Source organism: Bacillus sp. 7884-1 (assembly GCF_002272245.1).
GTDB lineage: Bacteria > Bacillota > Bacilli > Bacillales > Cytobacillaceae > Neobacillus.
The window spans coordinates 1-57,671 of sequence record NZ_NPDD01000016.1; the positions used below are offsets into that span (position 1 = coordinate 1).

Consider the following 57,671-nt stretch of genomic DNA (forward strand, 5'->3'; position numbering starts at 1 on the left):
AAATCATGGGAATAAAATTCACACAAAATCTAGGACTTGACTGGAATTTTTAATGGCAAAACATGAAGATGTAATAAATGGCGTTATTTTCCCAGTAGGAGAGAAAAATGAAGCATATGCACAATTTTTTGTGGGACAAAGTTATCTTAAATCATTAGTGTCTGATCCTAAAGTGAGTGTTGGTGTTGGGAATGTAACCTTTGAGCCAGGATGCAGGAATAACTGGCATATCCATCGTGATGGATTTCAAATATTATTAGTAACTGGTGGCGAAGGTTTGTACCAAGAAGAAGGAAAACCGGCTCAATTTTTAAAAACAGGTGATGTTATTGTCACCCATGATGGTGTAAAACACTGGCATGGCGATACGAAAGACAGCTGGTTTGAACATATCGCAATCACTGCAGGTAAGCCGGAATGGTTGGAACCTGTGGCAGATGAAGTATATGAAAATGCAACTAAATAAATTGTAGAATATGAGGCAAAGAAATAGATTAGTTGATACACTTAATAATTAATAATAATTAATAATAATTAAAACAAAGTCTCTGGCTACCAAGTCAGAGACTTTGTTTTTAAAACCTGATTTATCAAGTAACCTGTAAAATCAACTAATTAGGGCACTACTACTCTTTGGCCCGGACGCTTTGGCTGAACTCGCTTGGAGTCAGCCCAATATATTTGCGAAACTGCCGGGTAAAGTGGTTGTAATTTTGAAAGCCTACGTCATGTGCCGCTTCCGTTGCATTTCGATTCGTATGTGCAAGAAGCAATGCAGCCTGCTTAATTCTCATGCGGTTAAGTGCCTCCACAATCGATTCACCGGTGTTTTCTTTAAATAGGTGAGATAGTCGTGAAGCGGAGAGCCCAACACTACGGGCCAACTCCTCGACTCGAACACTCTCCTGCATCCGTTGGGCGAGCAAATACAGCGTTTCTTCAATCCGCGGGTCAAACCCGCTTGTATGCTGCTTTGCGAGCAGCATCAGGACCTCCCGCAGCGCGCCCAAGCACAGCTCGTGCCAATAAGCACCTTGTTCCCGGGAGTCAGACAGAATTCGGAGAAAAGCGTTGTAGATGCGATCCCTCACCGCTTGCTGCTCAATCTGACGGATGGTCAGCGCATCGAGTGGAAGTAGACTCGTGTCCATGAATCCGCCAGTAAAATGCGCCCAAACAAAATTCCAGTTTTTTCCTTTAGGTGTGCTGTAACGATGGGGTGTTCCCGGCTTCAACAGTGTTACGTCACCGGCCATTACGCGTTGCTCACAGCCATCTGCCTCGAAATAACCTTCACCGCCTAGCGTGTAAGTGATAAGCCAGTCACTCATTCCGTCCGGACGTACAATAGAATAGGTGTCGCTTTCATGGTAATGTCCTGCGATCACCATGCGGTAGGCAAATCCGCTATAGTTGGAGGGGCTGTCCAGCTCCATGGTGCTCATCCTTTTCTAAATGGTATTTTATTAAGGATAGTTTAGCTTAACTGACGGCAGCATACAAGTGTACTTGTGAAGAAATAGCAGAATCGTATGTGTTTTTAGCAAGATTCATCCTTCTTCTAACCTTTATTCCATCCGTATAATAAAGGTGTGATAAAAATCACTTACAGTAGAATTAGGGGAGGGTAAAGACATGGTGTATAACCATCGAATATTAACGCATGAACAAAAGCGACAGTTTGAAACGGAAGGTTATTTAGTAGTCAAAGGATTGTTTACGGAGGAGCAACTGTCGGAGATTGACAAAACCTTTGAGGACATCAGCAATCAGGTGATTCCGGGATATTTTGAACCCGATTTGCAAAAGGAAACAACCGACCCGCTAAAGCGCTATCCAAGAGTTATGCATCCACACCGTTTTAATGAAAAAGCTAAACGGTATATGCTCCATCAACCGGTAATGGATGTGCTTGCTGATTTATATGAGGAAGAACCGTTGGCAGCCCAAAGCATGTTCTATTACAAGCCACCGGGCGCACGGGGACAGGCGCTTCATCAGGATAACTTTTACTTAAAGGTCGAGCCGGGCAACTGCATCGCTGCCTGGACGGCCATCGATCCGGCAGATGAGGAAAACGGCGGGTTGTTAGTTGTGCCAAAGACGAGTGCGTATGATATCGTATGTCCTGAATTATCCGATTCCAAGGAATCTTTCACAACACATTATGTGAAGCCTCCGAAGGATCAAAAGGCCATTCCCGCTGTTATGGAGAGGGGCGATGTGCTCTTTTTCAATGGGAATCTAATTCACGGCTCCTACCGCAATAAAACGAAAGATCGATTCCGCCGCTCGTTCATATGCCACTACGCTAACAGCTCGGCCACGCACATTGCCACACATTATCGCCCTCTGTTCCGTGTTGACGGTACAACGGTGGAACTAGAGAGCAATCCGGATGGAGGTCCGTGCGGAGTTGAGTATGATTCACCGTATATCCACTAAGCGTGAGCCACGGCTCGAAGTGCTAATGTCTTGGTGGGGGATGAGCGGACTGGGAGTTCAAAACGGCACTCGAAACGAATGGAGCATGGAGGAGAAGTTCCGGTCCATCGCCGAGGCGGGCTACGACGGCATTAACGGGATGCTGCCGGAGGGCAAGGAGGCTGAACAATGGCACCGGTTACTGGATCAATACAACCTTTCATACAGCGTAAACGCATATCCGAAAACGGTGGAGGAGCTGGATGATTTTCTTTGCAAGGCAAAATCGTTCGGAAGGGTCGATTTCGTCAACGTCCAGGTGATGAGACCGTTTCTGGTCGGAGATCAAGCGGTGAAACTGCTTGCGGACATGGCAGAGCTCTCGAGGTCAGCAGGCATCCCGGCGTTTATCGAAACGCACCGGGGCACGATCACGCAGGATCTGCTGCGCACGGTTGAGTATGCTCAACTCTTACCTAGGATTGAATTGACGATCGACTTCTCACATTATGTGGTTGCTGGGGAAATGCATACGGTCTCGGACGAGGCAGAAGAGTTGCTCAAGACGCTACTCTCTCGGACGAAGAGCATACACGCTCGCGTATCGAACGGGGAGCAGGTACAGATCGATATACCCATGTTAGCTAGCTTGGATGGGAAGGGTGCAACTGAAATCGAGCACGAACACCCGATGTTGAAGCACTTTCAACGATGGTGGCTTGGAGGTATGCGCAGCTGGCGTCAAGGTGCAAAGAAAGACGAGGTGCTGCCGTTTATCTGCGAGCTGGGCCCGCCACCTTATGCGATCACAGTGCGCGGCATGGACGGTGTGGAGTGCGAGGTAAGCGATCGCTGGACGCAAGCACTGCTGTTTGCAAGGATTGCCCGGTCCTTATGGGAACAGGTTTAATTTAAGAGCAGGTTTATGTTTCGGTTTTAATATCTGTTCGCCAATTGGAAGGAGAAAATCGTTTTTCATGAGAGCATATAGTATTGACGTCAAAAATACACCAAAAAGAGATATACCCACTTGAAACAAAGCTAGGTGGAACAAATATTGACAGGGAAAGATATAGCTTTACAAACTATTATATAGAAAGAATATAAAGAAAACCTATATTCTATTCGATTACAATAAAAATCAGTTGCTTCATTAACCAAAGAGCGCTTTTTTTCTCACCCAAGCCGAGCCGGAATTTTGCATATGTACAAACTTCAAAACCTGTTGTGCATAAGTTATTAAGGACTTATTTAAAAGGCAGGTGAATTTTATGCATTTTGGTCAATCCTGGCCGCAATGGCACCAGCAGCATCCTCACGGTACATGGCAACAGTGGCAGCAGCAACAACAGCATCATCAGCAACAGTTTCCGCACGGCTCTTGGCAGCAGTGGCACCAGCAACATCCTCATGGTACATGGCAACAGTGGCAGCAACAGCATCATCCACATCTGCCATTCGTCCCTTGGCATCAATGGCATCAGCAGCATCCTCACGGTACCTGGCAGCAGTGGCATCACATGTATCAAAGGAAATAATGAAATTATTGTATCACGGGTGAAAAATCGCCACCTAAATATTTGAAGATTATCATCATACAATTTCAGGGGCGATGCTTCAATAACGAAGGATCGCTTTTTTTTTATTAAAGTAAGCTGCCTCTTTATTTTAATTGTTGGGATTAGTCATTTTTCATTGCCACAGATTTTTATTCTGTGGCGTTTTTTTTATGGGTATCCAATGATTTGAAGTAAATCGATACTTGAAAAATACGGTTGCCTAATATGAGAGCTAGGTATTCCTATTTTTTTTGTCGTATTTAACAGAAATTTATTTTTAAAATCTGAATTAGAAGAGTTAGACGATACGTTCATTCATTGTTATACGATACGTAGGCAAAAAGAAAAAAGAATAAAAAAAAGAAAAAGAAAAACAAAAACAAGAAGTTCTCTACCGATTGCATAGAGAAAATATCCTAATCAGTAGAAGTAATTGTTGTATCTTTTTACACAATGTATCCAGAGCTTAAAAGAGGAGTCATAAGGAACCTTGGTTTTGTTTTGTCACAAACTATTCAAATCTATTTGAAAATCAACCTGTCCTTTTTCTTCTATTTTCCATATATAAACTATGAAAGATTTTAATAGAAGAAGGGTTAGTGATGGAAGATGGCAAAGTTTAGAATGATACATATTGATTTTTGGAAGAACCCGATTGTGTTGGAAGAAATGAGCCCAGAGGACAAGTTATTTTACCTTTACCTTCTTACGAATGCAAATACAACTCAAATTGGAATCTATAAGATTACCAAAAAACAAATGTCGTTTGATTTGGGATTCTCCATGGAGAGTGTTCAAATAGTGATGGATCGATTCATTCACCATCACAAGGTGATTCGTTACAATCCTGAGACGAGAGAACTCGCGATTAGAAACTGGGGGAAAGACAACCTGTATAAAGCAGGAAAACCAGTCATGGATTGTATCACTAGCGAATTAAAGGAAGTCGAGGATACCTCACTGATTCAATATGTGTTAGAGCCCATTCAGAAACAGGAAATTCGTAGTTTGTATTTATCTTTTTGTAAGCAAGTAAGAATGGTTAACATCAAGGAGGATATCAATCAAGATGAAGACGATACATATTTAGATTCTAACCTTGAAGAGGTTGACGATGTGAATTCTACTAGGCAAATAGAAAACCAACAACAAAAAGCTCTTGATCAAGATATAAAGAATAATTCTGATATGGGGAATCCCTTACAGCAGAATCAAAACGATGTGAAAGAAATTATCGAGTTTTGGGATAGTAATGGATTTGGTTTTACCAACGTGAGTGCGAAACAGCAGCTGTTAGTTTGGTTAGATGATTCTAGTTTTTTACAGCCGAAAGAAATGATTTTAAAAGCCATGAATATTGCCTGTGCCAATAACAAGCGAAGGCTGAGCTATGTGGTTGGCATTCTGAAAAACTGGGAAAATGAATCGTTACTAACGATTGAAGAAATTGATTCCTACCATGAGAACCAAAAGCCCGTTCTAAAGCAGGGGAAATCAACCCAATCATTTCCTGCAGGTAGAGCGATTCCAGATGGATTTGAACTCGACCTTACGGCAGGTGAAGAGTGATGAGTATAGCAGAAAAAGCATTTTTAGGAAGCTTGATAAAAGCGGAATATTTACTCAAGGATACCGTGATCCAGCCTGAACAGCTGGAAAGTACACGGCATAAGGAAATCATGCGAAGGATGCTGGATTTAACACAGGCGGGTAAAAATATAGATTTAATCTCATTCACAACCCTACCAGACCTCGAATCCTTAGGCGGAATGTCATACCTTTCTGAGCTGTTATCGTATGCAGATCTGGAGAGATTTGACGGGATAGAGAAGCTCATTCTTGATCTGTGGAAGGAACGGGAAAAGAGAAATATCTTAAATGTGGCAGCCATAAATGATTGGGAGATTGCTAAGGTCATTGGTGAATTGGATAAAATTAACCAAGCAAAGATGGATGATCACACGTCCTTACATCAGGCATTATCAGATATCTATGAGGCACCATGGGAGGATCAACTAACGCTGAGAAGTGCAACTACGGGTATAAAAAAACTCGACGAAGTGACGGGAGGCTTTCAGGAGGGAGAAGTGACGATCTTAGCAGCAAGACCATCGATGGGAAAAACCGACGTCATGCTTCATTTTGCAAAAATGTCGGGCTGGGCGGGTTATTTGCCGCTACTATTCTCCCTAGAAATGCCTGAAAAGCTGATAACTTCCCGTTTAATTGCTTCGACAGGGGGATTTAACCGTGGGAAAATGAGGGATCCAAAAAGAATGTTGAATGAAAATCAAAAGAATAAATGGTCGGATGTGATTGGAGATCTCAGTGATACGCATATACAAATTTTTGATGGGTCTGGACAAAGTATAGCCGAAATGAGAGCGAAAACGAGAAAAATGATGAATCAGTTTCCACACAAGAAACCAATCCTTTTAATCGATTACTTAACACTGATTCATTCTGGTCAATTTTACGGAGGGAACGCCCATTTACAAGTAACGGAAATATCCAAATCTCTTAAAGCGCTGGCGAAGGATTTTAACTGCCCCGTTATTTGTTTGGCGCAGCTTAATCGGTCGGTAGAATCAAGAGTGGATAAAAGGCCGATGATGTCTGATATCCGGGAATCGGGCAGTGTGGAACAGGATGCTGATGTCATATTGTTCTTGTATCGTGAGTCGTATTATGAAAAGGAAACTCAGAATCATGCACTTGAAATCATTGTTTCAAAAAACCGAAATGGTCCGGTAGCTACCATCCGAGTGAATTACAACGAGCATACAGGAAGAATTGAGGACCACAGGGAATAATGTCATCTCCTTGTAAACATTCATTAACCATTTATGAATAATAAAAATCTATTACTGAGGTGTAGCCGCATGCTTGTAAAAGATGCTTATTTTGATAGTTTACGTTTTCAAGAATCTGCGTTGGCCCATTACATCCATCATTTACTTGGAGAGATGAAAATTTCATTGGATGACGATATGTCCAAGCTAGACTTTCAACAGGCAGATCATCAGAAAGTAAGGGAAATGATACAAAACAATGTATTAGGTATACATAAAATTCGCATCTACTCACTGAAGATGAACCAGAAGGATTTTGTTTTTATCTATGCAGCCAGCGAGCAAGAGGCCATCCAGTTCTATACTAAATCATTTCATCAAACCCCATTGAACTGTCACGAATATTCACTAGATTTTCAGCTTGCTAGAGGGAATGATGTGATTTCGTTTCGTGACATTAGAAAGGAATACGAGGATCTACCTGCCATAGCGGGGTATTTTAACAAGACATATAGCTAGGTAGTAACTTGAAAGGGGGAATATTCATGAGTAAACGAACGGGAACTATCGCCATGATCACAGCAGTTACCAGTATCGCATTCTATTCATTGACATCACAGAAAGAAGAAACGGCACATGAGATCAGTCTTCAGGTTACTGTAAATCAAGTGAGTGATGTACCTATTACGTTTGTCGATATCATTGATGGCGATACCATTATAGTGAATGTTTAAGAAAGTCCATGTCACCTCTCTACTAGTAAAACCAGCAGAATAAACTAACTTTACAAAAGATTTTTCCTACCCATTTCATTCTAAAAACCATAAAAAGCCACACAGTTATATAAAAGCTGTGTGGTGAAATGAGAGGTATCTCTAGAAAAGTCCACAAATAAATATTTTTTGATTCAATTTTATCTTGTTTATTCCAAAACGATTCAAAATGAATGGAAACAAACCACTTTTTATGGCAGTATTTCTTCAGTGAAATAATCCAGTACCATACATCCAGCTCCCTGGGCTACGATGTTGTAGGCTGCGGTTGATTTTATAATCTGAACATGACTTTTAGGATAGTGCATGAGTCGATTCTTTGCTGTTTCAGAGACCACTTCGTAAAAAAGAGGTTTCGGGACCAAGGTTCCTCCGCAGACAACGATATCCGGTCGCAAAAGGAAAATTAGATTACTAAGGCCGATGCCAAAATAATAAGCTGCATCCTTCACTACCTCAAGGCAAAGAGGGTCTTCTTGCTCAAGAGCATTTAAAATATGATGAAAATCGATTTCATCTACATCATTAATCCTATCTTGAAGGAAAGAAACACGATCACGCTTCATCCGACGGACCACTTCGTTACGGATGGCTGGCAAGCTGCTATATGCTTGTAGACAACCATACGAGCCGCATGAGCAACGCCGTCCGTGTATATCAACTACTATATGTCCCATGGCATCATCCATCTCCATTTTATTACGAACCAATCTACCTTGTAAGATGGTACCGCAACGAATTCCCATATCACTTGAGACAAAAACTAAATTATCTGTTTCTTTCCAATAGTTTTTACGGTATTCAGCTAATGCTGCTAGATTTGTTCCGTTATCTATGAATACATTAGTATGACTATATTGTTGTAAATAGTCGACGATGTTAAGGTTGTCCCAGCCCGCTGCAGGAAACAGCCGTGGGTTTATGATAACCCCAGTTTCTTTGTCAATTGGATCAAGAACGCCAATTCCCATTCCCAGCAATTTCTCTCTTTGAATATTGTGTTTGGACAGTAGATCATCGACACATCGGGAGACAAAATTTAATGTGTACTCTCCCGTGCATTGTGAATCCATCCTTAATTTTTCACTGTCTACGATATCTAATTTTAAATCAAGGAGCAGCACTGTGGTGTATAGGTTGGTGATTTCAACACCAATTAGATAATAAGCGCTAGGCTTGATGACATACATCAAAGGTTTACGTCCTCCACTTGACTCCCCAATTCCACTATCGTAGATAAGTCCTTCCTGAACAAGCTCGTCCAGTAAACGTGTACATGTCACATGTTTGTATCCAGTAATTTCAGTAAGTGTATTAATCCTGACCGGTCCTAACTTACGAACTAGGCTATATAAAAGTTTTAGACTCTTTGTTTTAGGTGATGTTAAGCCTGCAAATTGCTTGAACATATACTTCCTCCAAATCAATAAGGGTATTTTATATTTTAGCTGATTAATTCATATAGGAGAAGATAATACGAAGAACTTTCTTCAATTTTGAAAAAAAGAAACCTGATAGATAGTGATTAACAGTATATTTGAAGATTTTTTATATAAACTTTTTTTCAAATCGGTATTTAGTTATTTACAAAGTCAGCAAAATCTATTACACTTTTTTTATAAATTGGTATGAAAAAAGGAGATATTTTTAATGCATAAACTGCAAGATATTTTAGAAGCTAGAGATTTCATCATAAGTAAGACTGGCAATCGTCCAACGATTGGTATGATTTTAGGATCAGGATTAGGAACTCTTGCAGATGAAATCGCGAACCCTGTCACAATTCCTTATTCCGAGATTCCTCACTTCGCAAAATCTGAAGCAATTGGCCATGCAAACGAATTAGTAATCGGGGAACTAATGGGAAAGACCGTAGTGGCGATGAAGGGACGTTTTCATTATTATGAAGGCTTTACGTTAGATGAAGTCACTTTTCCAGTTCGTGTAATGAAGGCGTTGGGTGTAGAGAATCTACTCATTACGAATGCATGTGGTGCTATTAATACAAGCTTCAACCCAGGAGATTTAATGTTAATTACGGATCATATCAATTTAGTCGGTACAAATCCATTGATTGGGCCAAATAATAATGAATTAGGAACCCGTTTCCCTGATGTTTCTCAAGTATATAATCGTGAATTACGAAATATTGCTGCTAATGTAGCAAAAGAACAAAATATCACCTTACAACAGGGCGTTTATGCTTGGTGGAGTGGACCAGCGTACGAAACTCCAGCTGAGATTCGTATGATTCGAGCATTAGGAGCGGATGCTGTTGGTATGTCAACTGTCCCAGAGGCGATTGTAGCGATTCACGGAGGGTTGAAAGTACTTGGTATTTCCTGTTTAACCAATATGGCATGCGGGATTCTAGATCAACCATTAAGCCATGATGAAGTCATTGAAGTGGCTGCTATGGTAAGAGAGAAATTTATCAACCTAGTTAAGGAAACCATTAATAGAATGTAATCGTTATATTTTCATGCTGACTTTTTATCATCATGATAAAAAGTCAGCTAAAGATGAATGATCTTTTCTACTTTTAGGAAACGAGTTTTAGTCCTATGGTTGCACCTAAAATCAATGCAATACAAGCAATTCTTCTCCAATCTTTTGATTCGCCGTAAATCATAATGCCTAACAGTGCACCACCAGCTGAGCCAATTCCTGTCCATATTGCATATGCGGTCCCCATAGGTAGAGTTTTCATGGCGTAGGCAAGAAAAAGAAAACTAGATCCAAATCCGAGAATTAATAGTAATAAGGATTGCCAATTACGACTGGTATTCAATTTATTTATGGTAACCACACCAAATGCTTCACATAATCCTGCGAAAATTAATGATATCCACGCCATTAGGACTCAGCCCCTTCTTGAGTATCGTCTTTTGTTAATAATTTCAATCCAAGAACACCAGCTAGTAAAAGTAAAATCAACATCATTTTTTCCACCTTGATGGGTTCTCCAAAGAATATGATTTCAGATATCACCGTTCCTGCTGTCCCCAATCCTACAAAAACGGCATATACCGTACCGACAGGAAGTTTCCGTCCAGCCATTATGATTAAATAGAAACTCACAATAATCGAGATCACTGTTCCAGTCCAAGTCCAAAAACCATTTGCATGTTTTAGACCTATCACCCAAAACACTTCAAAAAATGCCCCAATAAACACTTTCATCCAATTCGCATTCATTACCTATTACCTCCAATAATAATTTTTTTAAAACAAAAAAAGCCTGAGAGATCACTGTTAAACAGTATCTCCCAGGCTTTTATCCTTCCGTGACACAGCATGGCTGTGAGTTTTCTCTCGGACCAGACCAACACAGTGGTTGCGGAACCCTAGAAAACATTTACGTATACAATTACAATCGATTATATAGATATTTAATATTTATTCAATAGTAAAATATGTAAAAATGAGACTATAGGCAATAGAAGGAGGTATTTCTGGTGACAATGATTTTCATGTTTCAAAAAAATATGATTATTGAATTGCTAACGTTCTAAATTTAATATAAATTACAGATATCGAAACGTTTTTGTGGAGGTTTTAAAATGGCTACAATGAAAGATATATCAAAAAAAGCTAATGTTGCACTTTCTACCGTTTCAGCTGTCATTAATCAATCAGCATATGTCAGTCCGGAACTTACGAAAAGAGTGATGCAAGCTATCGAGGAACTAAATTACAGACCAAATGCAGTAGCACGAAGTTTGAAAAAGAAGAGCACCGACACCATTGGTTTCATCGTGACAGATATATTAAACCCATTTTATCCGCCAATGATCAAAGGGATTGAGGATGTAGCGTTTAATCATAATTTCAATGTTATCCTTTGTAATACATCAAATGAACATTCTAAAATTTTGACCTATTTAGAACTAATGCTAGAAAAACAGGTTGATGGTCTCCTTTTAGCGAATATTGCTTTATCGGAGGATTTAATCGAAATTGAAAAATCAGGATTACCATATGTTCTCATTAATAGAAAACCCCCATTCTATGATAAGAATTTTGTTGGAGTGAATAATCCACTCAGTTCTGAAATAGCAGTTAATCAATTAGTTTCCCAGGGTTACAAAAGAATTGCTTATTTTGGAGGAGATTTGAAAATAAACACTGCAAGAGAAAGAAAAGCTGGATTTATTAGCTGCATGACTCATCATGGTTTAGACCTGGATCCGATGCTTGTCTTTGATGGGGAATACACGTTGGAATCGGGATATTCCAATGTAAAACAGATGCTCGAACAAGTGGAAACGTTACCTGATGCAATTTGTACGGTAAGCGACATAGTGGCTTTCGGAGTTATTAAAGGACTTAGAGATTCTGGGATTCGTGTTCCAGAGGATATTGCTGTCATCGGAAATGATAATAGCTCTTTTTCCGAAAACTTTCTTGTTCCGCTATCTAGTGTCGATCACTCTACATATGAAATGGGTAAATTATCGATGGAGTTGCTTTTACAGCTGATCAAGGATAAGAATGAAAAGGTGCCTAGACAAATAACACTTACTCCTTCTTTAGTTATTCGTGAAAGTTGCGGGTATACGAAAAATAGTGTCAATTATTGAACTTCTGCAGGTAAAAAAGTGAGACAGGAACAGAGAGAGGATACTTGTATGGTACATCTAAAAGCAAAGTATTTTACCTATTTACTCAATGTTTCGGTCTCATATAAAACATAGGTTTTACAATATTCAGAAAAAACTATTGATTTTAAAATCAATTCTATTTATACTAAATTCATGAAACGAAACGTTTCGGTGAAAAAGAAACAAATAAACGGTTTCATCACTTTGGTTTTCTGTTTTCACAAGTTAGAAGTCTATTTTACTTTTTCCATATAGTTAATAGATCTATTGGACAGTAGGAAACCAGGTGTTTTGGACCAATAGAAGTAGTAGATATTTATCTTTGTTGAAATCTATTATTTTTTATTATTGAACGAAACGTTTCGCTGAGTCTTAATGATGATACTAAATGGAGGGATTATTTTGGAAAAATTAATTATTACAGTTGCTCCAACTGGAGCTCAGACAACACGCGAACATACCCCTTATGTGCCACTTTCACCAAAGGAAATCGCAGATTCCGTTTATGAAGCTTATCAAGCGGGAGCGTCCATCGCACATATTCACGTCAGAGATGAAAGCGGTAACAATACCCTTGACTTAGATACGTATATTGAGACAGTGAATCGTATACAGGACAAATGTGACATTATTATTAACTTAACGACGGCTGGTGGAGTGGCGATGGACGATGAAGATCGGCTGCGTGTATGTGAATTAGGCTCTGAGATGGCAACGTTTGATGCTGGTACTATGAATTTCGGAACTGATGTCTTTTACAATACACCAACTTTTTTAGAGCGTTTGGCCATAAAAATGAAAGAATATCAGATAAAACCTGAAATTGAAATATTCGATGTTGGAATGATTGAAAATACAATGCGAATTGTTAAAAAGGGCCTGATGGAACCTCCATTTCATTTCCAATTTGTATTAGGTATTCATGGCGGCATGCCGGCTACACCAAAAAATTTAATGTATTTAACGGAATCTATTCCACCTGGTTCAACCTGGTCAGCTATTGGAGCGAGTAAGGACCAACTAGCTATCAATACCATGAGTATTCTATTGGGAGGACATGTCCGAGTAGGAATGGAAGACAGTGTTTATTATCGTCGGGGTGAATTAGCTAAAACAAATGCTCAATTTGTTGAAAGAATTGTAGATTTGTCTAGAACGTTAGGAAGAGAAATTGCTACACCAAACGAGGCAAGAGAAATTTTAGGACTGGATCCTACAAGAAATAGAAAACTGAAAAATGTGAGTAGTGTCCTTAAGTAATACAGTAAGTGTTGTGGATTTATTAACTTGTCTAACACATTTCAAGGAGGAATACATATGAGAATTGCCATAATGGGTTCGGGTTCCTTAGGTACTATAATTGGGGCCTTGATTACTGCAGGAGGACAAGAAGTAGATTTAATTGATATTAATAAGGAACATGTAGCAGCACTAAATCATTATGGTGCGAAAATTACTGGTTTTATGGATCTTACTGTACCCGTTAGAGCATTGTTGCCTAATGAAATGACTGGTAAGTACGATTTAGTATTTTTACTGACCAAACAAGTATATAACCAAACTTCTTTAGAACAATTACTTCCACACCTCAATCCCGATAGTACCGTTTGTACGCTACAAAATGGTATACCTGAGGATTTTGTTTCTTCTTATATAGGGCGCGAAAGAACCATTGGGGGAGTAGTAGGATTTGGGGCAACATGGTTAGGACCTGGTGTTTCTGAACTCGCAACAGAAGTACATACGTTAGAAAATTATGCCTTTGACATTGGAGAACTAGATGGGAGGTTGACTTCACGTCTCGAGAAAGTAAAAAAGGTTTTGGATTTAGTAGGTCATTGTCATATCTCAGATAATATCATGGGAATCAAATGGTCAAAACTTTTAATGAATGTAACATTTAGTGGCATGTCAGCTGCATTAGGCTGCCTTTTTGGTGATGTTTTAGCTAGTGAGACAGCCATGCAAAGTTTAGCACATATTGCAGATGAAACCATAAAGGTTGCACGAGCACATGGAATTAAATTAGAACTCATGCAAGGAAAAGATATGGAATTCCTTGAGCTCCAAGACGAAAGTGATATTCCGAATAAAATGGATTTTTATCAAGAAGTATGGGGCCCTCATAGTAATACAAAGGCGAGCATGCTGCAAGACTTGGAGAAGAATAGAAAGTCAGAAATTGACTATATCAACGGCTTCGTATCTAAAAAGGGAAGGGAAGTAGGAATTAAAACCCCTTACAATGATCTTGTTGTCAAATTAGTGAAAGAATCTGAGAATCATGGTTGTCCTCCAGAGTTCACAGTGAATATTAAACATTTTGAGCCTAGTTTAGTAACTACGGTAATCGACCATGATTAAAAATATTGCTGTATTAGGTGCAGGTACCATGGGGCATGGCATAGCAGAAGCTTTTTCGATGTATGGATATGACGTTAATCTGTATGATACAGACGAAAAAAGATTAAAGGATGCTCTAAAAGAAATTGAAGAAGAGCTAAAAATGTTGGTAGATGCCAACTTTATCGAGTCACAATCTGTACAGTTAACTCTGGAGCGAATTACAATATGCACGGATTTAAAGCAAAGTGTTGAAGATCGTGATTATGTCATTGAGGCTGTTCCTGAAATAATAGAGCTTAAGCAAAATCTTTTTAAGCAATTGGATGAATATTGTCCATCACATACGATTTTTGCCAGCAATACGTCGAGTCTGCCTTTAACCAGTATGATGGAATATATCAGTGACAAACGGAAAGAACAAACGATGGTAAACCATTGGTATAATCCAGGTCATTTGATGCCCCTCGTAGAACTATCATATTTTGGGAATATGCCAGATAGTATTTTTAAGGAAGTAGAACAATTATATCATTCTATAAAAAAGCAAACGATTAAAGTTCTACAGGATATACCAGGACTAATAGCGAACAGAATTCAACAAGGCATCGCTAGGGAGGTTTTCTCTCTCATTGAAATGGGGGCTGCAACCCCAGATGATATTGATAAAGCACTAAAGTTTGGTCCAGCATTTAGATATGCTACCACGGGACAATTAGAGATAACCGATTTAGGTGGTCTGGATATTTGGTGTACCGTTGGTGATAATTTGTTAAAGGTTATGGATCATTCTCAACATGCCAACGAAATGTTAAGGCAAAAAGTTGAACAAGGAAAACTAGGTATTAAATCTGGTGAAGGATTTTTCGAATATAAACAGGATGAAATATCTGCAGTCAAGAAGAGGTTTGCGGAAAGACTTATCCATCAACTTAAAGCATCTGAGTCCTATATCGATAAATCCTCTATCAAAGAAGAAGTTACTAATTAATACACAAAATAATAGTTTGAGCTATCCTATCCTAATAGGGAGACCTTCCCTATTAGGATAAACACGGAAGTGAGTAGAAAATACATAAATTAATCAAGGAATGGAGTGTTTATACTTGCCACTTATAGCATTGGCTTTAGGAATCGTCATATTATTTATTTTAATCATAGTGTTCAAGCTTAATGCATTTTTATCTCTCATGCTATCCGCTTTATCTGTGGGACTTATCCTTGGTATGGAACCACTAGTCATTGTCAAATCCATTGAAACGGGACTTGGAGGAACTCTAGGACATTTAGCCATCATCATTGGGTTGGGCGCCATTTTTGGAAAAATCATTTCTGAAGGTGGTGGAGCCAATAGAATCGCAACCTCTCTCATTAAAATTTTTGGTGAGAAAAGAGTGGATTGGGCGATTTGCATAGCCTCATTCTTGATGGGGGTCATATTATTCTATGAAGTTAGTTATATTCTAATCATACCAATCGTCTATACAGTTGCCATTGAAGCAAAAGTTAAGCTGTTGAAAGTGGGTCTCCCGTTTCTAGCAGCCATATCAATCACACATGTCTTTTTACCTCCGCATCCAGGACCAACTGCTATAGCAGGTGCATTAGGGGCAAATTTAGGTGTTGTTCTGGGGTATGGCTTGATTCTAGCCATTCCAGCTGCCGTTATTTTTGGACCGCTATTTACAAAGTTATATAAAAATTGGGATATCGAAATTCCCATGCATTTAGTATCAAAGAAAGAATTCAACATGGATGAAGTCCCATCCTTTGCAACGTCCATATTAACCACTTTGTCGCCTGTTATTTTGATTTTGATAGGTGTCATTGCGGAATTTTCATTACCTGAAACTTCTATCATTCGGAAAATTTTAACCTTCATTGGTAATGCTGATATGGCTTTACTTATAGCGCTTTTTATCGCAGTATACGTATTTGGTTTGCATAAAAAAAGAAAGACGATGCCTCAAATCATGAAAATTGTAGAAGAAGCACTGATCGGAATGGGAGGAATCATTTTCATTCTCGGTGGTGGCGGTGCCTTTAAACAAGTGATTCTTGATAGTGGAATGGCAGATTATATTGCTGATTTTACAAGTGGATGGAATATATCACCATTTATATTAGCGTGGCTTATTGCCCTTATCATACGGATTGCTGTTGGGTCTGCGACCGTTACTGTTTTAACTACCGCTGGAATTATGTTACCAATAGTAACAGCTACTGGTGTTAGTCCTGAACTGATGGTACTCGCGATTGGAAGTGCCTCCATTGCTTGGGCGCCACCAAGTGATGTATCTTTCTGGATGACAAAAGAATATCTTAACTTGACTATAGGACAAACAGTTAAAACGGTGTGTTTCATGTATACCCTTGTTGCGATTTATGGAATTCTTGGAGTACTAGCATTGAACATGATTGTTGGGTAATTTTTTTAAGTTAAATAAAATTGTATTTTACCTGGTGTAAAAGAACAGATATCTTAAAATTAACGAAAATACCTCCTTCCAGCGTTGAATGGAAGGGGGTATTATTTATTTCAATATATTAGATAGAACCCCAAACTCTATAAGCAATATTAATAACGTGTTTAATATTATACATTGATCCTCTTATGTTAAAATATTTCCTTCTTCTGTACTAGCAAAACCACATTGTGGACTTAATGCTAAGTTATCTAAAGGAATAGACTGGCTTGCATTATTGATTCGTGCTTGAATGGTGTCAGTATTTTCTAAATCGGCAATTTAATAGTTAAAATATAAAACACCTTAATCAAAAACTCAAACGGTAAGTGGTTTTGTTAGGGCTAGGATACACGTTCCTGTAAATATGTTTGAACATGATGATTGGATTCTTTCCTGTGTAACTTCCGTACAAAAATATTATTAGCCAAAAGTGAAACGATGATAAATACCGTACCAAGGAGATCGAACATGGAGACAGGATTCCCTTGAAAGATTGAAATTAAAAGTGTTGTAACGGGAACAACGTTAATGAACAACAGTCCATTTAATGGCGATAGTATACTCACACCGATATTCCAACCAAGTAACGCAATAACGCCAGGGAAGATTATCATAAACAATAAATGCGGGCTTACTGCTTTGATGTTACTTTCTGATGGAAGTGATATATATCCAAACAGCGTTGCCCCTGCTACAAGAACTATGGCCGTAATCGTTCCAAGTAAACAGCTTAATGTTGAATACCGTAAAACGGACCACCCGCTAAACTCACGACCACCCATCGTGTAAATAACCCATCCAATAACGGCCATTAATATGAGTATGAAAGGTATAAAATGATCCGTGGCACCTAGAAATGCTTGAATATTACCTTTTGTTATCACTAACATGGCACCAATAAATGACACGAGCACACAAATTAATGTGAAGAAATGGGGGCGCTTTTTAAAAGTCAGCCATACAATCACAATGGAAATCATAGGCATAAGTGATTCCATTATGGAGGCCACCATCACTCCTGATTCACCTAATAAATCTTCTCCCCAGAAGATGAATAGATTATAGACAGTAAACGCCATTGTACCGAAAAACCACAATTTAAAACCTTTTCCTTCAAATCGAAAAGCCTTCATTCCTTCTTTCCATAGCAGTATTGGTAGTAGGATAAGTGTTACAGCTCCATAACGAATGACTGTAAAATAAAAGGGATCAATATATTTGAAAGCTGCATGTGCTACAGGAAACATGGCTCCCCATGAAGCTGCAGCAATAAAACATAAAATCGCACCTAATAGAACATTGTTTTTCAATTTTCTGTTTCTCCTCTCTTCTCCCAAATTAACTGAATTTATCATCTATCTTTTTGGTAATCTTGTAAAATGAATGTTTATAATGATTTCCATCATTTTTTTTGATATCATAAAATGAATAAGAATACGGGTAAAGGGTTGAAAAATAGTGGAATTTAAGGACTTGGAGATTTTTCAGATGGTGGCCGAAAAGGGAACAATCACAGAAGTGGCTAAAGAGTTTAGATATGTGCAATCCAATATTACATCGAGAATTCAAAAACTCGAAACCGAGTTGAATACCCCTTTGTTTAACCGACATCGCCGCGGGATGAGTCTGACACCTGAAGGAAAAAAACTATTAACTTATAGTAAACAAATATTATTGTTATCAGATGAAATGAAAAAAGCCGTTCAAAGTAAAGATGAGCCGCATGGGAAATTAGAGATTGGAACCATTGAAACAGTCTTTCATTTACCTGAAATATTATCTAAGTTCATTAAGAAATATAAGAATGTTGATTTATCACTATATACTGGTGTAACCGAAACATTAGAGGAAGATGTATTAAACCATAAGTTGGACGGAGCGTTTGTGACAGAATCAGAATTTCATCCCGATCTTGTATCACATGAAGTGTTTCAAGAGGAGCTTGTCTTAATCTCCGATATGCGCGCCTCCACATTAGAAGAGTTGAATGGGCAGCCTATTTTATGTTTTGGAGAAGGTTGTGGATACCGAGCACGTCTTAAGGCTTGGTATAAAGACCAAAACATAACACCTCAAAAAATAATGGAATTCGGTACATTAGAAACTATCTTGCGTAGTGTTTCGATGGGACTTGGTATTACATTTGTTCCAAAGTCAACTGTCATCCATATGGAAAAAAGTGGACTCATCCAATGTCATTCACTTCCGGATCAATACAGTAAGATTAAAACCGTTTTTATTCGAAGAGCCGATACGTATTTAACTTCAACCATTGAAAAATTCATCGAAACATTTGAACCGAATAACTGAAAAAATAGAAGTGTCTAATAAATTCTTAAAATCTCCATATTGAAATAAATGGTATAATTTAACAACATTAAGGTGACAGGCACCATCCAGTAAAAATGGATGGTGCCTGTCACCTTTTATGCTTAATGGAGGAATAAGAGATTCGTCCCATTAAGGGGTTTTTCCATGTGTTTAATATGATTTAGACCATTAATTTTAAATTTCAATAAAGTTGCACGAGTTCAGCGAATCTGTCAACGAACAACCATTACGATATCGCTTTCATTAATAAATACGAATGATTGGTTGAGTTTTAATTATTATCGTTCGTGTTTTGGTGAAAATTTCTACTTGTCATTGTTAAAAATATAGGATATTATAATCAAAAGACAAACGATAGGGGTTGTGTTAGGTGTTTGGTACCCAGACGAAAAAGGTAATGTTACTTGGATCAGGTGAACTTGGAAAAGAGACGATCATTGAGGCTCAGCGTCTTGGGCTGGAGACGATTGCGGTTGACCGTTATGAAAATGCTCCGGCGATGCAGGTGGCCCATCGTTCTTATGTTGTGGACATGCTTGATGGAGAAGCACTTCGTAGAGTGATAGAAAAAGAGAAACCAGATTTGGTGGTTCCCGAAATCGAGGCGATTGCTACCGAAACATTGGTGGACCTTGAAAACGAAGGTTTTCGTATCGTACCGACAGCTAAGGCTGTGAACCTGACCATGGATAGGGAAGGAATTCGCCGATTGGCAAGCGAAGAACTAGGGATTCCAACAGCGAAGTACGCTTTTGCGGACACACTATACGAACTACGGAATGCTGTACTGAAAATCGGCACTCCCTGCGTCATTAAACCCATCATGAGTTCTTCTGGAAAAGGGCAAACGGTTTGCCGTTCAATAGAGGATATAGAATGTTCATGGAATGAGGCGATGGCAGGTGGAAGAGGTAAAAAATCCCGAATGATCGTGGAGGAATTTATCCATTTTGATTCTGAAATCACTCTTTTAACAGTACGCTCTGCTTCTGGAACTACCTATTGTTCTCCTATTGGGCATGTGCAAAAAGATGGGGACTACATTGAATCTTGGCAGCCGCATGACATGTCGGAGGAACAAATTCTTGAGGCGCAAGCAATTGCAAAAAAAATCACCGATTCACTCGGCGGGTACGGAGTTTTTGGAGTGGAATTATTCCTTTCTTCAAATGGTGTCTATTTTAGTGAAGTGTCACCACGACCACATGATACGGGGATGGTTACCATGGTTACCCAAGATTTATCCGAATTTGCCTTACATGTAAGGGCCATTTTAGGCTATCCGATTCCGGATGTTCAGCTATTGAAACCAGGTGCAAGTCATACGATTAAGGCCACAAAAGAAAGTATGACCTACCAAATATCTGGTGTAGCTGAAAGCTTATCGTTCCCTCAAACACAGGTTAGAGTATTTGGAAAACCAGAAACAAAAGTGGGACGACGAATGGCGGTAGTGTTAAGTAACGGGGAATCTGTAAATGAGGCTAGAGAACGGGCGGAATTAGCAACTTCTAAAATAATGATAACATATGAAGATTAACTCTTTGGAATCAACAAGACCATACTATGTGGAAAGAGGGATGGATGTATGCATACAAAAAATCGTTGGTTAATCGCTTTGTCGGCGGTTGGAATACATATTTCGATTGGTTCGGTTTACGCTTGGAGTGTTTTCACAAAACCACTTCAACAAGAAATGGGCTGGGGATTAAAGCAGATTTCCTTTACGTTTAGTTTGGCCATTCTATTCTTAGGGTTATCTGCAGCCTTTTTAGGGCATTTTGTAGAGAAGTTTGGTCCGAGAGCAGCAGGAACACTAAGTGCTTTGTTTTTTGGGGCTGGAGTTGCAGGGGCAGGTTTTGCCATTCAAGTAGAATCATTGCTATTACTCTATTTATTTTATGGAATGATCGCTGGAATTGGGTTGGGAGTTGGGTATATTACACCTGTTTCTACACTGGTAAAGTGGTTCCCTGACAGAAGAGGTCTTGCTACAGGGCTAGCGATTATGGGGTTTGGATTTGCTTCCTTAATCAGCAGTCCGATTATGAATTATTTAATCGTGAATTATGGAATTTCGAATACCTTTTATCTATTAGGAGCGGCCTACTTCATTATCATATTTTGTTCTGCTCAATATCTTGCTCCGCCGAAAGCGGGCTGGGTACCGAAGGGTACCGAGGCAGCAGGCCATAAATCAGGCGGTTTGAAAATAAAACAGGATTTGCGTCAGTTAACTGCCAATGAAGCAGTCAAAACAAGACAGTTTTGGGCATTATGGTTGATGTTATTTATCAATGTTACCTGTGGAATTGCGATTCTTTCTGTTGCATCGCCGATGGCGCAAGAGTTAGTAGGAATGTCAGCAACCGGGGCAGCAACAATGGTTGGAATCATGGGGTTATTTAACGGCGGTGGAAGGATTGTCTGGGCTACCATCTCTGATTACATTGGCAGACCAAATGTCTACACACTATTTTTTGCTTTTCAAATTTTTGCTTTTTTTATGCTTCCAAATATAACAGTAGCTATTCTATTTTCTATAATCGTTTATATGATCATGACTTGTTATGGAGGAGGCTTTTCTTCCATACCTGCCTATATCGGTGATTTGTTTGGAACGAAGCAGCTTGGGGCTATACATGGATATATTTTAACTGCATGGGCAGCAGCCGGTCTAGCAGGACCCATTTTTGTATCATGGGTCAGGGAAACAACCGGAAGCTATCAAGGGACATTAGTCATTTTTTCAGGAATCTTTATTGTCGCTCTAACCGTTTCAATCCTCATCCGTCTTGATATCAAGAAAATAAGGACCATGAGTGAAAATCAAATGATGAAAAATGCGGGGGAATTTTTAGAAAGTGAGCTTACTTAAGTCTTTTTGCAAAAAGCTGCCAATTGGGCAGCTTTTTCTGTTCACCTCACATCTAAGTTGCTTTTAGATGAGATGATTTTTATCAAGCTTTACAAAATCACCTTCTTTGATTTGATTCTTTTGAAACCATCCAAGATTCATTTCGAGAGCATAATGATAATAAATTAATGGATCATAGGTAGGACATATCTCCTCTTTACATGGCACCATATCTAGTATTTTTAGAATTCTCCCATCCGAATCAAGAAATGCAATTGATAAAGGAATTAAGGTGTTTTTCATCCAGAAACCGCCATATGTTTCTTCTGAAAACACAAATAGCATCCCCTCGTTTTCGGGTAACTTTTCTACAAACATTAAGCCCTTGTCTCTTATTTTTGGAGTATCTGCAACTTGAACAGTGATGTTGATTGTCCTTTCTCCACTGTAAACTTTAATCATTTTCGTTTGAAGACTTGTTTCTTTTTTTGGACGAAATAGAAAACCAAATAATTTAATTCTATTTTTCAATTTATTCACTCACCTTGTCTTTTACCTTTCATATAAAAAGGTAGAAAGTTGGAGATAAAACTCCTTTTCACTTCCACTACCTATGTTATGGTTTAAATATTAACTTTGATAAGTAAAAAAAGTGTAAGTACGACCTAATCTCCTTCTGACATAATCGATTCTTATATTAGATTTTTTTTACCCGAATTTCATGATATCCTAATTAAGTATAAGAATAGCAGGAGGTAGTAAAATGGCGATAGTCGATATTACAGTGATTCCGGTTGGGACAGGCACACCAAGTGTCAGTGAGTATGTAGCTGAAATACAAAAAGTTCTTCAACAGTATGAGGGAAAAGTGAAGTATCAGTTAACCCCAATGAGTACGCTAATTGAAGGTGATTTAAAATTATTGCTTGAGATTGTTCAAGAACTACATGAAGTACCATTTCAAAAAGGTTTGCAAAGAGTATGTACGAATGTTCGAATTGATGATCGGCGCGACAAAGAAAATACAATGGAGCGTAAGCTACAATCGGTTCAGGCAAAAATATAGCGTGACGAAGTGTTTATATAAATAATGATGCAATACATAATAATATTATGTTAACTGGATATTTTTTTATATTTTACATCATTAAATAGATGATGAAAAGGAGGGAGTGCAACACAATGGATTTTGAAACGGTAATGCAGGAATTGGAAGCTCTCAGCAATGAAAGATTGAAAAAGATGTACATAGGAAATGGTGCGCAGGAACCGCTTTTTGGTGTAGCTACAGGTAAAATGAAGCCGATTGCAAAAAAAATTAAGATAAATCAGCCATTGGCCGAGCAGCTTTACGCTACTAGGAACTACGATGCCATGTATTTTGCCGGCATCATTGCGGACCCAATGGCAATGACGGAGGCTGATTTTGATCGTTGGATGGATGGTGCGTATTTTTATATGCTGTCAGATTATGTAGTCGCAGTCACTTTGGCAGAAGCTGATATTGCACAAGTTATTGCCGATAAATGGATCGCAAGCGGTGAAGAACTTAGAATGTCGGCAGGCTGGAGCTGTTACTGCTGGCTTTTGGGTAATCGCCCGGATAGTGAATTTAGCTCAAGCAAGCTTGCCAGTATGCTTGACCAGGTGGAAAAAACGATTCACGATTCTCCTGATCGAACGAAATCTGCTATGAATAATTTTATTTACACAGTCGCAATTTCCTATCTGCCGCTCCATGAAAAGGCAATTGAAACCGCAAAGTCAATTGGCCCAGTTGAGATGAAGAGGGGTAAGAAAAAACCCAGCATCCTGCTAGCTTCAGAAAATATTCAAAAGGAATTAGATAGAGGGAAGCTTGGGTTCAAACGCAAATATGTAAGGTGTTAGCATAGTTTGTAGAGTAAATATAATAATATTATGTTAACTTGAATAATAAAAGCCAACTAGAGCCAGGAACTATCCTAATTAAGGATGTTCCTGGTTTTTCAATGGATTATTTTGTCAAATCTAGTAGAATAGTAAGAGGAAGTAGCATGATTGTAAGGAGTCTTTCAAAGTGAAAAATATTATTATCGTTACAATTTTTATAATGATTTGTATAACCGTTGCCACATTCTTTTTCGAAATGCACCCAGAATTAACTACGCCAGGAATGAATCAACCAATTGAAGAGCATGAGGCGAAAGAATCAGAACCACTTCAAACAAGCCCATTACTGCCAATTTATGAAGACGACTCAATCGGATACTCGCTACAAAACGATCAATTACAAATCACCTTCAATAAAGGAAGAGATTGGATCTTAGTCCCCGTTGAAAAAGAGAAATTATTTGCAGGAGAATATAATGGGAACGAGCAAGAACTAATTGGAAATAGCTATATCCTTACGAAAAATCGTGCTGCCTTTTTATATTCAGAAGGCAACAGCATCAAATTGAAATATTCTCTAAACCATGGAGAAACATGGGAAGATAGTGTTGTGACGGCTCAATATCCTCCAATCCGTTTCCGAAAGGTTGAATTTTTAAATGAAAAGTTTGGTTATGTCATCATCTCAGGTGATCGAACCATGTCACAAGAATGGACGACCGTATATATCACGAATGATGGCGGTAAGCATTGGAAAGGGACAACCCATTCAAATGTCACTAGATTAATTTATGATGGAGGCTTTGTTGACGAAAACACAGGCTTCCTTTCATTCGGAATCCTTAATCCTGTTGAGCCAGATCTTTACATCACACAAGATAGTGGGAATTCATGGAGTAAAGCAAATATTACGATTCCAGAAAAGTATCATGAAATCTTTGTGATGGCTGAAGTCCCTTTTAAAGAAGAAGACCATTTGGCCGTTTATATCAATCAAGGGCCTAATGGGGACTATGAAGGTGGGAAAATAAAGGGGAAATTTATTTCAAACGATAATGGCAACCCTTGGGAGTTTTCTATGGAGGTCCGCCAAATGAATCTGAATAAGAAGAAAATAGGAGGCTGGTTGTTTTTCTTTAATGCCATTTGGCTCTGATGAACCCTAATGGGCTACTTCTTTTTACAATCGAAATAAAATGTAGAGTAAACAGACAATCGAATTTTTAAATACGATTGTTTGCAGCCGAAACCACATATGGATTTCGGCTTTTATTTTCATTGTTCAATAAATTTTTGTTCTTGAATAATCGAGTTTATAATATGAATAGATTCCCATTCGCCTCTAGAAAGAAAGGTGATGGGATATTTTTTTGGAAAAAGGGTTTTGCTAATTTGATTAGGTGACAAACCAACTTCGGAGAGCTTGATAATTTTTCCTTGGAGTTCCAACAAATAATCTAGCTTTCTCTGTAAAGCAGCACGCCCATCCTTTAAAAAGCCTGCATGGCAGCAAAATACCTCCCCAAAATCATAGGTTAATACTCTCTGTAAGGAGTCAATAATGGTTGGAATGCTTTCTTCACGTAAAATAACCTTTGTCTTTTCCTGGCAATACAAATCCCCCGTAAACAGTTGACCAGTTTCCCGATTTAAAAAAGCCAAATGATCAATCGCATGACCAGGTGTATCAATTACGTCCCATATGGCATTGCGGGATGAAAAAGTTTTTCCAATTGCCTTTGCATGAAAAGGATGGCGCTTCCCCCAGAAAACCTTTCGATACAACGGATAATCTGGCTTCTGTTTACAATAATCCAGTTTCATATTATTCATATAAATTGGCAACTGCAATTCTTTTTGTAAATAAGCCGCACAGCCTGTATGATCTTCATGAAAATGTGTGATAACCACTTGGTCAATATCTAGTTGTTTGAAAAATGGTTGGAACTCCTTTTCTAATGAAGCTGCACCCGTATCAATGAGAACACCGTCTGCGGCGAAGCTATGAACATTTAATTTTACCCCTTGAAATGCAACAGTACCGTTTCCAGCTTGAACCCCATTTATCGTCTGCTGGCTGAAATTCTTCTTAAGCAACATAAAATGAAACCTCCCCATAACCTTCCCTTTGAAAAATTTTAACACAAAATGAATAGTTATTCATTAAAATAAAAGAATTATCAAACTATTTCTATTCAGAGGTACAAACTCATTTAGCACTCAAGGTTAGGCGTTTTTCATTCAAAAGGAGGGGGTACAAATCCTCACGCTTCTATACGACTGACAGAATAAATTGACTATAAAGTCAGAAGTATGGAGGAGAAAAATGAAAACAGGTAAATTGATTTGGGTTATTTTGATAAGTGTTATACTGGTTCTCCCAATACTCCTTGTTTCTTTTCATCAAAATATCATGCCAACAACTACAGAGCCTAAGAAAGAACCACAAACTGTAACAGAGAGAAGTAAAGAAGGGGAGTCGCCAGATAAACAACCTCAGACACAACCTCAACAACAAGAACCAGAACCTCAACCTGCACCGCCACCACAGGAGCAGCCCCAAATATTATGGGGAGTTGATACCGCTAGTAAGCTAGACCAAGCATTTTTACAATGTGTTGTGGATAACTATGGGAATCCTGCTGTCTTTGGAAGATATTTGGAGACCAAAGAAGGGGTATCGACTGGTTTGACACCAGAAGAAGTGGAGCTTCTTCATAAGCAGGGAATAAAAATTATCCCCATTTACAACCACTTTACAAATGCAGCAACTTATGAAAATGGCACTCAAGAGGCTCAAGCGGCGATAGCCTATGCACAACAGATAGGAATCCCGGAGGGGAAAGCGATTTTCGCAGATATTGAACCGACTTACCCAGTTGATGAAGCGTTTATCCAAGGCTGGGTCGACACCTTACTTGGCTCGCCTTATGAGCCTGGTATCTATGGGGTTTTTACCAACGATAGTGAACTTACCGCTGCCTATCAGGCAGCTATTGCATCCAATCAAAATGTTCAATCTCAAACAATCATCTGGAGTAGCAACCCGGACCCTGGCGTAACTCCACAGGCCAATGCCCCTGAATACCAGCCAGGCGCACCCGAAAATGTACCAGTCTCGATTTGGCAATATGGAATTGATGGAGAAACCTGTAACATCGATACGAATCTAATATCTTAGATTTTTTATGGTAGTGTATTGTTGTTAAAAGAGAGTCTATTCTTAAGGCTCTCTTTTAATTTATTAAAATTAAAATAGTTTGAATTTTGCGGAGAATCTAGTAGTATAATGATGAAATCTAGTAAAATAGGAAAAGAGTTGCCCCAGGATTAAACTTTTAGGAGGTTTTCGCATGAACACAAAAGATAAATGGAATCTGAAACATATGGATCGATTAACTCAGCTAAAGGAACCTCAACCAAACCCACGATTAATGAAGCTAGCCTCTTATTTTAAGGAAGGCGGTACGGCCTTGGATATAGCTTGTGGTCTTGGTGGAAACAGTTTGTTCCTTGCAGGAATGAACAATCAAGTCGAGGCAATTGATATTTCAGACGTTGCAATTAACTATGTCCAAGAACAGGCAGCCAAAGATAATCTCAGTGTACAGCCACGTGTAACAGATCTAACAGATTTGGATACATTAAATTGGCCAAATAACCCCTTTGACTTTATTGTTATGTCCTATTACCTAGATCGCTCACTGTTTCCCATTGTAAAAAACGTTTTAAAGGATGGGGGTTATTTCTTTATGGAAACCTACTATCAATCACCGTACATAGAGGAAAAAGGAGTATCTGACCAATATAAACTAAAGTCAAATGAGTTGTTAGCAGAATTTGGAGATTGGAAGGTTCTTTATTTTGAAGAGAACGAACAAGAAGGTTGGCAATCGATCTTTTGTCAGAAACGCTAAATAATTGTATATAGAAAAGTATTAACTACAAAAATGGGGGAAATTATAGATAAAAACCTGGAGTGGAAAAAATGCTCTTAATATATGTCGCCCTTTTCTTATTTGCAGCAATAAAATGGGGTAGGGTAATTGGAGAAAATGGCGTGAGTATTATCCAACCATCTTATTTTTTATGGTCGGTGACCTATTAAAGAATTTTTTATTCTATAATTATTGGATGTGGACGTATAAAGAAACAATGTTCCTGGAAAATATACTCCGAAATCATACCATTATTAACCTAATCATTATTTTTATTGGGTACCCATCAACGATATTGCTTTTCTTAGGGCGTTTTCCAAATAGTAAATGGAAACAAGGAATGTGGGTTTCATTCTGGGTATTTCTTTATTCCATACTGGAATACATAAATCTTCATTATCTATACTTAATAAGGCATCATAACGGCTGGAGTATGACATGGTCAGTAGTATTTAATGTCGTTATGTTTCCAATGTTGATTATACATCATAAAAAACCTCTATTAGCTTGGGGATTATCGGTTATTTGGATTCTATTTTTGTAAAAGATGTTTCCTATCCCCCTTGAAAAAATGAAATAAAGTTATTTTTTCTCTACTACTTAGCAACTTATTGTCCACCTTTATTCAATTAATTATGGAAAAGGTGGACAATTTTTGTCTGTTACAAAAGAGGCGGGCATAATAGTAGAATAAGTTTATATAGGAGGTATAAATAGTGGAAATGAATAATCTCCCTCCAATGCTGCTAGATAACATTATCTCTCGTGCGGAGAAACTTAATACAACATTACTAAGTGATGCGATGGGCTGTACGGGTGGTATGGATTATCGAATCAGTCCTGTTGCAGCTGGGATGAAAGTAGTCGGGACTGCTACCACATTATCCCTTAAGCCTAGTGATAACGTTTCTTTACACGATGCTATTTACTCCGCAAAGGAAGGGTACGTACTCGTCATAGACGGAAAAGGTGAAACCTCACACGCTTATTTGGGAGAACTATTAACAAGAGCAGCTAAAGCCGTTGGTTTGAAAGGAATTGTGATTGATGGGGCTGTCAGGGATAAGGAAGAGCTAGGGGCATTAGGCTTTCCCGTTTTTGCAAAGGGATTTGTTCCGAATGGTCCATTGAAACTTGGCGGCGGAGAAATAAATGTAACGATAACCTGTGGAGACGTCACCGTTAACCCAGGAGATTTGGTAGTAGGCGATGCAGACGGTGTCACGATCGTACCTAGACAACAAATAGAAGAAGTATTTCTTAAGGCAGAAAAAAAGTTAGAATATGAGAAAAATAGAATTCTGGAATTTACATTGTACGAAGAAAAAAGAAAGCGCGGAGAAACTCAAGAACCTCTTAAAAGAAAATAAAGAAAATGAAGTGAAACTGCATACGTCATTTTCTTTATTTAAAGGGTTTTTTGAAAGGAGAGGTCCACCATTCTGTTCTTCCCAATCATGTAGTTTTGGTAAAGACCTCTAGTTAAATGTTTCTAGTTATTTGAACCGTAGCTGATTAAATTCGTGAAAATTCGATATCCACCAGGAACCTGGGCATTGATTTGACGGTAGAATACTAGGTTGGTGTATAGGAATGTTCCTTCCCCGTATTTAGCCATTAGGATTCCACTGTTGAAAGGTTCTTCACCAGGGTCTGCCATGGTTACGAATGTTTCATAGTTCGTATCCCATGCAGTTGGGAAGTACAGAGCTCTTTCTTGTACCCATCCATCCCAGTCAGTATCGTTAATCACATTTGGTTGGTTAAAGAGTTCATGTTCCGGTTGAGTAACTGTAACCTTAGCGTTTTCGTCGGTTACTCGGACACGAATGGAAGGTGATCCTATTTCTAATGGATATGGTGGTGTGAATGCACCTCTATTCCATGGATCCCCAGAAGTAACATACTGCATGACTAAATGTCCACCGTTTTCCACATATTCAAGCAAACGTGTATTATTTTGCAATACGTCTGGTCTTCCAAGTGTCGACCTGATACCAGCGACAATTGTATCATATTGTGAAAGATTACCAGCTGCTAGATCTTCAGGTGTTATCTTCGAAATATCAAATCCAGCATTTTGTAATGAATCCGCAATCGTATCAAAGCCGCTGTCAATATAACCAACCTTCAGATTATCTGGCTTTAATAACTCAAATGCCACACCATTTATGTTAGATGGATACATAAAGTAAGAGTCATTAATGTGATCATATTTAATTTCTTGTACGGTAGTATCAAATGTCTTACCATCTGCTTCTGCAATCGCTGCGATGGTGAAATTACCATCATCAACTGTAGAAGGAGGAACTAGCGTGAACGACACTTCTTTTTCTTCAAATCTTTTAGTAAAGTTCACATTTTCCGCTGCTGGTTCACTCGTCCAGCCTTCAGGAAGTTTTAAAGAAACCGCAGCGTTTTTAGAGCTATTCGCATAGTTTTTCACTCGAACAGTGACCGGAATTTCATCTTGAACATCCGCAGTGTTAACTGTGATATTCACTGGGTCCGGTGTAACTCCTAATTCAGGGAGTACACTCACTGTATTGTCTAAGTCGATGACAGAAGTTGTTTTCACACCGTTTTCCTTAAATGTTAGTTGTGCCTTTATGACAGCATCTCCATAAGGTTGGTAATATTCTGCATCAGAAGGAACCGTGACATTAAAGGTAACAGTTTTGGATTCACCTGGCTTTAGGTGCTTTACTTGATTTACACCTTCATGTTTCCAATTATCAGGAGTAAGTAAAGCTGCTTCAATATGTTGGATTTTTTCCTTTCCTTCATTTGTAACCTTAACAGCCACTTGAGTTTTTTCACCTTGAGTCAATACATAAGAACTGATTTCCATATCAACAGCAAGGCTGGAAGAAACGAAACTTACCTGTTGCAGCTGTTCTGCTTTTAGTTCGAGCTTGTGGAGCAAGTCGTTTTTAACACTAGCATCCAATTTCGCTGAGTTTGTACTAGCTATTAATTTTTGAACAGCCCCTAAAGCCTTTTGGGATTCAGGTAAAATCGCTTCACGGTCTGGATACAGCTTAATAATACCTTCTAATTGGTTTTGTAATGTATCCAACTGCTCGCTTATGTTCGCAGCAGGAATGATATCTGCCCATGCATGGAAGTCATAAGGAATTCCAGCAAATAAATCATTTGAATCTGTTTGAACAGCTGATTTAATTAATTTTTGATGGGATAGTCTTGGAGCAACGGGAATATCATTTCCCATACCTTGGCTCTTGTGCAGATACCTAGATGCTTCACCAAGCTGTGGGTAACTCATTCCGTAGATAGGATCAAAGTCACCAATTTCAATTGATGTGGTGGCAGTTCCAGCATTAGCCGGTAAATAAAACTTTTTGATTTGCCAAGGCTCTAATCCATTTTCCAATTGTTCAGGGAATACGTTCGGATCAGCAGCATCTTTAAATGCTTTTTCTGATAATACAGCCATCAATCGATGGTGTCCATGTTGGCTGTCAACATTTTCGAAAGAAGGCATCACAATATCTGGCTGATACGTTCTAATAAATTTGATGAGACGTTCGTACGTAACTTCTTCTCCCCACTTTTCAAGGGTTTCATCTGGTGACTTTGAAAAACCAAAATCATAGATCGCATCGGATGTTGTTTCACTTAAATGATAGGCTTTAACACCATTTACCTTGGCTGCTTCAATCATTTCATTGGAGCGAATAATTCCAAGGGCATTTCCTAATTCATTCCCAATGGCATTTTGACCACCTTCACCACGGTTAGCAATTAAACTAGCTGTTTTAACTCCTAATCCACGTGATAAATAGGCAAGTAAATCACTGCGTTCATCGTCGGGATGTGCTCCTGTGTTTAAGAAAGTAACGGTAGTATCTAGAGGTTTAACAACATTCCAAAGCTCAACATCAGCTTCACTTTGTTCTTGTGCAAGACTAATTGGAGGTAGTAGGGAAGCAAGTAATAGAATGGACATTAATAAACAGAAAAGTTTCCTCAATTTTTGAAACCCCTTTCATTATTAACAGAATTAATCTACCCAATTCTCCTTTCCTATATGTATTTTAGTTAGTTAGGATTACTAACTAATGAGACAAAAGCATTTACAACTATGATTATATTACCTTTCAGAATATTGTAAATATTACCAAAAGACTATCTAATATTTGGAAATAGGTCCATGGGAGGAGTGATAAAGTAATGGGTACCAGTATTCATGCAGGTTTAAGAATATGGGTTTTACACCATTTTTACCTAATTAATCTTAATTATCTAAATTTTTCAAATTGTGTATTGTGGACGTTTCCAAATTAAGGTATAGTGAAGTTAAATTAGTTAAACTTACTAACTAACAATTAGAATTAAGGCCGTGATGATGATGAATAAGAAACTATCTAATGCAGAAATACGGATAAATAATAAAAAGATTGTACTGCAATGTATAAAAAATCATCAACCTATTTCTAGAGCAGAAATCGCGGAAAAGGTCCTTTTTAGTAAGCCAACCATTTCCTTACTGGTCGATGAATTAGTTAGAGAGAATTGGGTTCACGAAAAAGGTATCGGAGAATCCTCTTCACAGGGTGGCAGGAGACCTATTCATCTTTATTTTAATGAAAAGGCTGCCTATGTCATCGGGGTGGATATCGGTGGCACCAAAGTAAAAACCGTCATTACTGATCTTGGGGGAACGATTATTTGTGCAAGCAGCTTTCATACTAGGAAACATTTAGAAAATGGGTTATTTAAACAAATTCAAAAAGAAGTACAAGAGATGATTCTAAGGAATCAGTTGGATAAAGGTTTGATTCTCGGCATGGGAGTAGGAGTACCAGGTATCACTGAAACGAAAACGGGGGTTGTTGTTGAAGCTCCAAGCTTAAAATGGGTTCGTTATCCGTTTTTAATAGAAGCTGAACGATTCTTTTCCTTCCCTGTATATGTTGATAATGATGTCAATATAGCCGTTCTTGGCGAACAATGGTTAGGCAGGGCTAAAAATAAGGAGAATGTACTGTTTATATCTGTGGGAACAGGGATCGGCAGTGGAATTATTATTCATAATCAGCTATATCGAGGATCCTCTTATGCGTCTGGAGAGCTAGGATATATGGTTACAGATAAAAATGATATGAAAAATGAGTTCAAACCTATCTTTCATCGATATGGTTACCTAGAAAGTGTTGCAGGTGGAAAAGCGATTGGGAGAAAATTCACACAGCTTGTCCAGCAAAACAAGAGTCATCCTTTATGTAAAGAAGCGGCAGAAACGGAGCTGACGGGTGAGCAGGCTTTCTTGTTTGCGAAATCAGGAGATGTAACCGCTCTTTCTGTTGTGGAAAATGCCATTGAGCATTTAGCCTATGGAATCATCAATGCTGCTTCTCTATTAAATCCAGAAGTTATTATTCTCGATGGAGGAGTGATGAAATCAGCTGATTTCATTCTTCCAAGATTACAAAAAATTGTTTATCAATACCTTCCTAGTTCGGTAGAAATATATCGTTCACAATTAGGGGAAAATGCAGGTGTTTTAGGAGCTGTTTCATTGTTCCTGCGGGAACACGACAGCATCTTAAATGAGGTTTAAATTGGTAACTTTTTGGATGTTTTTACTTTGGTTCTTAGTGGGGAATATTTGCCTACTTTAAGAATAAATAAATTTCATTTATAGGGGGAGTAGTATGTTTAAGAAGAAAAATTTATTGGTGTTCTTGATAGCTGTACTGATGCTTTTCGTGTCAGCCTGTTCGAGCAGTTCCTCTGGCGGGGAAAAGCCAGCGAAAGAAAATGATAGTGGAAAAAAAGAAGAAACAGTTGAACCTAGTGGTAACCTTGTTATTTATACTGCCCGTGACCAAACGATTGTCGACAAAGTGGTTGATATGTTCAACGAAAAATACCCTGATGTTCAGGTAGATGTATTAACCATGGGAGCACAGCAAGTTCTTGAACGTGTTCGTGGAGAAAAGGCCAATCCTCAAGCTGACTTTTGGTGGGGTGGAACACAATCTGCTTTTATGACAGCAGCAAATGAAGATCTGTTAGAACCATTTAAACCAAGCTTTGATGCAAGTATTTTACCAGAACATAAGGATTCAAAAGGCCTTTGGTATGGAGAAATGCTGCTGCCAGAAGTAATCATGTACAACTCTGACATGCTTAAGAAAGACGAAGCTCCACAGGATTGGGATGATTTACTTGATTCTAAATGGAAAGACCAAATCATCATTCGTGGTGTATTAGCATCAGGAACAATGAGAACCATCTACTCTGCTATGATTCATGAACAAGGTGCCGATAATCCTGAAGCGGGCTATGAGTGGCTTAAAAAGCTTGATGCCAATACAAAAGAATATGCACAAGATCCAACAAACCTATACTTAAAGCTTGCTCGTCAAGAAGGTTCTATTTCTCTTTGGAATCTACAAGATATTCTAATCCAAAAAAATCAGCACAACCAACCATTTGATTTCGTGTATCCAGAAAGTGGAGCACCAATTTTAGTTGATGCTGTTGGTCTTGTAAAGAAAGCGAAAAACCTGGAAAACGCAAAATTATTCTATGAATTCTTGTTTGACCCAGAAACTCGTACCACTTTGGCTGAAGATTTATACCAAATTCCTACTCGTACAGACATCGACAAATCCAAAATGCCAGATTGGTATCAAGAGCTTGATTTGAAGGCATTAGATCTTGACTGGGAAGTAATGGCGGGAAAAGAAGCTGAGTGGATGCAGCATTGGGATGAAAATATTAAAGGTAAAAATTAATAGAATACCATGAAAGGGGTGAAGGAGTTTTTTCACCCTCTTTTACAAGGTAGGAAGGCATGGTTGCTTTCCTACCTTGTAAAAGAATAAGCCCTATTAAAGGCTTTTCTTTATGGCTCATTTTTAAGAACAGCGAGGTGTTAGTGTTGAAAAGTGTAAGACTTGACCACGTTAGTAAAATGTTTGGAACCGCCATTGGAGTAGAGAACGTTGATATCGATGTGAAACCTGGAGAGTTTTTTACCTTTTTAGGTCCATCTGGATGTGGAAAAACAACGACATTACGGATGATTGCGGGATTCTATTATCCGTCAAAAGGGAAGATTCTTTTTGATAACAAGGATGTCACTACCCTGCAGCCTAATAAACGGAATATTGGAATGGTCTTTCAAAACTATGCCCTTTTTCCTCATATGACGGTCTTTGAAAATATTGCATTCGGTCTTGAAGTTCGTAAAATGTCAAAAGCGGTGATAAAAGAAAAAGTCGAACGTGCCCAAAAGCTTGTTCATCTTGAAAAATATGGGACTCGAAAAATTAATGAACTTTCAGGTGGTCAACAACAGCGTGTTGCCTTAGCTCGCGCGTTAGTCATTGAACCAGATATTCTTCTTCTTGATGAACCGCTATCCAACTTAGATGCGAAATTGCGTGAGGAAACGAGATTAGAGATTAAAAGACTTCAAGTTGAACTAGGTGTGACGACTATATATGTTACCCACGATCAGACAGAAGCCATGACGATGTCCGATCGAATTATGGTTATGAAGGAAGGAGTCGTACAACAAATTGGCACACCGCAAGAAATTTATAACCTACCTACCAATCATTTTGTTGCTTCCTTTATTGGAGAATCAAATATCCTTGAAGCTGAAGTCGTTGAAGTCAAAGCTGATGCCGTCAAGGTGAAATTGGATGACGACATCTTCGTTCAAGGAAGTATGACACAATCTGCAAATGGAAAAAAGCTAAAGGTAGGAGAATCTATTAAAGTTTCGATTCGTCCTGAAACGGTGTATGAGGGAACCGGTCCTAATCAGGTGACAGGCACCGTTCAATTTGTGGAATTTACCGGGGTAAGTATCAATTATGTTGTTAAAGTAGGTTCTAACATCATGAAGGTCATGATTATCAATAAAGGAAATGAAATCCTTAAGCGCGGTGATTCTATTACCCTTCACGTACCTGAAAAAGGAATCTACTTAATTGGCGAATAGGATGTGAAAGAATGAGTGCAAATCAAAATAGGGCCGTGCACGATAACTGGTGGTCTCGGCTGACACGTTCAAAATATTTTGTCTATGTTTTAATTTCACCACTGTTTTTAGTTCTTTTAGCGTATGTTATTTATCCATTTTACCAAACCTTTCTTCAAAGTGTAGTGGGTGAAGAAGGAGGAACTCTCGAAAATTACCAACGCTTTTTTGGTTTAACAAGTACTGCCAACCTTGAAGCGCTTTGGACAAGTGTATATATTTCGGTCATCAGTGTGATTACCTGTGCTATTGTTGGTGTCACCATGGCTTTTTTAATGGAACGATACGAGTTTCCAGGAAGAAAACTGCTTTCGGTCTTAATTCTGGTGCCGATGGCATTGCCTCCGCTTGTAGGTGTGTTATCTTTTACCTTTCTTTATGGTGAAAGTGGTATTATCCCAAGGGCTTTTCAAGTACTACTTGATCTTGAAAAAGTACCGTTTTCATTAAAAGGTGTTATGGGTGTCATCGTTGTTCATACCTTCACCATGTACACGTACTTTTATCTAACTGCAGCAGCAGCGATTAAAGGTCTCGATCCTTCCTTGGAAGAAGCAGCAACAAGCCTTGGGTCCGGAAGAATCCGCATTTGGTTGAAGGTTATCCTGCCTATGTTAACTCCGGCGTTAATCGCATCTTCCTTACTTGTATTTATGATTTCAATGGCGTCCTACACTGCTCCATTAATGTTTGGTGTGGAACGGACGATGACGATGCAAATCTATTTATCTCGTACAAATGGAAGTCTCGATATGGCAGCAACACAATCTACTATTCTTTCGATTGTATCCATTTCCTTCTTAATTTTAATGAGATGGTACCAAGGACGACGGAACTATCAAAACCAAAGTAAGGGAATCAGTGTTCATCGCACCGAATTACGTTCCCAATTTGCAAAATACATGTCTATGTTTCTTTCATTTATAGGAGTCATTATATTAATGCTTCCAATCCTTGTTCTTGTCCTGATTTCTTTTTCCGTAGACGGGGAATGGACGGTTCAAGTGATTCCAACTGCTTATACATTGCAGCACTATATTGATTTATTTACGGATGAGCGAACATGGCGTCCAATATGGAACAGTTTACAGATGAGTTTTGTGGCAACAGCCGGAAATATTTTGTTCGGTGTGGCGGCTGCCTATGCCATGGTACGTACGAGGTTTAAAGGAAAAGCCTTACTGGATATTTTAATTATGGTTCCATGGGCACTTCCTGGTACCGTTGTAGCGGTTAACTTAATTGCTGCATTTAGTGAACCTAGTGTATTCAGCTTTAATCAAGTCTTAATTGGTACTTTTTGGATTTTACCATTAGCGTATTTTGTCCGGCATTTACCACTTATTTTCCGTTCGACCTCCGCAGCATTGATGCAAATGGATGAATCTATAGAGGAAGCGGCACGAAGCTTAGGTGCAAATTGGTGGTACACGTTTAGAAGAGTGGTTGTTCCAATGGCCTTCTCGGGTATTCTCGCAGGAACCTTGCTGGCTTTGGTTCAAGGGATAGGGGAATTTGTTGCCTCCATCTTAATTTATAGTACCTCAACTATGCCGTTATCTGTTGCGATTTTCCAAAAAATGTATGCCTTCCAATTCGGAACAGCTTGCGCCTACGGTGTGCTGCAAATCATTCTGATTATTATAGTACTTTTTGTTTCGCAAAAAATAACAGATGGAAAAGCAGGATCAGCCATTTAAAAGGGGGGGATCTCATTGAAAGCATGTGATGTTCATGGAAGAGACCTACATTCGCTTGCGCAGGCAACATTTGCTGTTGTTCCATTAGGGAGTTTTGAGTACCACGGTCCGCATTCCCCTTTAGGGACGGATATTGTTCTAGCAGAAGGATTTGCAAATCTGATTGATTCTAGCTTAGGCGGTGCCGTGTTCCCAACGGTTCCTTATACAGCTTGTCCTGGAAAAACCAACAAATATAAAGGGACCATTCCGATTCGTCCAAGCATAATTCAAGAATATTTAATTGATATTACGCTGGGAATTATTGAGCAGGGCATTAAGAAACTTATTCTACTGAATGCACATGACGGAAATATGGGAGTTTCTCGAACGGTAGCGGAATATGTAACAGGCAAGCATCCGGACGCAAGCTTCTTATTAGTGAACTGGTGGCAAATGGTTGCAATCGACGCTGCAGAAGAAATTGGTTTTGAAGGTACAAAAGGCAGAGGGCATGGCGGACCATACGAAATGTCTGCTGTGAAAGCGTTTCGTCCTGATTTAGTACATGTAATCGATGCGGATAAAGAGTTTAAAGAGGAGCATCCTCTCTCTAATTACCCATACATTCTTGTAGAAGGAACTCCAAAGGCATGGGATGGTTATACAGGGCTTATTCAGCAAACCTCTTATGAAAAAGGCAAGGTAATTGTTGAAAAAGCATCGGTAAATATGAATGATTTAATCAAAAACTGGCTTGAATACTAATCAACTCGAAGGGATTGACCAATGTGAAACCCTCACTTAGAGAGCTAATTTTAAAAAAAGAAGGTACAACTTTTCCTTCTAAAACCTATACATCCATGGTTCTTGAACCAGCCTATGATGAAGCAAAGCAACAATTTATTGAATCAATGGTGGAGATTCATAATGCCCATTTGATCATGCTCGTAGAACAAGGGCTTGTTGGAAGAGAAGAGGCTCAAAAAATTGCGAAAGCCGTTTCTAACTTGGATATGGAAGATGTTAAAAGAAGAAGCTACACTGGTGAATTTGAGGACTTATTTTTTGAAGTCGAGCATTCTTTAATTGAAGATGCAGGAGATATTGCTGGAAACCTTCATATTGCAAGAAGCAGAAATGATATGGGTATTGCGATTTACCGCATGACCCTGCGTAAGAAGCTTTTAGTATTGGTGGAAAAGGCGTTAAACCTTCGCGAGGCCCTTATCGAATTGACAGATGAACATAAAGAAACCGTGATGATCGGTTATACACATACCCAGCAGGCGCAGCCAACAACATTGAGTCATTATTTAAATGCGATGACCGATATGCTTACACGTGATATCTATCGGATGCAGGCAGCCTACAAAACGGTCAATCGCAGTAGTATGGGAGCAGCTGCCTTAACAACATCAGGATTTGCGATTAATCGAGAACGTATGAAAGAACTCCTTGGTTTCGAGGAGATGATTGATAATGCTTGGGATGCTGTTGCAGGCGCAGATTATATAGCGGAGAGTGCTACCGCTGTTCAGTTATCAGCACTAAATTTAGGAAGATCCATGCAAGACTTCTTATTATGGGGTACACAGGAGTATGGTGCATTTCTTCTTTCGGCACCATACGTGCAAATTAGTTCAATCATGCCGCAAAAACGAAACCCGGTTTCAATTGAGCATATGAGGGCCCTTTTATCTAGTGTAGCAGGGGATTGTCAAACAGTCTTACTAATGGTCCATAATACACCCTTTGGAGATATTGTTGATACAGAGGATGATATGCAGCCTTATATCTGGAAAGCAATTGAAAGATTAGGCGGAATTTATGATTTATTAACGTCTGTTTTACTCACGATGGAGGTTAATAAAGAAACCCTTCTGAAAAGAGCAAAAGAAAGCTTTGCAAATGTGACTGAATTGGCCGATACCATTGTCCGAAAAGATGGATTATCCTTCCGTCAGGCCCACCATGTGGTTAGTTTAACGGTTAAGGAATTGATGAATAACGGAAAAACATCATTAGAATCCTTAACTTTGGAACTTTTAAACGATCAATCAAAAAATGTAGCAGGAAAGAAATCTGTTCTAACAGAAGAAGAATTAAAACAATGCCTAAGCCCTGAATACTTTGTTCAAATCCGTGATTTACAAGGTGGACCTAGCCCAAGCAGAATGGAAAAAACAATTCAAGTCCGAATACAGGAACAGGAAGAATTAGCAAGCTGGTTAAATGAGAGACAAGATCACCTTACTTCATCCACTTTAAAGGTTAAGGAGATTATTACGAATTGGACTGGAGCACATGAATAAGAACACCATTAAACTGCTCGCGGTCGATGGTGGCGGCACGAAAACATTGGCTGTCCTTGTTAATGAAAATGGAACAATTCTTGGTAAAGGAAAGGCAGGTGCTTCTAATTATCAGGTAGTAGGGGTGGAAGCTGCCAAAGAGGCTTTGGTTGAAGCTATTCTTGCTGCCTTTAAAGACGCAGGTGGTTTGATGGCTGTGGAAAAAGCAGTATTTGCACTAGCTGGAATTGATACGGCAAAGGATGAAAAAGTCGTAGCAGATGTGGTTCAGCATGCAGTTAATGAATTGTCGATCGAGATTGGAAGTTTAGTAGTAGAAAATGATTGCCTATCTGCCTTATTAGGAGCTACCCAAGATAAAGCTGGCATCCTCTTAATCGCCGGAACAGGCTCTATTGTGTACGCTCATGACGGGAATAAACAAATTGTCCGTTCAGGTGGGTGGGGACACCGAGTTGGTGATGAAGGAAACGGCTATTGGATTGGAAAACAAGCCATTCAGTCTGTTTTAAAAATGCAGGATGGACGTGGAGAAGAAACGATTTTGTCTCGGCTTGTATTGGATAAATTTAGTTTCGATAAAATTGAGGATTTATATAATTGGACTTATAGTGAATCCTATTCTGTTGACGATGTTGGAGCCCTTGCTGCTGTAGTGGATGAGGCTTATCGTTTAGGGGATGCAGTTAGTATACGAATCTTAGATCATGCAGTGAATGAACTAATACTGCTCCTAAAAACAGCTATTGTAAAAGGTGGTATCGAGCAGGATGATTTTGAATTAATTTTGCAAGGCGGAGTTTTCTTTCACAATGCTTATATAAAAGACCAAGTTAGTGAAAGAATTCAACAAATTGCTCCAAATGTAAAAATCATCACATCTATCGAAGAACCGATTTGTTACATTATCAAGCGTGGTTTGAATTACTGTAGCAGTCTGCAGTAAGTGGGAAAAAGATGAATGAGGGTTATGAAAAATGAGTGCTTCATCGGTGTCAAGAAAACCGTGAAACACTCGTTTTTATTTTTTAAGGTCGAACCTTAGAAAATCGCTGCAATTTATTATCCCCGCACTTCCAATACTGCTTATTTTTCCCTCGTCATTTTTACAAGCGTAATAATATCTTGTGAAACGGTATCATATGGAACGGAGTCTGCTTTTAAATTGTTTTTAATCTTTTCAATCATGAGAGGTCCCCCCATGTTTATCCGTTGTTTGTCTTTTTTCCCCCAATGTTAGACGCGTGTTGAAATCCGGTAATAAATCAACCAGAGTCATGTGTATGGATACAACAACGGGGGAAGAAATTGAACAGCCTGCAGATATTGTGGTGTTAACAAGCTATGTATTTAATAATGTTCGGTTATTATTACAATCGGGCGTTGGCCGTCCATATGACCCGGTGTCTGGGACTGGGGTGATTGGGAAAAATTATGCCTACCAAGTCCAAAAAGGAAGTGCAACCGGCTTCTTTGAAAAGGAAGAATTTAATACTTTTGCTGGTGCAGGTGCACTCGGCATGACGGTGGATGATTTTAACAAGGTCCCAAAAGGTACTCCTTCATGGGGTAAAGAATTTAAAGCTAATTCGGTCAAATATGCAAATCGGGTTTTATCCGTTGGCGGACAAGGAGCAAGTATGCCATTTAAGCATCATTATCTTGACCTTGATCCGACATACAAGGATGAATTTGGCGATCCGTTAATTCGGATTACCTATGATTTTGAAGAGCAAGACCGCCAACTAGCTAAGTATTTATCGGAACGATGCAAAGAAATCATGAACGAAATGGGCGCGGATCATATCGATAAGATGGAGGAACTGTGTCCTTATAATATTACCACCTATCAATCCACTCATAACACAGGCGGTATCATCATGGGCGCAGACCCAAATTCATCTGCCGTAAATAATTATTCGCAAATATGGGAAGCTGAAAATGTGTTTGTAGTTGGCGCCTCAGAGTTTGGAAAAACATTATCCGAATTTAGACGAACAGCCACTTCGATCATCGATGAAGAAGAGGAAATCTTCTAAAATAGTAAAAATCAGCAGCCATAACCATAGGGAGACCAAAGACTTAACCATTGCAAAAACTTGGTTTAGGCTTTGATTTTTTTGGTTCTTAGAACTTGTTGAGGACTTCTCTCTTTTTAAATCTTTTAAATAATTTATAATTATCATATAATAGTATATAATTAATTTATAAATCATGTAATACACTTTAATATAGTGGTAAAAGAGGCTGAAAAGGCGTGTAACACCTATATTTTTCAAATTTTAGTGTAAAGGTTGATAAAAATGAGCAACGGAGAAACTAAAACAGACGTCATATTAATTGGCGCCGGAATCATGAGTGCCACTTTAGGGACCATCTTAAAAGAATTAGTACCAGAATGGGAAATAAAAGTATTTGAGAAACTCGAAAACGCGGGAGAAGAAAGCTCAAACGAATGGAATAATGCGGGAACTGGGCATGCAGCACTGTGCGAGCTTAACTACACGACCGAAAAACCGGATGGATCTGTAGATATTAGTAAAGCGATAAAAATTAATGAGCAGTTCCAGGTATCCATGCAATTTTGGTCCTACCTTGTAAACAGCGGGCTGATACAGAATCCGCAGGGATTTATCAGACAATTGCCTCATATGAGTATGGTACAAGGTGAACAAAATGTAGCTTTTTTAAAGAAACGTTTTGAAGCGCTCACAAAAAATCCTCTTTTCCAAGGGATGGAATTTTCGGAAGACCCGGAAAAACTGATGGAATGGATTCCGCTTATTATGGAAGGTCGCGTATGGAATGAACCTATTGCGGCAACAAAAATTGACTCTGGAACGGACATCAACTTTGGTGCATTAACGCGCATGTTATTTAACCATTTAGAGAGTAAAAATGTAGATATTAAGTACAATCATAGTGTTAATGATATTAAACGCACCAGCGATGGCTTGTGGGAATTGAAAGTGCAGAATCGATTTAGCAGTACTGTCAAACGCCATACTGCAAAATTCGTCTTCATCGGAGGCGGAGGAGGCAGTCTGCATTTACTGCAAAAATCCGGTATACCTGAGGGGAAAAATATTGGTGGTTTCCCAGTAAGTGGAATATTTATGGTGTGTAATAATCCTGATGTTGTAGAGCAGCATCATGCAAAGGTATACGGAAAAGCGAAGGTTGGCGCTCCGCCAATGTCTGTGCCTCATCTTGATACAAGATTTATCGACAATAAGAAATCATTGTTATTTGGACCATTTGCCGGATTCTCACCAAAATTCCTAAAAACGGGTTCAATGCTCGATTTAGTAACCTCCGTAAAGCCGAATAATGTGTTAACGATGTTAGCTGCTGGTGCAAAAGAAATGCCATTGACCAAATACTTGATTCAGCAAGTGATGTTATCAAAAGAGCAGCGCATGGAAGAGTTACGTGAATTTATCCCGAGCGCTAAAAGTGAGGATTGGGATTTAGTCGTGGCGGGCCAGCGTGTACAGGTAATTAAAGATACTGAGGCAGGCAAAGGAACGCTTCAATTTGGTACGGAAGTCATTACTTCTTCTGATGGCTCGATCGCAGCATTACTAGGAGCTTCTCCGGGTGCTTCTACTGCCGTTCAGGTAATGCTTGAAGTAATCAAAAAATGCTTCCCACAACATATTAATGAGTGGGAATCGAAAATCAAAGAAATGATTCCTTCTTACGGCGTGTCACTTATGAAAAATCCAGATTTGCTTCGCGAAATTCATTCATCGACTGAGCAGTCGCTCGGTCTAACAGAAAAAGAGCTGGCTTATAGTTAGGTCATTTGCTGCTGAAAATAATGAGCAAAATAATCAAAGAGCAGAAAATTTGCAAGTTTTTATTCCCAACTTGTAAATTTTCTGCTTTTTTATATTCAATTCCAAATACTATAAAACCATTGTTCTATTTAATTGTAACTATAGATATTTATAACTATAGCGATTAGGAGGCAGATGAATGAAAGCCATTGTTTATACAAAGTATGGTCCCCCAGATGTTCTTCAATTGAAAGAGATAGAAAAACCTATTCCTAAAGAAAATGAAATATTGGTCAAAATAAAAGCGACAACTGTAACAGTAGCAGATATTCGGTCAAGAGGTTTTATTGTTCCCTCGGCTTTTTGGTTGCCGGCACGTATAACTCTTGGGTTCAAGCAACCGAAAAAAGAAGTATTGGGGATGGAGTTAGCTGGAGTAGTCGAGTCAGTTGGGAAGGATGTCAAAAGATTTAAGGAAGGTGACCAGGTTTTTGCTGCATCTCTAACAGGTTTCGGTGCTTATGCCGAATATAAGTGTCTGCAGGAAGATGGTCCTGTCGCAATAAAACCTTCTAATATCACTTATGAGGAAGCAGCTGCCATTCCGATAGGAGCCCGTACTGCCTTATTTTTTCTTAGAAAAGCTGACATCCAGAGAGGAGAAAAGGTTCTGGTCTATGGTGCTTCAGGAAGTGTAGGGAGTTACGCAGTACAGCTTGCAAAGTATTTTGGAGCTAAAGTTACAGGGGTTTGCAGTACTTCGAATCTAGCGTTAGTAAAATCACTTGGCGCTGATCAGGTAATAGATTACACCACAGAAGATTTTTCTAGTAACAGTGAAACGTATGATGTCATCTTTGAAGCGGTAAACAAGAGTTCCTTTACAAATTGCATGAAACTGTTAAAGAAAGACGGTACCTATATTAATGTCACTGAACCGCTGCCAAGCGCTAGAATGCTATGGACACAATTGACAACCAGCAAGAAATTAATATTGAGTCGAAATTCACCTGAGACTGCAGAAGCATTAAACTTCCTTAAAGAACTAGTGGAAAACGGCAGTGTAAAAGTGGTCATTGATAGAAACTATAGGTTCGAAGAAATCGTTGAAGCCCATAGATATGTCGAGCAAGGACACAAAAAGGGAAATGTCGTCATAACTGTAGAAGATTATAATAAATCCTAAGATCATAATATAGCTATCAAATAACTAACGAAGCATTTCTTCATGAAGGAGAAATGCTTTTTTTTTGTAGAAGTAAAGGAACATGTTAGTACTTTAATTTTTTAGGAGGAAAGGCAAAATGATTGAGAGAGCGAAACAAAACTAAATACGATTATGACCTTAAGTGTATAACTTCTATATATAATTTATCTGAAAGAGTTTTAATATTAGTTATTCCGTTTTTATGGCATTTTCGTTAATCGAGGACCTTATCATGCGAAGGAGGAATTTCATATGAAACCAACAGATAAATTCAGCGGGAAGGCAGATGTGTATTCAAAATCTCGCCCTAGTTACCCAACTGAGTATATCGATTATTTACTTTCAGTAAATTCTTTGAATGAGACTAGTAGGGTTGCAGATATTGGTTCAGGGACAGGCATTCTAACACGGCAGCTACTTGAGAGAGGAATCAGCGTTGTAGCGGTGGAACCAAATGATGACATGAGAAAAAAAGCTGAACAAGACCTACAACAGTATGAACTTTTTACTTCTATTAAAGGGTCAGCTGAAGCAACTTCTTTACCGGACAAAAGTATCGACCTGGTTATAGCAGCTCAGGCATTTCATTGGTTTGACCAAGAGAAGTTCAAATTAGAGTGTAAACGGATTTTGAAGCAGGAAGCAAAGGTGGCGCTTGTTTGGAATAGCAGGGATTTTACCAGCCTGCTGATTAAGGAAAATGCTGAGATTATTAAAAAATATTGTCCGAATTTTTATGGGTTTAGCGGTGGAATCGGAGAAGGAGGGGAAATATTTAATCAATTTTTTCGGGATGGACAATTTGAATATACAAAGATTCCTAATGATTTAGTCATGGATTTTGAAGGATTCTTGGGCAGGAACCTCTCAGCTTCCTATTCACTTAAAGAATCAGACAAGGAATTTGAATTCTTTGTTGAAGCCATCACAAATCTATTTGAAAAATACAGCCATAATGGAAAAATCGTCATGCCGAATTATACTCGAAGTTATCTAGGAAAAGTGTAAGGTAAATAAATATCAATCCATAAACAATATATAAGCAGAGTAATTCATATCTATGAATTTGCTCTGCTTTCTTACTGAATCTAGGATATGGAAATAATATAATAAAACCTTCAAGTAAAGACAGATATTCCCTATTAGAGGTTTGTTTAGTTTATAATGTTTTTAACAGCTAGATAGTGTTGAAAAATACAAACGGAAGAGGATTTTAAAAATGAACAAACAGGAAAGCAGCTATAGATGGGTCGTTTTTAGTACCGTCTTATTGGCTTATTTTATCATATTAAGCCAGAGAACTGCTCCAGGACTTATAACGGATCAGTTAATGAAGGATTTTCATGTTTCAGCGGCTGTTATAGGTCTTATGAGTAGTTTTCAATTTTTTGCTTATGCAGGATTTCAAATACCGGTTGGCTTATTATCAGACAGATATGGTCCCAATCGATTTCTTATTTTGGGCACCATTCTTACTGGATTAGGCTGCATTATTTACAATTTTTCGCCAAATGAATATGTTTTGATTTTCTCTCGGTTTTTGGTTGGTATAGGAGATTCGATGATTTTTGTCAATCTGGTTATCATTTTGAGCCAGTGGTTTAAAGCCAACGAATTTGTAAAATTATTGGGTGTGATCTCGCTTTTTTCGAGCCTAGGCTCATTAATGGCTACTGTTCCCTTTTCTGTGTGGATTTCATTCGCAGGTTGGAGAACACCTTTTCTCACGATAGGTATCATTTTAGTATTATTATCTTATTTTCTATATACAGTCCTTGTATTGAAACCTAAAAGAATCTTTAATGTTGATATCGAAATGAAAAAGAAAAGTGCCAAAAATAGAGAAAGTGTTTGGGTGATTCTACGTCGAACTATTGCCGCACGTCAAGCTTGGGCAACGTTTCTATGTCACTTTGGGCTAGTTGGAGCGTATGTGGGATTTATCGGTTCATGGGGAGTTCCGTATGGAATCCATGTACTGGATTTATCCCGTTCAGAAGCGAGCCAGCTAATGATGTATGGTCTTTTTGGAGCCATTCTTGGCGGCCCTTTAATTAGCTGGATTACAAGCAGACTAGGGGCTATGAAAAAAGTTTATACCTTTGTTCACATCGTTACCTTTTTAAGTTGGGGAGGATTGGTTCTATCAGGTGTGAACCCTTCATTTATATTAGTAGTCATTTTGTTATTCCTCATAGGTTTTGGAAATGGTGCAAGTGCACTGACATTTGCCGTGGTGCGTAAATCCTTTCCTATTGAAGAGGTAGGGGTTGTGACAGGATTCTCCAATATGGGTGGATTTATAAGTGCTGTTTTGCTGCCGATTGTTTTCGGAAAGGTACTAGATTTTTTTCCTCAAGATTCTATCAATATTGGATATCATTATGGGTTTATCATTCCTGTTCTGTTTTCTCTGATGGGATTGGTAGGGGTCATCATGATCAAAGAGGAAAAAACGGAAGAAAAAGTCGTGTTAAATGCTTTATAATGAATTACGTGATTCGTGACTGACACAATGTAAGAAAGGTACAAGGGGGATATGTATATGAAAATTGTTGAGCTTCAAAAGGGGAATGAATTTTTGAAGGAAGGCATTGAGGTATTTTGGAACGTTTGGGGGACAGAAGATAATTATAAGTTTTACGAGGATTGTATTCTTCATTCCGCTGAAACATCAGAAGACCTTCCAAGATTCTATGTCGCAGTAGATAATCGAAATATTATTGGCTCATATGCTATCTTGAGAAATGATATTAATAGCCGCCAGGATTTATGTCCTTGGCTTGCATGCCTATTCGTCGATAAAGAATATCGGGGGCAAGAAATCGGCGCGAAGCTTTTGGAACACGGTTTGAGTGAGGCTGCTAAACATGGGTATAAGAAGCTTTATTTGACAACGGATCTTGAAAATTATTATGAAAAATACGGATGGGAACCAAACGGGATTGCCTATGGACCAAGTGGAGGGCATTTGAAAATTTATGAAAAAAGTACTGGTATTTAAGAGATGAACGGCGTGAGAATAGTAGACGCGGCCACCATTCATCCCTCCATTATACAACTACTATCCTTAGCCACCTCAAAGGAAAAAGTCGAAATAGAATATGAGAATTACATAAATTTCCCGAACAGAACCTTATTTGCATTCGAGTTGGAAGGGGAAACCTTAGGCTGTATTGGGGTTGAGATTAGTAGTTTAAATCTATGCGAAATTAAACATATTGCTGTTTCTTCTGAGCAAAGAGGAAAAGGGATTGGCAGTAAAATGATCAGTTTTATTTTGATGATGTACCCATCGGTATCTGCCGAAACTGATACCGAGCTGTTGAATTCAAGATACAGGGAGAAGGAAAGTCGGAAGGATTGGGGAGCAATTCATTATGGCTTTGTCTTTGTAGGGGTAACCGTTCACAGGTTTTTCAAACCTACTAAATAATACTGATACGCATTTCTTTATACAGGAGAAATGTTCTTTTTATGGAGTAAAAGGAAATTTTTTTCTATTAAATCGTATACTAGTTTATTTTAGAAAGCGAGGAGTTCAATATGGATTAGTTTTTTGGGGATCGGTGTAGGTTTAGCAGCTTTGGGATATTTTATTGGCGATGGTTTAAAGTATTTTAAAAATCCAAAAGGTAGTTTCTTAGGCTATCCCAAATTAATAAAAGAAAATGAATTACATCTTTATTTAGGGCAAAGGAAAGATGAAGTCAATGAATTACTGATCAAATATCCGGAAGTACCCAAAATTGAATTGAAAGGTACTACATATTATCAATACCAACAATTTAGAGAATGGTATTCATCTATTAATGCGAATAGAAAATAGACATATAAGGATTGGAGAGTATGAATGAATCCTATAATAAACCAGGTCGGAACCATTTTTATACCGGTCAGTAATATTGAAAAAGCACGTAATTGGTATTGTGACATCTTGGGGTTAGAAAGCAGTGGAGAGATATTATTCGGACATTTATTTATTGTTCCCATGATCGGGACTGGAATCGTACTAGATAGTAAGATTTATTCTGAGGAAACAATACTCAAAACTCCTCTTTTTCATTTTAATACGAATAATATAGAACAAGCCTATGAGTATATGAAAAGCAAGAATGTCGAACTAACAACAGCTATCGAGCATGATCATTGGTTTAATTGTAAAGACCCTGATGGAAATCATTTAATGGTTTGTCAGTGTTGATTTATTTTACGGTCAATAATTAATAACGTGGAAAAAAACTAAGGAGTGTTTCATCGGTGCCAGGCACCACGAAACACTCCTTTTTATTATTTTATTAGATCAAATCCCTGTGGGAGTGTGAATCCAAGAACAAAGAGGATAACAAAGACGATAGAGAATGCAACCCAAATTAGGTCTGTTTTCTTTCCTTTTTGTTTCCGGACAATCACCATTTCAAAAAGACCAATCATAAATATACCGAGTATTGCCTTTAAATAGTAAGATAACGGAATGGAATAAGCTGCAAAGAAGAGAATACAACCTGTTACAATCAAGAAAATGTATGTAGCTCGCAAAAACATATGCCATATTTTAATATTTTTACCTTTGTTTTGAAGTACGGTAATGATGATTAGGAAAATTAGTGACAATACGAGAGATGTTAAGTGTGCATGTGTCATTTGAAATTACTCCTTTAATGATATAAATGTTTTGTTCTACAAACACTAGTCTAATAGGAAAATATAAAAGGATTCTAAACTAAGTATTAAATTTTTCTTAAATAGTTAAGGTCAGAAAAATCAGTTTTACGATAATTTTCAAAAATTGAACAATATGTCTTGGAAATTATCTGAATTTACTATAAAATAGAGAAAATAATAAAATTCAAATAATGAAAACACAATGATTGGGAGTAATAAGGAATATTTATTGCCCAGAGAGCTGTCGGATGGTGAAAGACAGTCAATAAATTCCCCAACTCGCCCAGGAGTGGTAAGGCTGATATGTAGGTCTTAACGGTTGACCGCCGTCACCAAGTCTTAAAGTGGGTTCGTTTGTTTCTAAACGAACCAAAAAGAGTGGTACCACGAAGGCAAAGCCTATCGTCTCTTATGAGATGATAGGCTTTTTTATGTTTATAAAATTATCAAAAAAGGTGGTTGTTTTGAATGAGAAATATTGAAAAGTACTCTAGAGGATATTTTATGCCCCCAGTCAAAAGTTTGAAATGGACAGAGAAGGAGTACATAACGGAGGCTCCTACTTGGTGCAGTGTGGATTTGAGAGATGGAAATCAAGCGTTAGTTGTCCCTATGAGTCTGGAAGAAAAATTAGAATATTTTCAGCTGCTGTTGGAAGTAGGTTTCAAGGAAATAGAAGTTGGCTTTCCTGCTGCATCCGAAACAGAATTTCAATTTTTACGGACATTGATTGAACAGGATTTGATTCCGGAGGATGTTACCGTCCAAGTGTTAACACAATCTAGAGAAGCGATTATTAAAAAGACATTTGAAGCGCTTGAAGGTGTGAACAAAGCGGTGGTGCACCTATATAATTCTACATCAGTAGCACAGCGTGTGCAGGTATTTAAAAAATCGAATGATGAGATAATCGATATTGCCTTAACAGGTGCGAAATTGCTTAAAAAATATGCTGCTGAGACAGAAGGGAACTTCCAGTTCCAGTATTCACCAGAAAGTTTTACGGGTACAGAGATGGAATTTGCACTGGATATTTGTAACCGGGTACTTGATATTTGGCAGCCTACTGCTGAGAACAAAGTGATAATAAATCTCCCGGCTACTGTGTCTATGTCCATGCCCCATGTTTATGCAAGCCAAATTGAATTTATGGGAGATCATCTAAATTACCGGGACAGTGTAATCCTGTCACTCCATCCGCATAATGACAGAGGAACGGGAGTTGCTGATGCAGAGCTAGGAATGCTCGCCGGAGCGCAGAGAGTCGAAGGTACACTGTTTGGAAATGGTGAAAGAACAGGTAACGTAGACATCGTAACCCTTGCATTAAACATGTATTCACATGGGGTCGATCCTCAGCTTAATTTTGTAAATATCCGTGAAACTATCAAGAAGTGTGAAAAATTAACAAAAATGAAAGTTCATGAAAGACACCCATATGGCGGCGACCTCGTCTTTACTGCATTCTCAGGATCCCATCAGGATGCTATTTCCAAGGGGATGAAATGGCGTGAGGAAGAAGAACGTCAGTACTGGACAGTACCTTATCTATTAATTGATCCAAAGGATATTGGCAGAGAATATGAAGGAGATATCATCCGAATTAACAGCCAATCTGGTAAAGGGGGTATTGGCTATATCCTTGAGCAGCATTATGGGCTTGATATGCCTGCAAAAATGCGTGAAAACTTCGGATATAAAGTGAAAGATGAATCTGATCGAATGCACAAGGAAATTAAGCCAGATGAAATCTATGAAATTTTTACTCATGAATATGTGAATATTAGTGCTCCGCTCACGTTTATCAATTACCGCCCTACCCAAGGTAATCATTATGAAACGATTGTATCAATCAGTATAGATAACGTAGACCATGAATTCACGGGTGACGGGAATGGAAGACTTGACGCCATCAGTAACATTCTTCAAACTCAACTGGATATCTCATATAAAGATTTAGTTTATAAGGAGCATGCGCTAGAAAGTGGGTCCCGATCAAACGCTGTTTCTTATGTAGGTATTACTTCTATGGATGGTGCTGAATATTGGGGCTGCGGGATTGACGCTGATATTATGACGTCCTCTGTAAAAGCTTTGTTTAGTGCCGTTAACAACATGATAACCACCCTCAATGTACCAATAGGAAAAGGATTTTCACTAAATAAAAGAAGATAAAACATAGATTATAAAATAGAACCAACAGCAAGTATTATTCATGCTGTTGGTTTTTTAGTGCAGTTTACTCTTATTATACGAAACTTTCCGCATACAGGTGAATAGCATGTAGGCAAAAGGGATCGCCCATGTTGTTCAGTCAGCAGAACTGGAATTGAGGTGAGTCCATCAAAAAGTAATGGATAGATTGGAGGTAAGTTGATGCAGTTATTTTACACAGTCCGTCATGGGGATACACTTTATCAGATTGCGAGACGCTGGGAGCTGCCGGTAGAGTCGCTGATTGCGGCGAATAATCTTTCCTCGCCAAACTCGATATTCGCGGGGCAGCAGCTTTCCGTTCCTCCTGGTGTTAATGTCATTCGTGTGAAAACAGGAGATACGGTTTATCAAATTTCTAAAAACTTTGGGGTTCCAACTTCGGTTATTATCCAAAACAATCAGCTACAGCCGCCTTACCTAATCCAAACTGGTCAATTGTTGAAAGTACCACCTGGTGTTCCATATTACGTGGTTCAGCCTGGAGATACCTTATTCCAAATCGCAAGCCGCTTTAACGTCATAACAGGGGACCATAGCAACTTCGAGTTACTAATGAAAGTTAATAACCTGTCTTCTAACGTTATTTCACCAGGTATGCAACTCATCATTCCATACGCTCCTCCTGGTGACAGAGGTTTAATTGCTTATACCACCAATCGAAGTGGCAGCTATGATATTTGGATCTATAATCCTAGTAACGGTGTGAACCAACAGATCACTAATGGATTAGCAGAATCTTATTCAACTCCGTTTTGGTCACCTGACAGCACAAAGATCGCCTTTATCGGAAAAAATGCAATCCTTATGATTCTTAATTTAGCTGATAACCGTATCGCTCAAATTGATCAGTTTGCTGACGGCTTGGGTGTTTTCCTAGATTGGTCTCCTAATAGCCAAGAGATCGTTTATACAAAACCAAATGGTTTGGTCATTTACAATGTATTTACTCATCGAGCACGAATCCTAAATGCTCCTGGTTCAACAGACGCACAATGGTTTCCGAGCGGTACGGATTTGCTATTTCAACAAGCAGATACAAAGGGAGTAAGCCAGCTTTTTCGTATTAAAACCAATGGAACTGGCAAAATGCAAGTCACTCGAAATACAGGTGGACGACTTAATAATGTTCGACTATCTCCTGACGGAACCTATGCTTTATATACGACCCCAGGTGCTAGTATCTCAATCATTTACAGTGTAAACCTTACAACTGGAAACGTAATAGAAGTAAAAGGAGGTCCATTAGCGAAAAATTACTTCCCGACCTGGTCACCTGATTCCTCAAGCATGGCATTTAGTGCAACTGCTTTTGAAAACCTTGGATATTTCTCGCTGTTAAGGACAGCGGGTAGACAGGGAATGAACGAAGTAACGAGAGCGATTTCCGATTGCTTTGCCACCCCTATGACCTGGTCGCCAGATAACAGGAAAATTGCCTATCTTTCTGGATGTAAACAACAAGGTAGTTCCAGTGAAATCTGGCTGATGGATTTATCTCATCCCGTTCCAATACAACTAGTAGAAGGTGGGGAAATTACAGCCTTGCAATGGTCACCGTTACCAATTACTTCCCTCAAAAAAACATACTCCAATTCAGTATATAAAGTTCGTTTTCAATATCCATCCCATTGGCAGCGAGTGACCGATGAAAGATACGAAGGAGCAGGTGGTTTCTTTCAAATTGCAGCTATAGCCTCTGACCAATCGATCGAAGTGGTTTGTCAAAATGAAGCCTTCCACCAACTGAACCCATATGGCACCCAACCGGGCATCCAACACACACAAGTCCAAAATCAACCGGCATGCTTCATTTATCCGTCCCAAGACCAGCCAGCCGAAATGAGAAATCAAGCAGCACTCATCATTGAATATCCAACACCAATTTTAATAGATGGAACAGAATATAATTACTTTATTCTTTGGGCAGATCAGAACCATATAAGGGAAATTAGTACATCACTTACATTTCTGTAAGATGTTATTATAAATCGAGTTGCTCTATCTTTAGAGCAACTTTTTACAAAGTAAATAGTCCCCATGTCATAAGAGAGGAAGACTATTTTATTAATTATGTAATATTTTGTTTAGCCTTCATGTAGACCTCTTCGTACGGTTGGATAACAACAAAGCCGTCACCTTCAAATTTCATTTGAATCGACTCTCCACTGCCTCTTCCCAAAAATGTTTTTAATGTAATATCAGTTTGGAAGGTTGGCATGAGATTACCAGACCATGCTACTGTTGCATTTGGATCAGTAATAACTGGGTTTCCTGGAGTTACCCTTAATGTGATTGGTTCATAATGCGCAGTAAAGGCAATCATTCCAGTTCCTTCGCAGCGAACATTAAATAATCCGCCAGCAAGCATCCCGGCAATACGCTTCATTAATTTAATTTCCCATTTAATACTAGGTTCAAAGGCTAATAGGTCATTCCCATTTATGAAGATGGAATCGTTTTGTAAATTTAGGATAATAATTTTCTTTCCACTATCGGCAAGATATAATTTACCTCTCCCGTTCGCTTTCATCAAAGAGGCGCCTTCACCCGTAAACGCCTTTTTGAATGCAGTTCCGAGCCCATGTTCTAAAATTCCTTCACGGACAAACTTTATCTCTCCGTGGTATGCTACCATTGATCCAGCTTTGGCCCATACCATCCCGTCTAAGTTTACCTCCAACATTCGAGGAGTCTCTAACTCAAAAAAACCTTCTCCTTTATCTTTCTGCTCCGTTTGCTTGATAAATTCTTCAATTGAGTATCTGCTCAATGCTCCCACATCCTTCCATACTATTAGTACGAATACCCGAGTGTTTATGTTTCACTTTTATAAAAAAGAACCCACTGCAGCGGTCCGTTTAGTGGGCTCTAAAAAAGGTTTATTTTTGCTGCTAAACTAGTAAATTCATTGTTTCTTTTTTACTAATAGAGAATGGGCATTTCCGACTTTTTCTTCTAGGTAACTTAAAGAGTAGTTTCCGGAAGGGTCTGTTAAGTCACCAACAGCACGTGATAGGTTATCGATTACCATTGTTAGGAGTTTAGGTGGAATTTGTACTTCTCTCAAATTTACCTCATCCATAATTTCATGAGCAAGCCTCTGGATTTTTCGTAAGCGCATACCCTCAGATGTCATCATTTTTCATGTCCTCCTTCAATATCATCCTGCCAAAAATATATGTGGCTCGAACAAATTCTTGCCAAAAATTTAATAATTCAATTAATTTAGTATCTAAATTTATGAAATTGATTGACATTGATAATCATTATCAATTATTATCAAATTAAATAGATTTTTTGCGGGGGATGTAAATGAATCAAATACAGACAATAACAGAAGAGAACTTAAAAGATTTCATCACCTGTCCCTATAAATTTTATTTTGAGTTTATTGAGAAGAGAAAAAAATCGATAAACTGGAGGCAAGTCGTCCAACATGTCGTGAATAAAGTTATATATTCCGTTTATCAGCTTCCAGCCGAACACCGTCATTCAGGTAAAGTGTTAAGGTTGATTGATGAATATTGGAGTAAGGTCTCTCCCCAAATATTTGAATCAAGGATTCACTATTATTTGGTCATCGCAAAAATAACAGATTATCTAATGGAAAATATCACAGCCGAATCGAAGAGAACACCACCCTTATTTTTGTTTGAAAAACTAAATACATATATTGAGGAACTGGAAGTTGATTTATCATTAACGCTTGATGTTGCTGAGTGGTCTGATTCCTCCTTTGTAATAAAAAAGTACTTAGTCGACGCTTCGCCAGAAATGTTAACGCTTTACTATCATTTGTCAATCGTTTTTTCTGAGAAGGTATTAAAAAGAACTCCGAAGAGAGTAGAAGTGGTTACACTTCTGGACGGAAAGAAGCATGTCTTTACCCCGACCAAAGAGGATTTACAGCAAGGTCTTAACTACCTGCAAGTAATGAAGTACTCAATTGAGGATTCTTCTAACTACTTTAAGACGAACAATGTAAATGAATGCAATATATGTCCATTTCTAGAGGAATGTGATCACGAAGCAAGAGAGTTTACGCAAAAAAAGTACTTGTCATAATCTAATTTTTAAATAGGCGAAGGGTCCATAAAATTATATGAGACCAATCATGCTTATTGTTAATAAATTCCTAAGCTGGGACACATTGGTTGTGTTTTATTATTCATTTAGTTGTAAATGTTGTTCTGGAGACCCCATTTCATGTAAAATAGGTTGATGGACTGAAATATTAATTGTAAATAAACAAAGCATGGGGGACATAAAGTGTCGTATCAATTGAATAAAAAGTTTAAATTGTTTTCATTAAATTCAAATCAAAGTCTGGCAAAAGAAATAGCTGCACATTTAGGCTGTGAGGTTGGGAAGAGCTCGGTCAAACAATTTAGTGATGGGGAAATCCAGGTGAATATAGAGGAAAGCGTGCGGGGCTGTGATGTATATGTTGTTCAATCGACTTCACATCCAAATAATGATCATATCATGGAGCTGCTCATTATGATTGATGCTTTGAAAAGAGCTTCAGCCAAAATGATTAACGTTGTTATCCCTTATTACAGCTATGCACGTCAGGATCGTAAAGCAAGATCAAGGGAACCAATTACAGCCAAATTAATTGCGAACCTTCTAGAAAAATCAGGTGCAACCAGGGTATTGACGATGGACTTTCATTCACCACAGGTCCAGGGCTTTTTTGATATTCCAGTGGATCAGTTAGTTGGAATTCCGATTCTAACCGAGTATTTTGAGAAAAAGGGACTTGAGGATGTGGTTGTTGTTGCACCACATAATGGTGCTGTTGGGAGAGCAAGGAAAATGGCCAATATTTTAAATGCCCCCATTGCCCTCATTGATCGACGACGTCCTGAACCTAATGTTTCCGAAATATTTGAGATCATTGGGAATGTTGAAGGGAAAAATACGATTATTGTTGATGATTTAATTAATACTGCTACAACGCAGACTTTAGCTGCCAATGCCTTAGTAGAGCATGGGGCAAAAGCAGTTTACGCTTGCTGTACACATGCTGTTCTCTCACAATCTGCTGTTGAAAAAATTGAATCATCAGCTATTCAAGAATTAGTGATAACGAACACGATTGAGCAGACCGAAGAAAAGATGATTAATAAAATTACGATGTTGTCTGTAGCCCCATTACTAGCAGACGCAATTGACCGAATTCATAATGAAAGAGCAGTGAGTCCATTATTTGAATAGGAAAATAATAAAGAGCCGTGACAACACGGCTCTTTTGCTTGGGCTTTTCAATCATTAAACTAGGTTAAATACATAAAGTGACTACCGATTTGATGGATTCGGGCATTTTTATCAACACTTTTATAAACCAATTTTCTTTTCAAATATTCCTGGCGTTTTAGTTCCTTCAATTACGGTGTATTCATTCTTCTTATATGCAAACCAATACGCCATACCGATAAACAGTGCGCCGCCAACGGCATTGCCTAAGAAGACAGGGATGAAATTATTTAAATAATCCATCCAGGTAAGGTGTCCAGCAAATATTGCTGCTGGGATGACGAACATGTTGGCAACCACGTGTTGAAATCCAATCGCGACAAATGCCATAGTTGGAAACCAAATGCCTGCAATTTTTCCAATCATATCTTCACTTCCATAGGATAGCCACACAGCTGCAGCTACAAGCCAGTTACAGCCGATACCTGAGACAAAAGCCTGAAGAAAGGTTGCATCTATTTTGTGTTCAGCAATATGAACTGTACTTTCCAAATAGACGCCTGTTTCCGTTAAACCTACAATATGTCCAAAAAAGTATGCCACGAAGATGGCGCCTAGAAAAT

General features: G+C 38.5%; 55 protein-coding genes, 1 pseudogene, 1 riboswitch and 1 other annotated feature (1 of these 58 running past the window's edge). Of the genes and pseudogenes, 43 read left to right on the forward strand and 13 right to left on the reverse strand.

Translation table 11 applies throughout. The annotated features are described in order from the left end of the window. Positions 1-52 precede the first annotated feature (52 nt). Positions 53-466, forward strand: coding sequence for a cupin domain-containing protein (locus CHI06_RS01830; RefSeq protein ID WP_095246718.1), 414 nt, complete (start codon positions 53-55; stop codon positions 464-466). A 160-nt stretch (positions 467-626) separates the two neighbouring features. On the opposite strand, the gene CHI06_RS01835 is transcribed toward CHI06_RS01830, so the two are convergent. Beyond that, on the reverse strand, positions 627-1,436 hold the full coding sequence (locus CHI06_RS01835; RefSeq protein WP_095246719.1) for a helix-turn-helix domain-containing protein: 810 nt from the start codon (positions 1,434-1,436) through the stop codon (positions 627-629). A gap of 199 nt (positions 1,437-1,635) precedes the next feature. Here CHI06_RS01835 and CHI06_RS01840 point away from each other — a divergent pair, with 199 nt between their 5' ends. Both CHI06_RS01840 and CHI06_RS01845 read left to right on the forward strand, forming a co-directional pair. Next, positions 1,636-2,445: a phytanoyl-CoA dioxygenase family protein gene (locus tag CHI06_RS01840; protein ID WP_095246720.1), complete on the forward strand. Its 810-nt coding sequence runs from the start codon at positions 1,636-1,638 to the stop codon at positions 2,443-2,445. A 40-nt stretch (positions 2,446-2,485) separates the two neighbouring features. Beyond that, positions 2,486-3,334, forward strand: coding sequence for a sugar phosphate isomerase/epimerase family protein (locus CHI06_RS01845; RefSeq protein WP_257009130.1), 849 nt, complete (start codon positions 2,486-2,488; stop codon positions 3,332-3,334). Positions 3,335-3,693: 359 nt separating this feature from the next. On the opposite strand, the gene CHI06_RS29600 is transcribed toward CHI06_RS01845, so the two are convergent. Then, on the reverse strand, positions 3,694-3,882 hold the full coding sequence (locus CHI06_RS29600) for a hypothetical protein (protein ID WP_179292505.1): 189 nt from the start codon (positions 3,880-3,882) through the stop codon (positions 3,694-3,696). Between the two features lie 710 nt (positions 3,883-4,592). Here CHI06_RS29600 and CHI06_RS01855 point away from each other — a divergent pair. The 4 genes from CHI06_RS01855 to CHI06_RS01870 all read left to right on the forward strand — a co-directional run bounded on the left by CHI06_RS01855 (position 4,593) and on the right by CHI06_RS01870 (position 7,509). Continuing rightward, on the forward strand, positions 4,593-5,552 hold the full coding sequence (locus tag CHI06_RS01855; protein WP_257009131.1) for a DnaD domain protein: 960 nt from the start codon (positions 4,593-4,595) through the stop codon (positions 5,550-5,552). Next, positions 5,552-6,796, forward strand: coding sequence for a DnaB-like helicase C-terminal domain-containing protein (locus CHI06_RS01860; protein WP_095246722.1), 1,245 nt, complete (start codon positions 5,552-5,554; stop codon positions 6,794-6,796). The genes CHI06_RS01855 and CHI06_RS01860 overlap by 1 nt, the downstream gene beginning before the upstream one ends. A gap of 69 nt (positions 6,797-6,865) precedes the next feature. Continuing rightward, positions 6,866-7,294, forward strand: coding sequence for a hypothetical protein (locus tag CHI06_RS01865; RefSeq protein WP_095246723.1), 429 nt, complete (start codon positions 6,866-6,868; stop codon positions 7,292-7,294). A gap of 26 nt (positions 7,295-7,320) precedes the next feature. After that, the gene (locus CHI06_RS01870; RefSeq protein WP_095246724.1) at positions 7,321-7,509 is read left to right on the forward strand and encodes a hypothetical protein; all 189 of its coding nucleotides are present in this window, start codon (positions 7,321-7,323) and stop codon (positions 7,507-7,509) included. 230 nt (positions 7,510-7,739) lie between these two features. Here the strand turns inward: CHI06_RS01870 and CHI06_RS01875 are convergent, their stop codons facing one another. Continuing rightward, a complete protein-coding gene (locus CHI06_RS01875) occupies positions 7,740-8,957 on the reverse strand; it encodes an ROK family protein (protein WP_095246725.1) in 1,218 nt (405 codons plus the stop codon). 241 nt (positions 8,958-9,198) lie between these two features. Here CHI06_RS01875 and CHI06_RS01880 point away from each other — a divergent pair, with 241 nt between their 5' ends. Further along, positions 9,199-10,017, forward strand: a complete 819-nt coding sequence (locus CHI06_RS01880) for a purine-nucleoside phosphorylase (protein WP_095246726.1) — start codon at positions 9,199-9,201, stop codon at positions 10,015-10,017. Positions 10,018-10,090: 73 nt separating this feature from the next. On the opposite strand, the gene CHI06_RS01885 is transcribed toward CHI06_RS01880, so the two are convergent. Both CHI06_RS01885 and CHI06_RS01890 read right to left on the reverse strand, forming a co-directional pair. Next, the gene (locus CHI06_RS01885) at positions 10,091-10,405 is read right to left on the reverse strand and encodes a DMT family transporter (protein WP_095246727.1); all 315 of its coding nucleotides are present in this window, start codon (positions 10,403-10,405) and stop codon (positions 10,091-10,093) included. After that, on the reverse strand, positions 10,405-10,746 hold the full coding sequence (locus CHI06_RS01890; RefSeq protein ID WP_095246728.1) for a DMT family transporter: 342 nt from the start codon (positions 10,744-10,746) through the stop codon (positions 10,405-10,407). Before CHI06_RS01890 ends, CHI06_RS01885 begins: the two co-directional genes overlap by 1 nt. 66 nt (positions 10,747-10,812) lie before the next feature. After that, positions 10,813-10,910, reverse strand: a riboswitch (guanidine-I (ykkC/yxkD leader). 201 nt (positions 10,911-11,111) lie between these two features. Here CHI06_RS01890 and CHI06_RS01895 point away from each other — a divergent pair. The 5 genes from CHI06_RS01895 to CHI06_RS01915 all read left to right on the forward strand — a co-directional run bounded on the left by CHI06_RS01895 (position 11,112) and on the right by CHI06_RS01915 (position 16,924). Further along, a complete protein-coding gene (locus CHI06_RS01895) occupies positions 11,112-12,131 on the forward strand; it encodes a LacI family DNA-binding transcriptional regulator (protein WP_095246729.1) in 1,020 nt (339 codons plus the stop codon). A gap of 423 nt (positions 12,132-12,554) precedes the next feature. Continuing rightward, positions 12,555-13,412 (forward strand): 3-keto-5-aminohexanoate cleavage protein, encoded by an 858-nt coding sequence (locus CHI06_RS01900; protein ID WP_095246730.1) that lies wholly within the window; start codon positions 12,555-12,557, stop codon positions 13,410-13,412. 57 nt (positions 13,413-13,469) lie between these two features. Continuing rightward, positions 13,470-14,516 (forward strand): ketopantoate reductase family protein, encoded by a 1,047-nt coding sequence (locus CHI06_RS01905; RefSeq protein WP_095246731.1) that lies wholly within the window; start codon positions 13,470-13,472, stop codon positions 14,514-14,516. Next, positions 14,509-15,486 carry a 3-hydroxyacyl-CoA dehydrogenase family protein gene (locus CHI06_RS01910; RefSeq protein WP_095246732.1) on the forward strand — a complete coding sequence of 326 codons (978 nt, stop codon included), beginning with the start codon at positions 14,509-14,511 and terminating at the stop codon, positions 15,484-15,486. The genes CHI06_RS01905 and CHI06_RS01910 overlap by 8 nt, the downstream gene beginning before the upstream one ends. A 115-nt stretch (positions 15,487-15,601) precedes the next feature. Next, on the forward strand, positions 15,602-16,924 hold the full coding sequence (locus tag CHI06_RS01915) for a gluconate:H+ symporter (protein WP_095246733.1): 1,323 nt from the start codon (positions 15,602-15,604) through the stop codon (positions 16,922-16,924). 380 nt (positions 16,925-17,304) lie between these two features. Here the strand turns inward: CHI06_RS01915 and CHI06_RS01925 are convergent, their stop codons facing one another. Next, positions 17,305-18,273: a DMT family transporter gene (locus CHI06_RS01925; protein WP_095246734.1), complete on the reverse strand. Its 969-nt coding sequence runs from the start codon at positions 18,271-18,273 to the stop codon at positions 17,305-17,307. A gap of 148 nt (positions 18,274-18,421) precedes the next feature. On the opposite strand from CHI06_RS01925, the gene CHI06_RS01930 reads away from it, so the two are divergent. From CHI06_RS01930 to CHI06_RS01940, 3 genes are all read left to right on the forward strand, one after another. Continuing rightward, positions 18,422-19,273 (forward strand): LysR family transcriptional regulator, encoded by an 852-nt coding sequence (locus tag CHI06_RS01930; RefSeq protein WP_095246735.1) that lies wholly within the window; start codon positions 18,422-18,424, stop codon positions 19,271-19,273. A gap of 418 nt (positions 19,274-19,691) precedes the next feature. Then, positions 19,692-20,834 (forward strand): formate-dependent phosphoribosylglycinamide formyltransferase, encoded by a 1,143-nt coding sequence (gene purT, locus CHI06_RS01935; protein ID WP_095246776.1) that lies wholly within the window; start codon positions 19,692-19,694, stop codon positions 20,832-20,834. Between the two features lie 48 nt (positions 20,835-20,882). Continuing rightward, positions 20,883-22,172, forward strand: a complete 1,290-nt coding sequence (locus CHI06_RS01940) for an L-lactate MFS transporter (protein WP_095246736.1) — start codon at positions 20,883-20,885, stop codon at positions 22,170-22,172. A 63-nt stretch (positions 22,173-22,235) separates the two neighbouring features. Here the strand turns inward: CHI06_RS01940 and CHI06_RS01945 are convergent, their stop codons facing one another. Further along, positions 22,236-22,682 (reverse strand): DUF192 domain-containing protein, encoded by a 447-nt coding sequence (locus tag CHI06_RS01945; protein WP_095246737.1) that lies wholly within the window; start codon positions 22,680-22,682, stop codon positions 22,236-22,238. A gap of 232 nt (positions 22,683-22,914) precedes the next feature. On the opposite strand from CHI06_RS01945, the gene CHI06_RS01950 reads away from it, so the two are divergent. The 3 genes from CHI06_RS01950 to CHI06_RS01960 all read left to right on the forward strand — a co-directional run bounded on the left by CHI06_RS01950 (position 22,915) and on the right by CHI06_RS01960 (position 25,179). Beyond that, complete coding sequence (locus CHI06_RS01950; protein WP_095246738.1) at positions 22,915-23,217, forward strand: MTH1187 family thiamine-binding protein; 303 nt, start codon at positions 22,915-22,917, stop codon at positions 23,215-23,217. A 116-nt stretch (positions 23,218-23,333) separates the two neighbouring features. Next, positions 23,334-24,041 carry a DNA alkylation repair protein gene (locus CHI06_RS01955; RefSeq protein ID WP_095246739.1) on the forward strand — a complete coding sequence of 236 codons (708 nt, stop codon included), beginning with the start codon at positions 23,334-23,336 and terminating at the stop codon, positions 24,039-24,041. Positions 24,042-24,210: 169 nt separating this feature from the next. Continuing rightward, positions 24,211-25,179: a WD40/YVTN/BNR-like repeat-containing protein gene (locus CHI06_RS01960; RefSeq protein ID WP_179292506.1), complete on the forward strand. Its 969-nt coding sequence runs from the start codon at positions 24,211-24,213 to the stop codon at positions 25,177-25,179. 119 nt (positions 25,180-25,298) lie between these two features. On the opposite strand, the gene CHI06_RS01965 is transcribed toward CHI06_RS01960, so the two are convergent. Then, entirely contained in the window at positions 25,299-26,123 is an 825-nt protein-coding gene (locus tag CHI06_RS01965; protein ID WP_095246740.1) for an MBL fold metallo-hydrolase, read from the reverse strand. 226 nt (positions 26,124-26,349) lie between these two features. Between CHI06_RS01965 and CHI06_RS01970 the strand changes: the two genes are divergently transcribed. The 4 genes from CHI06_RS01970 to CHI06_RS01985 all read left to right on the forward strand — a co-directional run bounded on the left by CHI06_RS01970 (position 26,350) and on the right by CHI06_RS01985 (position 29,331). Next, a complete protein-coding gene (locus CHI06_RS01970; RefSeq protein ID WP_095246741.1) occupies positions 26,350-27,204 on the forward strand; it encodes a glycoside hydrolase domain-containing protein in 855 nt (284 codons plus the stop codon). Positions 27,205-27,376: 172 nt separating this feature from the next. Continuing rightward, positions 27,377-27,940, forward strand: coding sequence for a class I SAM-dependent methyltransferase (locus CHI06_RS01975; RefSeq protein WP_095246742.1), 564 nt, complete (start codon positions 27,377-27,379; stop codon positions 27,938-27,940). 172 nt (positions 27,941-28,112) lie between these two features. Beyond that, entirely contained in the window at positions 28,113-28,505 is a 393-nt protein-coding gene (locus CHI06_RS30895; RefSeq protein ID WP_306453794.1) for a CBO0543 family protein, read from the forward strand. Between the two features lie 178 nt (positions 28,506-28,683). After that, positions 28,684-29,331, forward strand: a complete 648-nt coding sequence (locus CHI06_RS01985) for an RraA family protein (protein WP_095246777.1) — start codon at positions 28,684-28,686, stop codon at positions 29,329-29,331. A gap of 122 nt (positions 29,332-29,453) precedes the next feature. On the opposite strand, the gene CHI06_RS01990 is transcribed toward CHI06_RS01985, so the two are convergent. Continuing rightward, complete coding sequence (locus tag CHI06_RS01990) at positions 29,454-31,955, reverse strand: NEW3 domain-containing protein (RefSeq protein WP_095246743.1); 2,502 nt, start codon at positions 31,953-31,955, stop codon at positions 29,454-29,456. Between the two features lie 378 nt (positions 31,956-32,333). Here CHI06_RS01990 and CHI06_RS01995 point away from each other — a divergent pair, with 378 nt between their 5' ends. The 16 genes and pseudogenes from CHI06_RS01995 to CHI06_RS02070 all read left to right on the forward strand — a co-directional run bounded on the left by CHI06_RS01995 (position 32,334) and on the right by CHI06_RS02070 (position 49,171). Continuing rightward, the gene (locus CHI06_RS01995; RefSeq protein WP_095246778.1) at positions 32,334-33,545 is read left to right on the forward strand and encodes an ROK family transcriptional regulator; all 1,212 of its coding nucleotides are present in this window, start codon (positions 32,334-32,336) and stop codon (positions 33,543-33,545) included. A gap of 94 nt (positions 33,546-33,639) precedes the next feature. Then, a complete protein-coding gene (locus CHI06_RS02000; protein ID WP_095246744.1) occupies positions 33,640-34,728 on the forward strand; it encodes an extracellular solute-binding protein in 1,089 nt (362 codons plus the stop codon). 146 nt (positions 34,729-34,874) lie between these two features. Next, complete coding sequence (locus CHI06_RS02005; protein WP_095246779.1) at positions 34,875-35,945, forward strand: ABC transporter ATP-binding protein; 1,071 nt, start codon at positions 34,875-34,877, stop codon at positions 35,943-35,945. Between the two features lie 11 nt (positions 35,946-35,956). Continuing rightward, a complete protein-coding gene (locus CHI06_RS02010; RefSeq protein WP_095246745.1) occupies positions 35,957-37,684 on the forward strand; it encodes an ABC transporter permease in 1,728 nt (575 codons plus the stop codon). A gap of 15 nt (positions 37,685-37,699) precedes the next feature. Further along, on the forward strand, positions 37,700-38,431 hold the full coding sequence (locus tag CHI06_RS02015) for a creatininase family protein (protein ID WP_095246746.1): 732 nt from the start codon (positions 37,700-37,702) through the stop codon (positions 38,429-38,431). Between the two features lie 23 nt (positions 38,432-38,454). Continuing rightward, the gene (gene argH / locus CHI06_RS02020) at positions 38,455-39,978 is read left to right on the forward strand and encodes an argininosuccinate lyase (RefSeq protein WP_095246747.1); all 1,524 of its coding nucleotides are present in this window, start codon (positions 38,455-38,457) and stop codon (positions 39,976-39,978) included. Then, positions 39,971-40,924: an N-acetylglucosamine kinase gene (locus CHI06_RS02025; protein WP_095246748.1), complete on the forward strand. Its 954-nt coding sequence runs from the start codon at positions 39,971-39,973 to the stop codon at positions 40,922-40,924. The genes argH and CHI06_RS02025 overlap by 8 nt, the downstream gene beginning before the upstream one ends. Before the next feature lie 286 nt (positions 40,925-41,210). After that, positions 41,211-41,948: pseudogene (locus CHI06_RS02030) on the forward strand (GMC oxidoreductase); the annotation flags it as partial. 333 nt (positions 41,949-42,281) lie between these two features. After that, complete coding sequence (locus CHI06_RS02035) at positions 42,282-43,781, forward strand: malate:quinone oxidoreductase (RefSeq protein ID WP_095246750.1); 1,500 nt, start codon at positions 42,282-42,284, stop codon at positions 43,779-43,781. A 178-nt stretch (positions 43,782-43,959) separates the two neighbouring features. Continuing rightward, positions 43,960-44,946, forward strand: coding sequence for an NAD(P)-dependent alcohol dehydrogenase (locus CHI06_RS02040; protein WP_095246751.1), 987 nt, complete (start codon positions 43,960-43,962; stop codon positions 44,944-44,946). Positions 44,947-45,219: 273 nt separating this feature from the next. Continuing rightward, a complete protein-coding gene (locus tag CHI06_RS02045) occupies positions 45,220-45,975 on the forward strand; it encodes a class I SAM-dependent methyltransferase (protein WP_095246752.1) in 756 nt (251 codons plus the stop codon). A gap of 211 nt (positions 45,976-46,186) precedes the next feature. Beyond that, positions 46,187-47,455, forward strand: a complete 1,269-nt coding sequence (locus CHI06_RS02050; RefSeq protein WP_095246753.1) for an MFS transporter — start codon at positions 46,187-46,189, stop codon at positions 47,453-47,455. Between the two features lie 57 nt (positions 47,456-47,512). Further along, the gene (locus CHI06_RS02055; protein ID WP_095246754.1) at positions 47,513-47,971 is read left to right on the forward strand and encodes a GNAT family N-acetyltransferase; all 459 of its coding nucleotides are present in this window, start codon (positions 47,513-47,515) and stop codon (positions 47,969-47,971) included. A gap of 12 nt (positions 47,972-47,983) precedes the next feature. Beyond that, positions 47,984-48,403 carry a GNAT family N-acetyltransferase gene (locus tag CHI06_RS02060; RefSeq protein ID WP_179292507.1) on the forward strand — a complete coding sequence of 140 codons (420 nt, stop codon included), beginning with the start codon at positions 47,984-47,986 and terminating at the stop codon, positions 48,401-48,403. A gap of 123 nt (positions 48,404-48,526) precedes the next feature. Further along, a complete protein-coding gene (locus CHI06_RS02065; protein ID WP_206021287.1) occupies positions 48,527-48,796 on the forward strand; it encodes a hypothetical protein in 270 nt (89 codons plus the stop codon). 24 nt (positions 48,797-48,820) lie between these two features. Continuing rightward, positions 48,821-49,171 carry a VOC family protein gene (locus tag CHI06_RS02070; protein WP_095246757.1) on the forward strand — a complete coding sequence of 117 codons (351 nt, stop codon included), beginning with the start codon at positions 48,821-48,823 and terminating at the stop codon, positions 49,169-49,171. 86 nt (positions 49,172-49,257) lie between these two features. Here CHI06_RS02070 and CHI06_RS02075 read toward each other — a convergent pair whose 3' ends face one another. Beyond that, positions 49,258-49,611, reverse strand: coding sequence for a DUF1516 family protein (locus CHI06_RS02075; RefSeq protein WP_095246758.1), 354 nt, complete (start codon positions 49,609-49,611; stop codon positions 49,258-49,260). A gap of 214 nt (positions 49,612-49,825) precedes the next feature. Next, positions 49,826-50,045 (forward strand) — a binding site (T-box leader). Positions 50,046-50,100: 55 nt separating this feature from the next. Here CHI06_RS02075 and CHI06_RS02080 point away from each other — a divergent pair. Further along, positions 50,101-51,807 (forward strand): 2-isopropylmalate synthase, encoded by a 1,707-nt coding sequence (locus CHI06_RS02080; protein WP_095246759.1) that lies wholly within the window; start codon positions 50,101-50,103, stop codon positions 51,805-51,807. 201 nt (positions 51,808-52,008) lie between these two features. Further along, positions 52,009-53,823: a LysM peptidoglycan-binding domain-containing protein gene (locus CHI06_RS02085; protein WP_095246760.1), complete on the forward strand. Its 1,815-nt coding sequence runs from the start codon at positions 52,009-52,011 to the stop codon at positions 53,821-53,823. A gap of 94 nt (positions 53,824-53,917) precedes the next feature. On the opposite strand, the gene CHI06_RS02090 is transcribed toward CHI06_RS02085, so the two are convergent. Then, complete coding sequence (locus CHI06_RS02090; protein WP_095246761.1) at positions 53,918-54,619, reverse strand: AIM24 family protein; 702 nt, start codon at positions 54,617-54,619, stop codon at positions 53,918-53,920. Positions 54,620-54,754: 135 nt separating this feature from the next. Continuing rightward, complete coding sequence (locus CHI06_RS02095) at positions 54,755-54,985, reverse strand: hypothetical protein (RefSeq protein ID WP_095246780.1); 231 nt, start codon at positions 54,983-54,985, stop codon at positions 54,755-54,757. Between the two features lie 176 nt (positions 54,986-55,161). On the opposite strand from CHI06_RS02095, the gene CHI06_RS02100 reads away from it, so the two are divergent. Beyond that, a complete protein-coding gene (locus CHI06_RS02100) occupies positions 55,162-55,914 on the forward strand; it encodes a hypothetical protein (RefSeq protein ID WP_095246762.1) in 753 nt (250 codons plus the stop codon). A gap of 204 nt (positions 55,915-56,118) precedes the next feature. Beyond that, positions 56,119-57,069: a ribose-phosphate diphosphokinase gene (locus tag CHI06_RS02105; protein ID WP_095246763.1), complete on the forward strand. Its 951-nt coding sequence runs from the start codon at positions 56,119-56,121 to the stop codon at positions 57,067-57,069. 120 nt (positions 57,070-57,189) lie between these two features. Here CHI06_RS02105 and CHI06_RS02110 read toward each other — a convergent pair whose 3' ends face one another. Then, a protein-coding gene (locus CHI06_RS02110; protein ID WP_095246764.1) for a formate/nitrite transporter family protein crosses the window boundary here: on the reverse strand, positions 57,190-57,671 show its 3' portion. The gene runs 346 nt beyond the window's last position; only the last 482 of its 828 coding nucleotides appear in the window; its start codon lies beyond the right edge, outside the window; the stop codon is at positions 57,190-57,192.

Excerpts from the sequence above, each read along its gene's own strand:
- CHI06_RS01830 (WP_095246718.1), top strand. The coding sequence starts at position 53 with ATGGCAAAACATGAAGATGTAATAAATGGCGTTATTTTCCCAGTAGGA.
- CHI06_RS01835 (WP_095246719.1), bottom strand. The coding sequence starts at position 1,436 with ATGGAGCTGGACAGCCCCTCCAACTATAGCGGATTTGCCTACCGCATG.
- CHI06_RS01840 (WP_095246720.1), top strand. The coding sequence starts at position 1,636 with ATGGTGTATAACCATCGAATATTAACGCATGAACAAAAGCGACAGTTT.
- CHI06_RS01845 (WP_257009130.1), top strand. The coding sequence starts at position 2,486 with ATGAGCGGACTGGGAGTTCAAAACGGCACTCGAAACGAATGGAGCATG.
- CHI06_RS29600 (WP_179292505.1), bottom strand. The coding sequence starts at position 3,882 with ATGGCAGATGTGGATGATGCTGTTGCTGCCACTGTTGCCATGTACCAT.
- CHI06_RS01855 (WP_257009131.1), top strand. The coding sequence starts at position 4,593 with ATGGCAAAGTTTAGAATGATACATATTGATTTTTGGAAGAACCCGATT.
- CHI06_RS01860 (WP_095246722.1), top strand. The coding sequence starts at position 5,552 with ATGAGTATAGCAGAAAAAGCATTTTTAGGAAGCTTGATAAAAGCGGAA.
- CHI06_RS01865 (WP_095246723.1), top strand. The coding sequence starts at position 6,866 with ATGCTTGTAAAAGATGCTTATTTTGATAGTTTACGTTTTCAAGAATCT.
- CHI06_RS01870 (WP_095246724.1), top strand. The coding sequence starts at position 7,321 with ATGAGTAAACGAACGGGAACTATCGCCATGATCACAGCAGTTACCAGT.
- CHI06_RS01875 (WP_095246725.1), bottom strand. The coding sequence starts at position 8,957 with ATGTTCAAGCAATTTGCAGGCTTAACATCACCTAAAACAAAGAGTCTA.
- CHI06_RS01880 (WP_095246726.1), top strand. The coding sequence starts at position 9,199 with ATGCATAAACTGCAAGATATTTTAGAAGCTAGAGATTTCATCATAAGT.
- CHI06_RS01885 (WP_095246727.1), bottom strand. The coding sequence starts at position 10,405 with ATGGCGTGGATATCATTAATTTTCGCAGGATTATGTGAAGCATTTGGT.
- CHI06_RS01890 (WP_095246728.1), bottom strand. The coding sequence starts at position 10,746 with ATGAATGCGAATTGGATGAAAGTGTTTATTGGGGCATTTTTTGAAGTG.
- CHI06_RS01895 (WP_095246729.1), top strand. The coding sequence starts at position 11,112 with ATGGCTACAATGAAAGATATATCAAAAAAAGCTAATGTTGCACTTTCT.
- CHI06_RS01905 (WP_095246731.1), top strand. The coding sequence starts at position 13,470 with ATGAGAATTGCCATAATGGGTTCGGGTTCCTTAGGTACTATAATTGGG.
- CHI06_RS01910 (WP_095246732.1), top strand. The coding sequence starts at position 14,509 with ATGATTAAAAATATTGCTGTATTAGGTGCAGGTACCATGGGGCATGGC.
- purT (WP_095246776.1), top strand. The coding sequence starts at position 19,692 with ATGTTACTTGGATCAGGTGAACTTGGAAAAGAGACGATCATTGAGGCT.
- CHI06_RS01940 (WP_095246736.1), top strand. The coding sequence starts at position 20,883 with ATGCATACAAAAAATCGTTGGTTAATCGCTTTGTCGGCGGTTGGAATA.
- CHI06_RS01950 (WP_095246738.1), top strand. The coding sequence starts at position 22,915 with ATGGCGATAGTCGATATTACAGTGATTCCGGTTGGGACAGGCACACCA.
- CHI06_RS01955 (WP_095246739.1), top strand. The coding sequence starts at position 23,334 with ATGGATTTTGAAACGGTAATGCAGGAATTGGAAGCTCTCAGCAATGAA.
- CHI06_RS01965 (WP_095246740.1), bottom strand. The coding sequence starts at position 26,123 with ATGTTGCTTAAGAAGAATTTCAGCCAGCAGACGATAAATGGGGTTCAA.
- CHI06_RS01970 (WP_095246741.1), top strand. The coding sequence starts at position 26,350 with ATGAAAACAGGTAAATTGATTTGGGTTATTTTGATAAGTGTTATACTG.
- CHI06_RS01975 (WP_095246742.1), top strand. The coding sequence starts at position 27,377 with ATGAACACAAAAGATAAATGGAATCTGAAACATATGGATCGATTAACT.
- CHI06_RS30895 (WP_306453794.1), top strand. The coding sequence starts at position 28,113 with ATGGTCGGTGACCTATTAAAGAATTTTTTATTCTATAATTATTGGATG.
- CHI06_RS01985 (WP_095246777.1), top strand. The coding sequence starts at position 28,684 with ATGAATAATCTCCCTCCAATGCTGCTAGATAACATTATCTCTCGTGCG.
- CHI06_RS01995 (WP_095246778.1), top strand. The coding sequence starts at position 32,334 with ATGAATAAGAAACTATCTAATGCAGAAATACGGATAAATAATAAAAAG.
- CHI06_RS02000 (WP_095246744.1), top strand. The coding sequence starts at position 33,640 with ATGTTTAAGAAGAAAAATTTATTGGTGTTCTTGATAGCTGTACTGATG.
- CHI06_RS02010 (WP_095246745.1), top strand. The coding sequence starts at position 35,957 with ATGAGTGCAAATCAAAATAGGGCCGTGCACGATAACTGGTGGTCTCGG.
- CHI06_RS02025 (WP_095246748.1), top strand. The coding sequence starts at position 39,971 with ATGAATAAGAACACCATTAAACTGCTCGCGGTCGATGGTGGCGGCACG.
- CHI06_RS02035 (WP_095246750.1), top strand. The coding sequence starts at position 42,282 with ATGAGCAACGGAGAAACTAAAACAGACGTCATATTAATTGGCGCCGGA.
- CHI06_RS02040 (WP_095246751.1), top strand. The coding sequence starts at position 43,960 with ATGAAAGCCATTGTTTATACAAAGTATGGTCCCCCAGATGTTCTTCAA.
- CHI06_RS02045 (WP_095246752.1), top strand. The coding sequence starts at position 45,220 with ATGAAACCAACAGATAAATTCAGCGGGAAGGCAGATGTGTATTCAAAA.
- CHI06_RS02050 (WP_095246753.1), top strand. The coding sequence starts at position 46,187 with ATGAACAAACAGGAAAGCAGCTATAGATGGGTCGTTTTTAGTACCGTC.
- CHI06_RS02055 (WP_095246754.1), top strand. The coding sequence starts at position 47,513 with ATGAAAATTGTTGAGCTTCAAAAGGGGAATGAATTTTTGAAGGAAGGC.
- CHI06_RS02070 (WP_095246757.1), top strand. The coding sequence starts at position 48,821 with ATGAATCCTATAATAAACCAGGTCGGAACCATTTTTATACCGGTCAGT.
- CHI06_RS02075 (WP_095246758.1), bottom strand. The coding sequence starts at position 49,611 with ATGACACATGCACACTTAACATCTCTCGTATTGTCACTAATTTTCCTA.
- CHI06_RS02080 (WP_095246759.1), top strand. The coding sequence starts at position 50,101 with ATGAGAAATATTGAAAAGTACTCTAGAGGATATTTTATGCCCCCAGTC.
- CHI06_RS02085 (WP_095246760.1), top strand. The coding sequence starts at position 52,009 with ATGCAGTTATTTTACACAGTCCGTCATGGGGATACACTTTATCAGATT.
- CHI06_RS02095 (WP_095246780.1), bottom strand. The coding sequence starts at position 54,985 with ATGACATCTGAGGGTATGCGCTTACGAAAAATCCAGAGGCTTGCTCAT.
- CHI06_RS02100 (WP_095246762.1), top strand. The coding sequence starts at position 55,162 with ATGAATCAAATACAGACAATAACAGAAGAGAACTTAAAAGATTTCATC.